46 protein-coding genes, 2 pseudogenes and 1 riboswitch (1 of these 49 running past the window's edge) are annotated in these 57,671 nt (G+C 68.9%); of the genes and pseudogenes, 33 read left to right on the top strand and 15 right to left on the bottom strand.

Annotated features, from left to right (window positions below; translation table 11 throughout):
- Together ACFVYA_RS24515 and ACFVYA_RS24510 are read right to left on the bottom strand one after the other, a co-directional pair.
- Positions 1-567 carry the 5' portion of a hypothetical protein gene (locus tag ACFVYA_RS24515; protein WP_387048189.1) on the bottom strand. It extends 291 nt beyond the left edge of the window, so 567 of the gene's 858 nt are visible here — the first part of the coding sequence; the start codon lies at positions 565-567; its stop codon lies off the left edge, out of view.
- Positions 568-600: 33 nt separating this feature from the next.
- On the bottom strand, positions 601-1,506 hold the full coding sequence (locus ACFVYA_RS24510) for an SDR family oxidoreductase (RefSeq protein ID WP_387048188.1): 906 nt from the start codon (positions 1,504-1,506) through the stop codon (positions 601-603).
- Positions 1,507-1,594: 88 nt separating this feature from the next.
- Here ACFVYA_RS24510 and ACFVYA_RS24505 point away from each other — a divergent pair, with 88 nt between their 5' ends.
- A complete protein-coding gene (locus tag ACFVYA_RS24505; protein ID WP_387048186.1) occupies positions 1,595-2,164 on the top strand; it encodes a TetR family transcriptional regulator in 570 nt (189 codons plus the stop codon).
- Positions 2,165-2,432: 268 nt separating this feature from the next.
- Here ACFVYA_RS24505 and ACFVYA_RS24500 read toward each other — a convergent pair whose 3' ends face one another.
- On the bottom strand, positions 2,433-4,790 hold the full coding sequence (locus ACFVYA_RS24500; RefSeq protein ID WP_387048184.1) for a penicillin acylase family protein: 2,358 nt from the start codon (positions 4,788-4,790) through the stop codon (positions 2,433-2,435).
- Between the two features lie 124 nt (positions 4,791-4,914).
- Between ACFVYA_RS24500 and ACFVYA_RS24495 the strand changes: the two are divergent.
- Positions 4,915-5,685 (top strand): annotated as a pseudogene (locus ACFVYA_RS24495) (alkaline phosphatase D family protein); the annotation flags it as partial.
- Between the two features lie 377 nt (positions 5,686-6,062).
- Complete coding sequence (locus tag ACFVYA_RS24490; RefSeq protein WP_387048182.1) at positions 6,063-6,356, top strand: hypothetical protein; 294 nt, start codon at positions 6,063-6,065, stop codon at positions 6,354-6,356.
- Positions 6,357-6,542: 186 nt separating this feature from the next.
- On the opposite strand, the gene ACFVYA_RS24485 is transcribed toward ACFVYA_RS24490, so the two are convergent.
- Positions 6,543-7,187: a hypothetical protein gene (locus ACFVYA_RS24485; RefSeq protein ID WP_387048180.1), complete on the bottom strand. Its 645-nt coding sequence runs from the start codon at positions 7,185-7,187 to the stop codon at positions 6,543-6,545.
- A gap of 739 nt (positions 7,188-7,926) precedes the next feature.
- Between ACFVYA_RS24485 and ACFVYA_RS24480 the strand changes: the two genes are divergently transcribed.
- Together ACFVYA_RS24480 and ACFVYA_RS24475 are read left to right on the top strand one after the other, a co-directional pair.
- Positions 7,927-8,805 carry a hypothetical protein gene (locus ACFVYA_RS24480; RefSeq protein WP_387048178.1) on the top strand — a complete coding sequence of 293 codons (879 nt, stop codon included), beginning with the start codon at positions 7,927-7,929 and terminating at the stop codon, positions 8,803-8,805.
- 269 nt (positions 8,806-9,074) lie between these two features.
- Positions 9,075-10,790, top strand: coding sequence for a hypothetical protein (locus tag ACFVYA_RS24475; protein WP_387048176.1), 1,716 nt, complete (start codon positions 9,075-9,077; stop codon positions 10,788-10,790).
- Here the strand turns inward: ACFVYA_RS24475 and ACFVYA_RS24470 are convergent.
- Together ACFVYA_RS24470 and ACFVYA_RS24465 are read right to left on the bottom strand one after the other, a co-directional pair.
- On the bottom strand, positions 10,776-11,636 hold the full coding sequence (locus ACFVYA_RS24470; RefSeq protein ID WP_387048174.1) for a helix-turn-helix domain-containing protein: 861 nt from the start codon (positions 11,634-11,636) through the stop codon (positions 10,776-10,778). The genes ACFVYA_RS24475 and ACFVYA_RS24470 overlap by 15 nt on opposite strands.
- A gap of 867 nt (positions 11,637-12,503) precedes the next feature.
- Positions 12,504-12,944, bottom strand: a complete 441-nt coding sequence (locus ACFVYA_RS24465; protein WP_387048172.1) for an Imm1 family immunity protein — start codon at positions 12,942-12,944, stop codon at positions 12,504-12,506.
- Between the two features lie 251 nt (positions 12,945-13,195).
- On the opposite strand from ACFVYA_RS24465, the gene ACFVYA_RS24460 reads away from it, so the two are divergent.
- The 7 genes from ACFVYA_RS24460 (at position 13,196) to ACFVYA_RS24430 (ending at position 21,150) form a co-directional block, all read left to right on the top strand.
- Positions 13,196-14,692, top strand: a complete 1,497-nt coding sequence (locus tag ACFVYA_RS24460; protein ID WP_387048171.1) for a hypothetical protein — start codon at positions 13,196-13,198, stop codon at positions 14,690-14,692.
- 397 nt (positions 14,693-15,089) lie between these two features.
- Positions 15,090-15,422, top strand: coding sequence for a WhiB family transcriptional regulator (locus ACFVYA_RS24455; RefSeq protein WP_387048169.1), 333 nt, complete (start codon positions 15,090-15,092; stop codon positions 15,420-15,422).
- Entirely contained in the window at positions 15,419-15,757 is a 339-nt protein-coding gene (locus tag ACFVYA_RS24450) for a hypothetical protein (protein WP_387048167.1), read from the top strand. Before ACFVYA_RS24455 ends, ACFVYA_RS24450 begins: the two co-directional genes overlap by 4 nt.
- Entirely contained in the window at positions 15,754-16,632 is an 879-nt protein-coding gene (locus tag ACFVYA_RS24445) for a hypothetical protein (protein WP_387048165.1), read from the top strand. The genes ACFVYA_RS24450 and ACFVYA_RS24445 overlap by 4 nt, the downstream gene beginning before the upstream one ends.
- Entirely contained in the window at positions 16,629-19,010 is a 2,382-nt protein-coding gene (locus ACFVYA_RS24440; protein ID WP_387048164.1) for an FtsK/SpoIIIE domain-containing protein, read from the top strand. The genes ACFVYA_RS24445 and ACFVYA_RS24440 overlap by 4 nt, the downstream gene beginning before the upstream one ends.
- Positions 19,007-19,432 carry a hypothetical protein gene (locus tag ACFVYA_RS24435; RefSeq protein ID WP_387048162.1) on the top strand — a complete coding sequence of 142 codons (426 nt, stop codon included), beginning with the start codon at positions 19,007-19,009 and terminating at the stop codon, positions 19,430-19,432. The genes ACFVYA_RS24440 and ACFVYA_RS24435 overlap by 4 nt, the downstream gene beginning before the upstream one ends.
- 431 nt (positions 19,433-19,863) lie before the next feature.
- The gene (locus ACFVYA_RS24430) at positions 19,864-21,150 is read left to right on the top strand and encodes a pentapeptide repeat-containing protein (RefSeq protein WP_387048160.1); all 1,287 of its coding nucleotides are present in this window, start codon (positions 19,864-19,866) and stop codon (positions 21,148-21,150) included.
- A gap of 195 nt (positions 21,151-21,345) precedes the next feature.
- Here ACFVYA_RS24430 and ACFVYA_RS24425 read toward each other — a convergent pair whose 3' ends face one another.
- Complete coding sequence (locus tag ACFVYA_RS24425) at positions 21,346-22,977, bottom strand: recombinase family protein (RefSeq protein WP_387048159.1); 1,632 nt, start codon at positions 22,975-22,977, stop codon at positions 21,346-21,348.
- Between the two features lie 52 nt (positions 22,978-23,029).
- Here ACFVYA_RS24425 and ACFVYA_RS24420 point away from each other — a divergent pair.
- The 7 genes and pseudogenes from ACFVYA_RS24420 to ACFVYA_RS24390 form a co-directional block, all read left to right on the top strand.
- Positions 23,030-23,833 (top strand): annotated as a pseudogene (locus ACFVYA_RS24420) (alkaline phosphatase D family protein); the annotation flags it as partial.
- A 59-nt stretch (positions 23,834-23,892) separates the two neighbouring features.
- Complete coding sequence (gene ndk, locus ACFVYA_RS24415; RefSeq protein WP_310972320.1) at positions 23,893-24,303, top strand: nucleoside-diphosphate kinase; 411 nt, start codon at positions 23,893-23,895, stop codon at positions 24,301-24,303.
- Positions 24,304-24,360: 57 nt separating this feature from the next.
- Positions 24,361-25,074 (top strand): maleylpyruvate isomerase family mycothiol-dependent enzyme, encoded by a 714-nt coding sequence (locus tag ACFVYA_RS24410; protein WP_387048156.1) that lies wholly within the window; start codon positions 24,361-24,363, stop codon positions 25,072-25,074.
- Positions 25,075-25,197: 123 nt separating this feature from the next.
- On the top strand, positions 25,198-28,479 hold the full coding sequence (locus tag ACFVYA_RS24405) for a phosphodiester glycosidase family protein (protein WP_387048208.1): 3,282 nt from the start codon (positions 25,198-25,200) through the stop codon (positions 28,477-28,479).
- Positions 28,480-28,509: 30 nt separating this feature from the next.
- Positions 28,510-29,466: an ABC transporter ATP-binding protein gene (locus ACFVYA_RS24400; RefSeq protein ID WP_387048154.1), complete on the top strand. Its 957-nt coding sequence runs from the start codon at positions 28,510-28,512 to the stop codon at positions 29,464-29,466.
- Positions 29,466-30,269, top strand: a complete 804-nt coding sequence (locus ACFVYA_RS24395) for an ABC transporter permease (protein WP_387048153.1) — start codon at positions 29,466-29,468, stop codon at positions 30,267-30,269. Before ACFVYA_RS24400 ends, ACFVYA_RS24395 begins: the two co-directional genes overlap by 1 nt.
- Positions 30,270-31,091 (top strand): ABC transporter permease, encoded by an 822-nt coding sequence (locus ACFVYA_RS24390; protein ID WP_387048152.1) that lies wholly within the window; start codon positions 30,270-30,272, stop codon positions 31,089-31,091.
- Positions 31,092-31,208: 117 nt separating this feature from the next.
- On the opposite strand, the gene ACFVYA_RS24385 is transcribed toward ACFVYA_RS24390, so the two are convergent.
- A complete protein-coding gene (locus tag ACFVYA_RS24385) occupies positions 31,209-32,636 on the bottom strand; it encodes a S8 family serine peptidase (RefSeq protein ID WP_387048150.1) in 1,428 nt (475 codons plus the stop codon).
- A 550-nt stretch (positions 32,637-33,186) separates the two neighbouring features.
- Between ACFVYA_RS24385 and ACFVYA_RS24380 the strand changes: the two genes are divergently transcribed.
- The 5 genes from ACFVYA_RS24380 to proB all read left to right on the top strand — a co-directional run bounded on the left by ACFVYA_RS24380 (position 33,187) and on the right by proB (position 39,621).
- Positions 33,187-36,123, top strand: a complete 2,937-nt coding sequence (locus ACFVYA_RS24380; protein WP_387048149.1) for a translation initiation factor IF-2 N-terminal domain-containing protein — start codon at positions 33,187-33,189, stop codon at positions 36,121-36,123.
- A 163-nt stretch (positions 36,124-36,286) separates the two neighbouring features.
- Positions 36,287-36,601 carry a 50S ribosomal protein L21 gene (rplU, locus tag ACFVYA_RS24375; protein WP_003067132.1) on the top strand — a complete coding sequence of 105 codons (315 nt, stop codon included), beginning with the start codon at positions 36,287-36,289 and terminating at the stop codon, positions 36,599-36,601.
- Positions 36,602-36,640: 39 nt separating this feature from the next.
- Positions 36,641-36,901 carry a 50S ribosomal protein L27 gene (rpmA, locus tag ACFVYA_RS24370; protein ID WP_103343431.1) on the top strand — a complete coding sequence of 87 codons (261 nt, stop codon included), beginning with the start codon at positions 36,641-36,643 and terminating at the stop codon, positions 36,899-36,901.
- Positions 36,902-37,057: 156 nt separating this feature from the next.
- Positions 37,058-38,515, top strand: coding sequence for a GTPase ObgE (gene obgE, locus ACFVYA_RS24365; RefSeq protein WP_285985151.1), 1,458 nt, complete (start codon positions 37,058-37,060; stop codon positions 38,513-38,515).
- Entirely contained in the window at positions 38,512-39,621 is a 1,110-nt protein-coding gene (gene proB / locus ACFVYA_RS24360; RefSeq protein ID WP_387048147.1) for a glutamate 5-kinase, read from the top strand. Before obgE ends, proB begins: the two co-directional genes overlap by 4 nt.
- A 125-nt stretch (positions 39,622-39,746) precedes the next feature.
- Here the strand turns inward: proB and ACFVYA_RS24355 are convergent, their stop codons facing one another.
- Positions 39,747-40,460: an SDR family oxidoreductase gene (locus tag ACFVYA_RS24355; protein WP_387048145.1), complete on the bottom strand. Its 714-nt coding sequence runs from the start codon at positions 40,458-40,460 to the stop codon at positions 39,747-39,749.
- A gap of 61 nt (positions 40,461-40,521) precedes the next feature.
- Between ACFVYA_RS24355 and ACFVYA_RS24350 the strand changes: the two genes are divergently transcribed.
- Entirely contained in the window at positions 40,522-41,121 is a 600-nt protein-coding gene (locus tag ACFVYA_RS24350; protein WP_387048143.1) for a TetR/AcrR family transcriptional regulator, read from the top strand.
- Positions 41,122-41,174: 53 nt separating this feature from the next.
- Here the strand turns inward: ACFVYA_RS24350 and ACFVYA_RS24345 are convergent, their stop codons facing one another.
- The 4 genes from ACFVYA_RS24345 to ACFVYA_RS24330 all read right to left on the bottom strand — a co-directional run bounded on the left by ACFVYA_RS24345 (position 41,175) and on the right by ACFVYA_RS24330 (position 46,850).
- Complete coding sequence (locus ACFVYA_RS24345; protein WP_285985147.1) at positions 41,175-41,561, bottom strand: PPOX class F420-dependent oxidoreductase; 387 nt, start codon at positions 41,559-41,561, stop codon at positions 41,175-41,177.
- Between the two features lie 12 nt (positions 41,562-41,573).
- Positions 41,574-43,295, bottom strand: coding sequence for an arginine--tRNA ligase (gene argS / locus ACFVYA_RS24340; protein ID WP_387048140.1), 1,722 nt, complete (start codon positions 43,293-43,295; stop codon positions 41,574-41,576).
- 71 nt (positions 43,296-43,366) lie between these two features.
- Positions 43,367-44,653, bottom strand: coding sequence for an MFS transporter (locus tag ACFVYA_RS24335; protein WP_387048138.1), 1,287 nt, complete (start codon positions 44,651-44,653; stop codon positions 43,367-43,369).
- Between the two features lie 85 nt (positions 44,654-44,738).
- Positions 44,739-46,850 (bottom strand): RecQ family ATP-dependent DNA helicase, encoded by a 2,112-nt coding sequence (locus tag ACFVYA_RS24330; RefSeq protein ID WP_387048137.1) that lies wholly within the window; start codon positions 46,848-46,850, stop codon positions 44,739-44,741.
- A 196-nt stretch (positions 46,851-47,046) separates the two neighbouring features.
- On the opposite strand from ACFVYA_RS24330, the gene nadD reads away from it, so the two are divergent.
- The 7 genes from nadD (at position 47,047) to ACFVYA_RS24295 (ending at position 54,340) form a co-directional block, all read left to right on the top strand.
- Positions 47,047-47,616 carry a nicotinate-nucleotide adenylyltransferase gene (gene nadD, locus ACFVYA_RS24325; RefSeq protein WP_387048206.1) on the top strand — a complete coding sequence of 190 codons (570 nt, stop codon included), beginning with the start codon at positions 47,047-47,049 and terminating at the stop codon, positions 47,614-47,616.
- Positions 47,617-47,676: 60 nt separating this feature from the next.
- The gene (gene rsfS, locus ACFVYA_RS24320; RefSeq protein WP_003067112.1) at positions 47,677-48,072 is read left to right on the top strand and encodes a ribosome silencing factor; all 396 of its coding nucleotides are present in this window, start codon (positions 47,677-47,679) and stop codon (positions 48,070-48,072) included.
- Positions 48,069-48,683 carry a histidine phosphatase family protein gene (locus ACFVYA_RS24315; RefSeq protein WP_387048134.1) on the top strand — a complete coding sequence of 205 codons (615 nt, stop codon included), beginning with the start codon at positions 48,069-48,071 and terminating at the stop codon, positions 48,681-48,683. The genes rsfS and ACFVYA_RS24315 overlap by 4 nt, the downstream gene beginning before the upstream one ends.
- Before the next feature lie 3 nt (positions 48,684-48,686).
- Complete coding sequence (gene octT, locus ACFVYA_RS24310) at positions 48,687-49,415, top strand: diglucosylglycerate octanoyltransferase (protein WP_285985141.1); 729 nt, start codon at positions 48,687-48,689, stop codon at positions 49,413-49,415.
- Positions 49,416-49,419: 4 nt separating this feature from the next.
- Positions 49,420-50,277, top strand: a complete 858-nt coding sequence (locus tag ACFVYA_RS24305; RefSeq protein WP_285985140.1) for a DegV family protein — start codon at positions 49,420-49,422, stop codon at positions 50,275-50,277.
- 138 nt (positions 50,278-50,415) lie between these two features.
- Positions 50,416-51,138 carry a helix-hairpin-helix domain-containing protein gene (locus tag ACFVYA_RS24300; RefSeq protein WP_387048132.1) on the top strand — a complete coding sequence of 241 codons (723 nt, stop codon included), beginning with the start codon at positions 50,416-50,418 and terminating at the stop codon, positions 51,136-51,138.
- A gap of 835 nt (positions 51,139-51,973) precedes the next feature.
- A complete protein-coding gene (locus ACFVYA_RS24295) occupies positions 51,974-54,340 on the top strand; it encodes a ComEC/Rec2 family competence protein (RefSeq protein ID WP_387048130.1) in 2,367 nt (788 codons plus the stop codon).
- A gap of 39 nt (positions 54,341-54,379) precedes the next feature.
- Here ACFVYA_RS24295 and thrC read toward each other — a convergent pair whose 3' ends face one another.
- On the bottom strand, positions 54,380-55,645 hold the full coding sequence (thrC, locus tag ACFVYA_RS24290) for a threonine synthase (protein ID WP_285985137.1): 1,266 nt from the start codon (positions 55,643-55,645) through the stop codon (positions 54,380-54,382).
- A gap of 13 nt (positions 55,646-55,658) precedes the next feature.
- Positions 55,659-55,792: riboswitch (SAM riboswitch) on the bottom strand.
- 147 nt (positions 55,793-55,939) lie between these two features.
- On the opposite strand from thrC, the gene holA reads away from it, so the two are divergent.
- Positions 55,940-56,920 carry a DNA polymerase III subunit delta gene (holA, locus tag ACFVYA_RS24285; protein WP_285985136.1) on the top strand — a complete coding sequence of 327 codons (981 nt, stop codon included), beginning with the start codon at positions 55,940-55,942 and terminating at the stop codon, positions 56,918-56,920.
- Between the two features lie 141 nt (positions 56,921-57,061).
- On the opposite strand, the gene rpsT is transcribed toward holA, so the two are convergent.
- Positions 57,062-57,322 carry a 30S ribosomal protein S20 gene (gene rpsT, locus ACFVYA_RS24280; protein WP_013228460.1) on the bottom strand — a complete coding sequence of 87 codons (261 nt, stop codon included), beginning with the start codon at positions 57,320-57,322 and terminating at the stop codon, positions 57,062-57,064.
- Between the last annotated feature and the right edge of the window lie 349 nt (positions 57,323-57,671).

Raw genomic sequence — 57,671 nt, 5'->3', positions numbered from 1 at the left:
CGCCGCGATGTCGAAGTCCGCGGCGTGCAGCCCGGCCACGATGGGCATCGTCGCGGCCGCGGACCCCAGCGGAGCCGCGAGCGGTGCGGATCGCGACCACTTCCCGTCGCCGAACAGGGACCGCAGGGGCGCCGCCGCGGGACCGGCGATCGTGAACCGGACCCGCCCGGGCGGCCACCACCACGTCGGATCGGTGCCGCCGGCGAAGAACTCGGGCACCACCAGGCCCCACGGCCGGTCACCCGCCAGCTCGCGAAGCAGCTCGACCTCAGACGGCGCTTGCGTGACCGCGGCGACGATCGGCGACTGCTCGAGCAGCTCGGCGAGGCCTGGTGAGGCGGGCGAGGCCGTGCTGATCACCACGTCCCAGCCCGATACCCGTTCGCCGGCCGTCACCAGGTCGACCGTCCGCTGCTCGACGGGACGGGTGGGGCGCAGCCGGCGGGTCCGGACGAGCCGGGACTCCGCCGTCCGCTCGCGCACCGCGAACCCGACCTGGTGGCTCTCGGCCGACGACGTCGCCAGCACCCGGGCCACCGGGCCCTGACCCACCACGAGAACACGCATGCGCGCACTATATCCGCATATCCGGATATAGTGCTAGGACCGCCCTCGGAGGTAGTCGCCGTGCTCGATGTCGTCGAGCAGGGTCGGCCGGGTGGGCGACCAGCCGAGCAACTCCCGCGTGAAAGTGCTGGAAACGGGCGCGTCGAAGCCGTAGACCGAGGCCATGAACGGGCTCGCGTAGTGCCCGGCGGCCTCGTCCGGTGTCAGCGAAACCGCGGGCAGGTCCAGGCCGCGCCCGATCGTCTCGGCGACGCTCCGGAACGGGACGTTCTCGGCGGTCCCGTGCAGCACAGTGCCGGCCGGAGCGGCTTCCAGGGCCAGGCGGAACAGGACCGCCGCGTCGAGCCGGTGGACCGCGGGCCAGCGGTTGCCGCCGTCGCCGACGTAGGCCGACTTCCCGGTCTTGCGGGCGGTGGCGACGAGCATGCCGATGAAGCCGTGGTCCGCGGGGCCGTGGACGGTGGGCGCGAGCCGGACGACGCTCGCGCGCACGCCCTGCTCGGCGAACGCCAGGCAGGCCCGCTCGCCCGCGATCCGGAAGGGCGCGATCCCGGCCGGGTCGGGCTCGTCCCGCTCGGTGCTCACCCGCCCGGCGGGCATGACCAGGGTGCCGGACGTGCTGACGAACGGCTTGCCCGAGCCGGCCAACGCCCGGCCGAGCGTCTCGATCGCGGTCCGGTCGCGCCGCATCATGTCGTCGGGGTCGGTGAAGTCGCCGCCGAAGGCCATGTGCAGGACGCCGTCGGCGGCTTCGGCGCCGTTGTGCAGGCTGCCGAGGTCGTCGAGCGAGCCGGGGTGCGGAGTGGCGCCGAGCGATTCCAGCCGGGCGGCCGCCCGGTCCGAACGGGCGAGGCCGGTGACGGCGTGGCCGGCCGCGACCAGTTCGGCGACGACGGCGGGGCCGGTCAGGCCGGAACCGCCGGTGACGAAGACGTGCATGGACGCGCTCCCGAGGTAGTGACAGTGACTGACGCTACCGACCCTACCGCGTAGCGTCAGTCACTGACGCTACGGGTAAGCTGACGACGTGCCACGCAGCGGAGAAGAAGCGCGCCGCCGCCTCCAGCAGGCGGCCTTGCAGTTGTACGAACAGCGTGGTTTCGACCGGACCACGACGGCCGAGATCGCCGCCAGGGCCGGCGTCACCGAGCGCACGTTCTTCCGGCACTTCCCGGACAAGCGCGAAGTGCTGTTCGACGGCGAAGCCACCCTGCGCGCGGACCTGACCCGGTCGGTGGCCGACGCGCCCGAGGGCCTGCCGCCGCTCGAAGTCCTGATCCGCGCCTTCCGCAAGGCCGGGAGCCGCCTGGAGGAGAACCGGCCGTTCGCCGAGCCGCGGCTGGCGGTCATCGCCGCGACCCCGGCGCTGCGGGAGCGCGACCTGGCCAAGGCCGCGGCGATGGCCGACGCCCTGGCGGCGGCACTGCGCGAACGCGGAGTCGGCGACCGGCTCGCCGCGCTGGCCGCCCACGTCGGCTGGGTCACCTTCCACCACGCGGCCGGAGCCTGGATCCGGGAATCCGAGCGCAGCCTGGACGAGCACCTCGACGAGGCCTTCGCCGATCTGCGTGCGCTGTCGGCGGAGGCGAGCGGCTGAGCGCCCGCCTCCGCCGAGGCGACGTTCCTGTGGTGTCAAGCCGCGCGAGCGGCTGATGTGAGTGGGTTCTCGAGTTGGCGGGCAGCGCAGCGCTTGAGGCAGCGTTTGATCTCCCGGTCGGTTTGCCCTTCTGCTTCCAGCCCGCGGATGCGGCGAGCCAGGGGCGCAGCGTGGCGAGCAGGTGTCGGCCGGCTCCGGCCGGACCGGTCACGCCCGCTGCCGTCCCCGCCGGCCCATCACCGCCAGACCGGCTTGACCACTCTCACACTCAGCGCAGCACGACGATCCGCAGCGCGGGGGAGCGCAGGATGTCGGCTTCGCAGAACCGGCCCTTCACCCACTCACCCCGGCTGTAGAGCTTCGTCTGGTCACTGAAGTACGGCGACGCCGGATTGGCCGACTGCGAATACGTCAGCAACGTCGAGGTGTCCGGGCATCCGTGCCCGCTGAACCCCACCACCTGGATGAAGCTGGACCCGTGTGCGACCTCGGTGTTGCCCCGTGCCGGGTCCCACACCGGCGTCATCACGTTGAGGACCCCGAGGAAGCCCTGGGCGCCGTGGATCGGGATGCGCTCGCCGTTGCGTGTGACCGCTTGGCCGTCGCGCAGCCGGGCGTCCGGTGCCAGTCCCGCCGCGTGCAGCTCCGCGAGCGCGTCCCCGAACGCCTTCTGGACGTCGGCGTTCCCGACGTTGAGCGTGTTCGGCGTCGTCACGGGCGCCTTCGGGTCGAACGGCACGGTGAACCGGGACAGCCCGCCGAGCCGGGTGGCGAACCGCTGGAACAGCAGTGAACCCCGGCTGTCGAGCGAATACGTGTGGTCCCAGTTCGCCAGCGCGGTGCACGCCGGGCCGACCGGGACCGGGCCGGACGACGACGGGGCCTGCCCGCCCGGGAACGACGCGCACAGCTTCGCCAGGTCTGCCGCCGCCAGGTCGGCGAACTGGCTGTGGTCGGTGAAGAGCATCTTCTTCATCGAGTCCGTGGTGAACTTGCTCGCCTCGGCCGTGACCAGCGCTTCGCGGGTGCGCGGGGAGCGTTCGGTGTCCTGATCGCTGACGATCCGCGGGAAACCGGTGAGCGGAGCCCGGGCGTTCGCCAGCCAGGCGCTGTCGTTGGCGTTCAGCTCGTAGTCCCGCCGCTGCTGCTGCGGCAGCCGCGACGGCGCGAAGATCCCCGGCTCCAGCGCGCCCGGGTCCGAACCCCACTGACAGGACGATCGTGAACCGTCCAAAATGGCCAGTCCGTCGCCGGCGAGTGTCTCCCGCCCGGCCGGTGTGCTGCAGCTGCGGGCCAGTTCGTCGGTGACGTGCGGGACGACCTGGATGTCGGCGTAGAGCGCGTTGCCCGCTCGGTCGGTGGCGATCGTGTTCACCCACGGCACGCCCTGCGTGCTGCTGAGCGCGCGGACGACGTCGGCCGTGCTGCGCGCCTGGTCGAGTTCGAACCACGTGTTCAACCCGCGCAGGTTGGTCGCGTTGGCGTCGCGCAGTGCGTACGCCGACTTCGCCGTCCACGGCACCGGGAACCCGCCGACGTCGTTCAGCACCGGGCCGTACCGCGTCGACCAGAAGGTCTGGCGGACCGGCTTCAGCGTCGCGTCGGCTTGGCGCACCTGGACCGTGACCTCGCGGGAGGTCATCCTCTCGGCTTTGCCGTCGACCACGTACGTCGTCGGGTCACCGGCCGCCAGCGGCACCTCGAACAGGCCGAACGTGACCGGTGTGGACACCGTGTGCGTCCAGGCCGCGTCCGCGGTGTGCCCGATCATCACGAACGGCATGCCGAGCAGGCTCGCCCCGGCCACGTCGACCCGGCCGGGAATGGTGAGCTGGCTCTGCCAGAACCGCCGCCCGTCGTGCCACGGGTAGTGCGGGTTGCCGAGCAGCACGCTGCCCTTGCCCGCCGCGGTTCCTTCGGCGCCGATCGCGATGCCGTTGCTGCCGAGCCCGCCCTTGCCGAGCCCGTCACGCAGGCTCGCCGACAGCTGCGCGGCCGTGCCCGGGCTCGCGGTCGCCGTGCCGGACGGCGGCGCCGCGAACAGCCCTTCGGTGACGAAGCCCAGGCCTCCCGTGACGGCGATCGAGTAGAAGTGGCGGTAGAAGTCCTGTTCGCTGATCGGCCGGACCCAGTCCGCGCCGCGGCAGGCCGGATCGGTGATCCCGGACCGGCCGGTGCGGGCCAGGAAGGCGTTGAACCCCTTGACATAGCCGGAAACGATCTGCCGGACCTCCGGCCGCGGCCCCTGCGGCGCGGGCTGCGCGACCAGCCTGTCGACCACGCCGGAGTCGTTGAGCTGCTGGAAGAACAGGTCGCTGTGCAGGTTGTTCTTCGCCTCGGACAGCGATGGATAGCCCTCGCCGTCCGGGCCGAAGTACCGCGACCGCTGCGCGCTCACCGTGACGTAGATCTTCGCGAGCTCGCAGACGTTGTCGGTCGCCGCCGCGTAACCGTATCCGTAGCCCAGGCCCGCGAAGTCCTTGGCGACGATGTGCGGGATGCCGTGTTCGGTGTAGCGCAGGACGGCTTTCGCGCTGTCTTCCCCGGCTGTTGCGACGCCGGTGCTGAGTGTGGTGACCGAGAGCGCAGCCGCGAAAATGGCCAGCGCTTTCCGGATGTGCGTCATTCGTACCCCCTTGTCGTGATCACCACGCTACCGACGGCGATCGCCGCGGGGTATGGGGGAAAACCCCAATGTTCGTTCACCCGCACGCAAGCCGGTGTTGGCCGCGGCGGGATAGAAACCGCGCATGACCGAACCGACCTGCCACTCCCGCCGCACGCTCCTCAAGGCCGGGCTGACCGGCGCCTCCGCGGTCGCCGCCGGCCTCGTCGTGCCGCCCACGGCCTTCGCCGCGGTCCCGCTCGTCCGCCGCGACCGGCCGGTGCTCACCCACGGCGTCCAGTCCGGCGACGTCACGCCGGGCTCCGCGATCGTCTGGTCGCGCGCGGACCGGCCGTCACGCCTGGTCGTCGAGATCGCGCGGGACCCGTCGTTCCGGCACGCCCGGCGCGTGCCCGGCCCGCTGGTGGGCCCCGGCAGCGGCGGCACCGGCCGCGTGCGCGTCGCGGCGCTGGCGCCCGGCACCGAGTACCACTACCGCGTCACCGCCGAAGCCCTGGACGGGCGCGCCACGAGCGAGCCGCTGACCGGCCGGTTCGCCACCGCGCCGATGGGCCGCCGCGACGCGCGGATCCTGTGGTCGGGCGACGTCGTCGGCCAGAACTGGGGGATCAACCCGGGCCTGGGCGGGATGACGATCTTTTCCGCGATGGCCGCCCGCTGCCCGGACCTGTTCCTGCACAGCGGCGACACGGTGTACTCCGACGGCCCACTCACCGAGACCGTCACCCTCCCCGGCGGCCGGACCTGGCGCAACGTCGTCACCCCGGAGAAGTCGAAGGTCGCCGAGACCCTCGACGAATTCCGCGGCCAGCACGCCTACAACCGGCTCGACGACAACTTCAAGCGCTTCGCCGCGCAGGTGCCCGCCTATGTCCAGTGGGATGACCACCAAGTGCGTCAACTAACAACAGCATATCAGCGGCTACCAGGGAAGACGCTTCCGAAGCGAGGGACCGCCCGAACGCCGATCGTGAGAAGGCTGCCGCACGTCGCTATCTGAGGCAGGTCGACGAGACGTACGAAGAGGTCACCCACTAGTGGGTTCCCGTCCAACGCTCAGCATGGCGGCTTGTCATCCCCACCAATCGGCTTACGCTGGCACGCTGGAAACGCGCCTGCGAGCTGAGGAGGAGAGCGATGCCATGCGGCGTTCTACGATGCCAGCGGGCACCCGCTGAGATCATCAACCTTGGTCCGCCGGACGGCCCACTGGTTGAAGCAGTCGTCTGCTCAGAACATAAGGCGGCCATGGACGCGGGGGAGCCATGGCTCGTGACCAGCGGCGGACTAACTCCCAGCGACACCGGCGCGCCCGACATGATCCTCATGGGCGCCGATCTGGCTGCGCGTGGACTCTTGACGGTGACAAAACTGGGGATGATTGGCGACTCCTCGTACTCGCCGACCTTCGGAGGCCACCTGCGGCGGCTGGTTGTTGAAACGAAGGTGTTCGGCGGCAATCAGGAGGAGAAGCTCGAACTGCTCTTGACCTCGGAGAACGTGCAGCGTCTCCGCAAACTTCTGGACTGGTGGACGCCGCCCGGTACGTCGGAACCCGACGCCTAAGTCCGCGTCCCAAATAAGACCGCCGGACCACTAGGTGGGTCAACCGACAACACCATTATCCTCACACAGAGCGAGTATCCATCTTGTGTTGCTGCCGTTGGTCGGAGAAGTCTCGTAACGGAAGCAGTCTCAGTGCTCGTCGCGCTCGAACTCACATGCATTCCGTCAGTCATGTACGTGCCCACGTCAAATAAGGGTACGCAGTTTTTCCCTTATCATTTCAATGTGCGCCATGAGGACGGCCGGTTCCACTGCGCGACGCTCGAAGTCGACCTTCTCTGGGCCGTCGTTGGCAAGGATAACGCCGTGGGGTGCAACGGGATGGCTTCGTCTAATCAAGGTAATTGTTGTGGAGTCTGGAGGGACCGTAGTGCTGTGGAAGTCAAATTCAGTCAGACTGTAAAAGGTGCCCGCGTCCTGCACTGTCGGAGTTACGTCCAGAACCTTGCCGAATTCTCCAGTTTCCGTCAGGTGGGACGATCCGTGCTGAACCTTCACTTCTGACAGGTACACGCGCCGCCCTGTTGTGGAGCCCATCTCAACGTTGTAAACGGTGTTGGTCAACGACCCGGATATAATGAAGCTTTCGAGTCGCCAAGGATGCCGATGTATCGAAAAATTGTCGCCTTGACCTTCATTCGAATGGTGAGGCCACACATGGATGGCATGCCGCATTTGGTCGGTATCTTCGCCCAGTTCGACTCTGAAGAAACCAAAAGGATGCCAGTATGCCGAGAGTTCATCGCGTTGCACGTCGGCCAGTAGTTGGGACAAAAGGTTCGCCGTAGTGCTTCGGTCGCCGAGGAACATGCGTGCATCAGGTGTCTTCATACTAGCCACCTTAATGCTCTCTGCCTTGATATACTAGAAGTTAGGGCAGTGAGAATAGTATGCCGTTCCCGATGTAACTCTCGCGGATTCCGTGCTAGCCACCCCGTGATGTTCATCTCTATATCAAAGGTCTGCGCGCATCGCTCAAAAGTAAATCCATACATTTCGGAATACCTTTCGACGCTGTCGCGATCTTTCGTTTTTAACAATGCTTCCAAGGTGTCCGCTTCAAACTTGCGAAGTGACCTGTTGTGCAAGAGTAGGTTTGAGGCGCGAGCTCCAGAGTCAATTTCTAGCCAGATTCGAACGTCGCCGTCGCGTCTGGGCGCGATCCAGGGAAGTGTCCAGGAGTCAAGGACTACGCGTTCCTTTATGGCCGCAATCTTCAAAAGGAGACGATCCGTCATTGAATCGGCTAGGTTTCCGCGTCTCAGGTGTTGGGTGGCGCAACGCTCGTGTAGCCAGTCGATGTCGCAACGTCCCAATGTGTGGGCGAGAATTTTCGAGCCTGACACATAGCTCAGCCCGAGGTTCTCGCTCAAGAATCGCCCATATGTCGTCTTGCAGGATGCAGATGGACCAGCTAGGTAGATCCTCATGGGACGTCTCTGCTCAGCTTCCTGGTTAGATCCAAGTGTCGGCAGCAAGGTAACCTCTCCCTTCTGATGCCCGTGCTGGGCGCATGATGGAAGGTGGCGTACACATGCTAGACCTCCTTCGGTCAGTTCAAGCTCGTCGAGTGCTGATTTGGGTTACTTTGCTGGCCGGCTTGCTGGCGCTGATGTGCGGGGTATGGGCCAATAAGATGATCAGTAAGGAGTGGGGTCTGACCTGGCTCGTCACCCTGCAGCAGATAACTTCAGGCGCAATCGGTGCGGTGCTGACCGCGGCGTTTCTAACGTTTTTGACTAGATATCTTCTTCGGATAGAGACGAAGATTGACGAAGTCACTCCCATGACTGCGCGAGACGGTCATGATCGAATAGTAAGATCGATGCGTGAATCGAAGTCATGGAGGCATGACGGTCAGCTTGGTCGATGGGTGCGGAAGTCGGTCATATCAGAATTCCGAAGTAGGTCTAAGGAGGATGGCGCGAAGAGGACGATCGCAGTAGTAATTCTCGATCCGGATAACGCTTCTCTTTTGCAAGAGTTTGTCGAGTATCATGCGATTTCTCGTGGTTTGCCTTCGACTTCTGGGTTAGCGCGAGACCTGCAATCTGAGGTATTAAGTACTATTCTATGGGCAGGTGTCGCTCAGCAAAATTACTTGGCCATTAATGTGGAAGTTTGGTTGCGACGGAACGTTTGCTTTGTTCGGACTGACATTGGTGATCGGATCGCTTTCGATACTCTTCCTGGTCCGCATACCCCGGTAATAGCGATGAATGCAGACGAGCGCGATTGTGATTACTACATTGCCGCAGATCGCAAATTTGAGGCCGCCAAGTCAATTTCTAAGAAAGTTGACCTTGGGGCCACGGTACTTAGTGATCCACCTGACCTTCAGCAGGCAAAGGAGTTTTTCCTGGCCAATTACATTGCGTGTGCGGCCGATCTGGCACTCATTGAAGAGGCGCTCGCGCGACCTGGTCCAAATGGCGATACTAAGTACTAGTGCCATATCAGCTTGAGTATTTAATCTGCGGAAACGGGGGTATACACATGCGATTGGAGAACCACCACGTGCGTCAACTAACAACAGCATAACTTGGGCTCTACCTGCGCGAACCCCCGAGCGCGCAGTATCTCGCTCTCAGGCCGTGTCCACCATCGCGGTATGATCCCTTGGCGTCGGACGTTGCCTACCGCCAAGACGTACGCGTTGAACTCCCACCGTACTTATCTCGATTGCTACTACCCGTGCTTGCCAGGTATCGTTCCCTGATGACGAGGCAGCCGGATCACCATAAGACGCTCAGTGAGTTCGTTCTTCGTGCGCGTCGCATCCAGGCCCACTCGCTCGTGGCTGACTGGGAAAAGCTTATTGAGCACGCCAGCGGGTCATTCACGGCGCGAATGGATGTGACCGGAGCTGTGACCTTCGTGCGCCAGCTTCCGCCTGACGAGGAGGTCTTTGAGTCGCTCGCGGCCAGAGTGCGTCCACTGACGATCACATCTGAACCCATACACCACGAAAAAGTCATCATCGCGCTCAAATATGTCATCGAACAGTCGGGCATTGTGAACGAACAGCAGCAGAGGGAACTCGATGCGTTGGCTAGGGCCTGGGAGGCTGTAGAGCTGCAAGGTGTCGAGTCGCAGGCGTACTCCATGCAGCTCATGCGGCCGGACGGATCGGACGCCAGTCCGCTGGTGTCTGATACGCAACTGGCGGCCGCATGGCTTTACGCTGACCTAGTTCACGCTGACCCCAGAGGTCCGAAACAACAAGCTATGCAGTTCCCGCTTCGGGAACGGTATGCGGCGGCTGTCCGATACTTTTCCAATGTGGCAGCTTTGGCTGTCAGTACCTTGCGATTTGTCGAAGAGCTCCGCGACGCCGGGGTGATCACCATCGATGGCCAGCCGTGGGAGCAAGATGTCAGCATCGGTGTTGCTGAACTTCGCGAGGAGGTTAGGCTGCTGGTCGCTCCCGTCGGTACTGCCATGCCAGATCTTCGTCAGATGGAAATCGGGCTCGGTGAGGAGTGGCAGCCGCTTACCCTGACCGACCTCCTGCGCCATACGCCGACTAACCACGTAGAAGTGGTTCTCGCGGATGCAGACGGATCAGTCCTAGCCACCTACGCTGCCGCTGTGGCCCATCGTCACACTGAGGGCAACGTCATGCGGTGGGATGTCCTGGTGGCTGGTTGCGTCATGTTCAAATTCAGCTTTGAGGTCGAAGAGAGCAGAATCCGCCCCATCAACGTTGAGCTCCTGAATTTTGACTCAACGAACCAGCTTATGATGGCGGATGCAATCCTGCAGCTTCAGATGCATCACGCGACGACAATGCAGTTTAATGTCCACGGTCAAACCTTTGTAAGTATTAAGCCGTTCACTCTTGCGGATGAACAACTCGCGCAAACTCAGGTTAGCGCTGAGGTGTTAAGTGACATCATTGCGATTGAGGCGAAGCTGGGCGAGCAGTTTGCGCCATGTCATCAGTCATACGACGACGGTGACCGGGTTGAACTCCGGTGTCTGCGACTCATGTACGAAGGCGAGATAGTGCGAAGTTATCGCAATATCAAGCCGGCCACTGTGCCCTCAAGTACGCCGCCTCAGGTCATCGTCATCGCCCCGCGTACGTTCACCATCGGCGGCACCGAGATACCAGCGCCTCAAGTTTTTCTTCGTCACCCAGAGATGACCTTTCGTGAACTTGAGCTAGTTCCGTCGGTTGGTCCCGAGGCGCGCAAATTTGAGGTCGCCCCGCCGACTGGCGAGCGGTTCTTTGCCTGGAGTCCTCACTTTCGTCGTGACCGTCACGGAGACTTTTGCGGAGGTCGCCAGTTGGGACCTGACCGGCTTGGACGAAAATACATTCCCGTTCTAGTATTTCGCCCGGTGCAGGGTTTAGGTGTAGAGCCATCCGCGGATCGCCGCAACGTCATCGTACGGGCCTTACGCAACTGTCGACTAATGGAGACGTGATTGGTCGATGGTTGCGGTGATCATCCGCATTGAATCGGATTCGCTGGCCGCTTTTGCCTGTATTGCTTTTGCTGTCGACAGGTGGCGGCCGGCGCTTTTCGGCTCTGCGTCGTAGACGACTCCGTGGAGGTTCTGGTGAACGATCGTAGTCGCTCCTGTTCTGGTTGATTCGTAAATCGAGAACGGTGGTACGAGGTTGGTAGAGGCGTCACCGCGAATCACGCGTACCTTGATATGTGGAAGCTCGCTGACTTTCTGTAGATAGCGAAGTTGGTCGAGCATCACCTGTGGGGTACCTCCAACGCTTCGCAAGGCGGGTTCGCCTAGGAAGAAGGTGAAAATTCCCGAGGGGCAACCGTTGACAATATTCGGGCGCGCCGCGCAGGCGAGCGAGTGGCGACTCGCCTCATCTTCGCTGAGAAGGCTATTGTTCAGTATTGCCTGAGTGTAATCAGCGGTTTGGAGCCGGTTGGGCACAAGTGCGGGAGCCCATTCGAAGATCCTGGTTGCGGTCATCTCGTAGTGCCAGAGCAACGGATAAGCAATATCCGAAACTGGTTCGATGAGCGTCGGCCCGTCAATCTGACGGAAAATCTCAATAATCCCTTGGTATTCGGCCTTCTTGACGTGGAGGCAGCCAAGCAGGCGTGCGACGTCCTCAAGCTTAGGGGCGCGCACGCCGAGTTCCCATGCGGACAGTACGGCAGGGTGAATACCCACTCGGTAAGCGAGAACTCGCAATGAGATCCTTCTCGCCATCCGTGTGCGGCGGAGTGCAATGCCAAGCGCGAATACACCCGGCCAACCGGGCTTCGTGGAGGCGGCTCCCGCTTTCAGCTTAGTCAAATTTGCTCCCATTAACGCCACCGCTTAGGCAGCGGTCGTGAAGATTGAAATCGCGGCCAAAAGGCGTTTACAACGCGCTGCGCGGCCGCTAGGTCCTCATCTGTCATTGGTTCGCCGGCCTTGCGTCCTCTCGATAGCTGTCGGAACGCATCGTCAAGGGGCGACTTTTGGTCTTCTTCTTCCATCTCACTCGCCGTCCGAACCGGGCGGAAGTGAAGGCCATATTTCGTTCGGTACCTCAGGCTCAGCGCTGGGAGTCCGCCGCAAGCATGACTCGCAGGGTAAGCCCGTGGGGCGGTCGATCAATTCCAATTGACCGGAGCTGAACGACGCGGTGCACATTGCGATCAGCCGATCGGAAGAAAGTTCCTGCTCCGCCAATTCGAATATGTGGACCACGCGGCGAGTCTCGCCCACAACGCCCGGCAGTGGGCGTCCAAGGACGAGTCGTGTCGTCATCGCTCGGCTCCGTGAGAGTCGCGTCCGGCGGGGACGGCTACGGTCGAGGGGCAGACCGTCCCCGCCGGACTTTCAGGTCCGCCGCCACGTGGAGGGCACGCAGCGGCGGACGACCATCGGCGCTGCCGGAAGAGCCGTTTTCGCAGACTTTTCCTGGGCGAAGGTATTTCGGGCTGCGCGTTCGCATTGCGGAGGATTGCTCGTGCAGCGACATAGGCACGACAGTGCGGGCAGGGTGGAGCTGGTGGTATGAGGCTTGATGTGATCAGCAACTCATGCCCGCACAGGGCAACGAACCATCCTTCTTGACGCTGTACGCCACGCGCAAACTCTTCATCCGTGATCGCGTGGTCATGGCTGTCTAAAAGGCATCGACTCCATGTCACGAACAAGTGTTGGTCGAGATCGTTAGTATGAGTCATAGGGACGCCATTCGATGCAGGTTGGTCGTTTTCGGGTGTTCAGCCACTCGATCAAGGCTGCGCGCGCATCGGGGATTGGGATGGCCGCCGCGCGGGGGAACACTGCGCCCGTTGTGCCGTTGAATATTAGGTTCACATCAGGCAGAGGGCGCTTCGGGTTGAAAGAGTTTGCGATCGGCATTTCTCGATCGTGGTTATCCATGTAGTTCAGGGCTGCAAAACCGGCCGATGGCCGGACGCTGATCCGAAGCTGATGGTCGGGGAAGGGCCCATCTTTGCTTCGGTGAAATTCGACGTCCCCGACCATAAGTGTGGTCTCCCAGTCGACATGATCCGTTCTCAGAATCTCGTTGACAAGTCGAGTCGATTCCAGCATTCCGCTCGTGACGCGGGCCACGCCAGTGGTAAGCGAAGCTGTCAGGAGCATGTGTCACGTCGCCGTTCGGTCGGGGAGCGGTTCAGGGCCAGGCGCGCGGGGCACGTGCTCGCCTTCGCCCCAACCGTCACGCTGTGCAACAGGCTCGTCTATATCGCTCTCGGCATGTGACATGCCGAGAGCGGCATAACGCCAGGTGGAACGGCGATTCCGCTCTGACGTGGCTCACTCGCTGGTGAGACCCTGTCGCCCTATGTACGCTGGTCAGAGGGAGGCAGGCACCTGTTAGGCGAGGGGAACCGATGAGCTCACCCGGTGGTCCGCAGCATCGTGCGGCCGGCACTTCCGGCGGCCGTCGCTGCCAGGGGTGTGGGTCGGCACTTGCCGCAGACAACACGGCCCGCCTGTGCAGCAAGTGCCACCGTGAGCAACGCGACCAGCTTCGGACGCCTCCCGCCCAATTGAGGAACGAGTTCTTCGAGACGGACGAGTTTCGTGCCGCCTTCGAAAGCCAGCACATCGGCAAGGTGTTCAAGGCGTATCGAAACCACCCGCGTCACCTTCAGCTCTTCGGCAAGGCGTTGAATCAGGAGCTGTTGGGGCGGTGGCTCGGGCTCACTCAGGCTCAGGTGAGCAAGCTGGAGAACGGCAAGCCTGAGCAGAACCTTGAGACGCTCCGGAATTACGCGAAGATTCTTCACCTGCCTCAGCATCTGCTCTGGTTCGACTTCCCCGGCCAAAGCCGCTTGAGATTTCAGCACCTCTCAGTGGGTCAACGTCTGAACTCCGGTGACTCGCGGCCCAGCGGCTTGGTCACTCCCGAGGCGCGGGACGAACTTCTTGTCGTGAACACCGGCATGGACACACTCGAACTGCTTCGGCGGGTCCGTGCGTCAGCAATCGATTCGTCCACCATCGATGCCTTGGACATCACCGTTGAGCAGCTGTGCTGCGACTACCCTCACGCGGATGCCCGTCAGCTCATGACGACGGGCAAGGAGTGGCTCGGCAAGATGACCGAGCTGCTCGAAAACCGCCTATCGCTGGGCCAGCACCGTGAGGTGCTCACCAAGTCTGGGATGTTGGCGCTTCTGGTGGGGTGCCTTGAGTACGACGTGGGCGACGCGCGTGCCGCCGAGGCCACCCGACGTATGGCGTTGGAACTCGGCAAGGAAGCTGGAGATCCCGGCATCGTCGGCTGGGCGCATGAAATGTTGGCGTGGTTCCATCTGACAGCCGGAAACTATCGCGCCGTGATTCCGGCGGCTGAGTCCGGCGCTCTGGCTGCGCCCTCGCATTCCGTTGCGGTGCAGCTCTACGGCCAGCAAGCGAAAGCCTACGCTCGCATGGGAATGGTCGAGGAAGTTCACAAGGCCCTCGACGCTGGCAGCGAGCTGCTGGGACGGCTGCCGTTCCCCGACAGGCCGGATAATCACTTTGTGGTCGACCCGGACAAGTGGGACTTCTACGCGATGGACACCTACCGACTGGTCGGCGAGGACCAACTTGCCCAGCGCAACGCTGAGGAAGTCATGCGTCGGAGCGTCAACCCCGAAGGCGTTCCGATGGCACCTATGCGCATAGCGGAAGCACAGCTCACGCTCGCCGTGATCGCCGCCAGGCGCGGTGACGTCGACGAGGCCGCCGCGTTGGGCATCGAGGCGCTTCAGAACGGCCGTCAGAGCCGTCCGACGCTGCTCATGGTGTCCAGCGAGCTAGAGCACGAGCTGGACACCTATGGCGCCAACGCAGGCGCGGACTTCCGAGAGATGTTCGCCGACGTCAAGCGCGCCCAGTAACACAATATTCCGACAGAGAATATTCTCGGCGTTCAATATTCTTTTCTGGAATGTCGCGTGGCTTGAACATGGCCTCGACCTGCGCATATTCCTTCGTAGGATCCTTTATTCACGCGCCGACATAGTCGCTATCTCGCGTTGACGGCTTACTTGATGGCACGGCCCGCAAACCGCAGGGTCGGAGCCAATAGTAAGGGTCAACACTGATGAAAACCACAACACACGGCGCCGCTTCTTCGGCGTTTCTTTCCATCCGTCAGGCCGCTTGGAGTCTCGGTGTCACCGAGTCCTGCGTGTGCTCCGCAATCCGCAGTGGCGTGCTTCGTGCGGTGCATCGGCGCTCCCAGCTGGTAGTTCCGGCGACGGAGTTGCGGCGCGTGCTGAGCGGCGGTGCGCGATGACCGATTACGACTACGAGGAGATGGCCGCCCAGCTCGATCGGTACGCCGACGTGCCGGACGACGTGCTGAACGAAGTGGTGACCAGGAACGGTCTGTGCTTCTGGGCCTTCGACCGGGCCGACATGCCCAAGCTGTCCGGCGATGGCTCGCCGGACCGGGAGTTGGCTGCCGGGATGTGCGCCGGGTGCCCGGTGATCGACGAATGTCGAGAGCTGGACTTGCGGATGGCCGGGCCAGACACGGTCGGGGTGTGGGGCGCGCTGCCGGACACCGATCGGCGTGCCCTGCATCCGGTGTGGGTGCGCCGCCGGGGTGGTGAGGCGCGATGACGGTCAATCTCACGCCGACACAGATCCTCGCCGGAGTCGGGGTGATGCTGGCTCTGTTCATGGTCTGGCGCTGGAGCGCCCGCAAGGCTCGCCGGGCCGCCGACGCGGCGCGGGCAAGTTCCCGGGTGGTGTCGCTGGCCGGGCGGGTGCTGTTCACGGGCGCGGCGTTCACGGGCGTTCAGTGGCTCGTGATCACGCACGTGCATAACCCGACCTTGGTCCTGGTGGTACTCGGAGTGCCGGACCTGATCGCGGCCTACGTCCTGACGCGTGTTCTGACAGTCACGTCCATGGACACCACCAGCACGCGCCGCCGGGGTGGTGGTCACCCATGACCACGACTAACCAGAACGAGACGACTGCCGTGGAGGGGCGGGCGCGGCGGCTGGCCGAAGACGCGGCTGAGGCAGCCGACGTCCGTCGCTGGCAGACCCACCCGGACGTGGTGGCGCTGCGGGTAGAGCGGGTCCGGGCACAGGTGGACCGCCTGTGCTGGTCCGGGATCGTGCTCGGGTTGGCCTTCACCACGGCCAACGTGCAGTGGTTCGCGGCCGCCGGGGCCGAGTTCGGGTCGCTGCCGTGGCTGACGGCGTGGCTACTCGATCCGACCGTGTGTCTGGTTTTGCTGGCGATCCTGCGTGCTGAGCAGGTGACCGCGCGGTACCAGGTGCACACGGGAGCGTGGGTACGGGCGGCGAAGTGGCTCACGCTCGCAGCCACCTACGTCATGAACACCTGGTCATCGTGGTCGGCCGGGTCGCCGGCCGGGGTGGTCCTGCACTCCGTTCCGCCGCTGGTCGTGTTCGTCGCTGCCGAGGCGGTCACCGACCTGCGGGACAAGCTCACCGAAGCCGTGTCGGTGGCGTTCATGAACGCCACCGATCAGGCGGAGCCCGGTGAAGCGGTCGGGGTTCAAGGATCGACCGTGCTGGTCCACGAACCGAACAGGCCTGATCACGAACCGACCGACCTGGCAAGTGAGCAGAACGTGTCAGGTCCTGAACCGGTGACACCGGAGCCGCGTCGGGAACGTCCGGCTCGGCGGAAGCTGTTCGCCGACTACCTCGCCGACGCCCGGGCCACCTGGACGCCCGGTGTGGAGATCACCCCGGCGTGGGTGCGGGAGACCACGGGATGTTCCCGGGGACTGTCCTTCCGGCTCGCCGCCGCGCTCTCCGCAGAGATCGGCAAGGGGGGTGCGCGGCAATGACTGAACCGAACCGGGAGGACCACGAGCTTGCCGCGCTGGCCCGCAGCGGCGGCCGGGACGTCGAACACGTCGGCCCGGTGCTCGACGCTGAGTTGATCGACGACACGTTGCCGCAGCCGCGCCCTCGGACAGCCGGCCGACGGGGTGGCCCGTGGCAGCGGTGCGTGGCCTGGGCGTGCCGAGTGTGGCGATCCGGTTCAGTGTTGCGGGCGCGGTCGGTGTCCGCCTACCGGGTGCGGAAAGCTCCGTTGGACGTGCTCCGGCTGGTGTGGTTCGTGCTGCGCGGGAACTGGCGGTGGCTGGTCAAGTTCTGGAACTGGGCCACCTACGCCGATCTCCGTGCCGACGCTCGCCGGGCTCGGCTGTCCGGAGACGCTGAAGCGCGCCGCGTCGCGCAGGAGCTGATCCGGTCCGATGCCACGGCGCGGTGGGCGCGGCTGGGCATCGTGCTGCGCCGGGTGGCGATCACGCTGCGGTTCGCCGGACCGGTCGCCGGGGTGCTGTGGCTGGTGGATTCGGTGATGGACCGGGCGGACATGTGGCCGTGGCTGGTCGACGTATACACGGGTGTGGAAGTGGCGTGGTCGGCTCTCACGGTCGTCGTGCCGCTGCTGCTGATCGCGGCTCCGATGGTGTGGGCGGTGGCGGCAGCGTTCGAAGGACGCGACCGCGCCCCGGGTGCCGGATGGCTGGTCCGCCCGGACCGTGAAGATGCCGACTCCTGGATTGACGAACGGATGATCTCCAAGGCGCTGGCGCATCTGGGCATCGCGCCGCTTGACCGGTTCTACCGTGACGGCGGGGAGCTGGTCTACACCGTGGCCGCGCGTAAGGACGGTGACGGCACGTTCGCTCAGGTCCGGTTGCCGCTCGGGGTGACCGCCGACATGGTCGCCGCGCGTCGGTCGAAGCTGGCGGCGAACCTCGGTCGGGCATCGCTGGAAACATGGCCTACCAAAGGAGACGAAGACGGGGTGCTTGACCTGTGGGTCGCCGATAAGGGCGTCTTACGGGGCGGGGCCGGCGAATGGCCACTGGTCCACGATGGACAAGTCGACGTGTTTGACGGCGTTCCGTTCGGACTGTCGCAGCGCGGCAGGGTGATCAACGCGCCGTTGGTCGGAGTGAACTGGCTCATCGGCGGCCGTCCCGGGCAAGGCAAGTCCGCCGCGCTGCGGACGTTGCTGCTGGGCGCGGCATTGGATCCCACGGCCGAACTGTGGTCGTTCGTCATGGGCGAGTCCCCGGACTTTGAACCGTTCCGGCCCCGGCTGTCCCGCTACGGAATGGGGATGGACGACAGCGTGGCCGAAGCGGCAACGATTGCGCTGGCAGACTTGCTGACCGAAATGGAGCGACGCGGCAAGATTCTCGGAGAGCAGCCGGGTCGTCCGCCGAAGGTCTCGCGCAAGCTCGCCGACAAGGCCGGGCTCGGCCTGCACCCGTTGGTGTGCGGGATCGACGAGTGCCACGAGCTGTTCCAGCACCCGGAGTACGGCAAGAAGGCCGCCGAACTGGCAGTGCGGTTGATCAAGCGGGGCCGCAAGTACGGGATTGTGCTGCTGCTGGCCACCCAGTCGCCGACGAAGGACAGCATTCCCCGGGAGGTCACCCGCAACGTCTCGTGCGGCGCCGCGTTCTCGGTGGCTGATCAGGTCGCCAATGACGGCCTGTTGGGCTCTGGCAAGTATGCGGCCGGCATCCGCGCGACCGAACTACGGATCAACACCGACCGGGGAACCTGCGTCGCGGTCGGCATCACGGACGAGACGTTCGAGTTGGTACGCACGTTCTACGTCCCGTTCGAGGACGGGGCCGACGAGGTCACCCCGATCATCGTGCGGGCGGTCGCGTTGATCGAGGAGGCGGGGCTTGCTGTCGGATCCACCGCACGGCCGGAGCTGGATGCGGCGCCGGTCGTGGCTGACCATCTGGCCGACGTTGCGGCGGTCCTAGATGGGGAGAAGCGAGTGCGGACTCAGGTGATCCTGTCCCGGTTGGCTCGGCACGATCCCGGCGAGTACGAGGGGTGGGCGTTCCGCGACCTCACGGCTGCGCTTGCTCCCTACGGGATCGGGCCGGTCAAGTCGGACGGAAACAAGGTGATCCGGGCCGACGACGTGGCCGCCGTACTCGCCAACCGCGACCGCGCCGGGGGCACAGATATCAGGGATGCGGGCAGGGACCCGGCGGGGACTCAGGGACTTCTCCCTGACGGGTCCCTGGGCGAAAGTCCCCGTCCTGACCAGGCGAAACACGGCTCAGGGACTCCAGAGACGCCCCGCCGACCAGTCCCCGGATCAGGCCGAAACCCGAGCAATCCCGAGACCGGCGAAGGTCCCTCCCTGTCGCCCCGCCGACCGGACGAGGGGAGGTGACTCGCCCTTTGCCCAACCATCCCGGCACCACCTACCAGATCACAGCGCACCGTCATCGGAGAGGCAGCGACCATGACCCCAACTACCACAGCGACGCAGAGGACGGTCGCCCTAACGGCGCCGGAGGAACCAACAAAGACGACACGTCTGACGGAGATCGTGGCAACAGCCTGGACAGTGCAAAGCAGCAGCCGGACACCGACCGGCGTCGACCCGTCTGGCAGGGCACCACCGAACCAGAGCCTGAACAGGCCGCAGGCGGGTCGGCACCGCCCAAGCGGGGCTACCCGCCGGTGACGCTCACACCGGGGCCTGACGGCGCGTTGTGGGTCACTGTCGATGGCGCCGATCTTCAGGAGGTAGCTGCCAAGATCGGCGCGATATGTGACGCGCTGCTCCCGGCGACGCCAGTCCTGGAGTGATGGCAGAGCGCCCCTTCGCCACGTGGCGAAGGGGCGCTCTGCCGTTGGGCGGGCAGCGGCACCGGTAGTCGCCACGACAGCGGCACGCCTCGGCCCAGCAGTAACATCACCACCAGCTTTCCGAACCCGCCGAACAGCCACGGCCACATTTCCCAACCGGACGACCACCACGTCACCACCGCGAGTACAGCGGTACCGCTCAGCAGGGGGAGCCGTATCGCGCGCTCAATCGCTGCCCGACGCAGATTCCGTGTCTGACCACGCTCCGCCGCTCGCTCCCCGGAGGCGGCCAGACGGTCTAGAAACAACCCTCCACGCATGTCGCCAGCTTGCGCCTTGGTCTGCGGCATTGCCACCGCGTCTGTCGAGACGCCAAGCGCCGACACGGGCGGCATAGTGCCCGAACAACACCCGCGTGATGAAATAGTGGCATGGCTCCGAACAGTGACTCCACCCCGCGTCCATTCTCGTGGTGGTGGCTGGGGATCGCGCTCCCGTCAAGCGCAATAGGCGGCTTTGTCGTCGCCGCGATACTGTGGGGAAGCACGCGCGCTGAACATCGAGACGCCTTCGACACTGGCTGGAAAAGCGCGGCGGCTATCCTGGCGGTCCTTGCGGCGGTCGTCGCGGTTGAAAGGCTTCGCCTGGGCCAGCGAGAGCACTATAGACAGCTTGCAGCGGACCGAGCTAAGGAAATCAACGAATTGTCCGCCAAGTCCAGCGAACAACTTGGAAGCGATAAAGCTGCGGTTCGCATCGGCGGCCTTACGGATCTGGAACGACTTGCGCAGGCGCACCCCAGCTTGCAGCAAACGGTAGTAGATCGCATATGTGCATACCTGCGAGAGCCATATATTCCGCCACCCTTGAAAATCGACCCCGAAGACCGGCGCCACCTTGAAGATATGTACGGTTACTCCGAAGAAGAGGCGACAGTCACGGAAGCCAATGACGACGACGAATTAATCGCCTCTCGCAGACTTGAACTGGATGTCCGAAGAACTGCACAGGGTATCCTGAGGCGGCACTTAGCACCATATGATAGATCGAGCTATTGGCCAGGCATCACGCTCGATCTAAGAGATGCGTCGTTGGTTGAATTTGACCTAACGGAATGTGAAGTTTCAGAAGTCAATTTCGAAGGGGCGACATTCTACCGGCCGACCGTATTTAGTAGGGTTAAATTCCAGGGTCAAGTGAACTTTGAGCGCGTAAAGTTCATGAGTCGCGCTCGTTTCGATGAGGCAGAATTTCGCGGTTTTGCCAACTTTGCGATAACCAAATTCTTCGAGAGAGTGAGCTTTGAAGGGGTCGACTTTCAAGCGGAGCTTCACATTCACTTATCTCATTTCCGTCGTTTCACAAGCTTCAGGGGTGTCAAATTTGCCCAGAAGGCCCTTTTTATGAACGACGAATTCCGAGGAGCGGTAACCTTCAGGGAATCGACGTTCGTAGAGCTGCCGTCCTTTGAAGAAGCAGCTTTCCAAAGGACTGCCATATTTTCCGGGGCTACCTTTAATAAAGGCGCGAATTTTCAGGATTCCGAATTTACCGGCGCAGGGAAGCTTGATCGCGTTCAATTTGCCGACCTAGAGATAGGAAGCGGCGAAATAATCAACTTGAACGGTGCTTCCGTGGTCGAATCCCGGGCTAAGTGCACCTGGCCGCCAGGCTGGATCATAAAGGATGGAAAGTTGACATTCGGTGAACAAGAGTGAGCACTTTACTGCGGCTCTAGAAATTTGATGCATACCGAAAGCGCCTTCGCTGAAGCGAGGGCTTTGAGTGTTGTTATCGGTGCTCGTGGCAGTCCTGCTGATTTCTGCGGTCAAGCTAGCACGGCACTTACTGTGCCTGAGATGGCCTGTTCGGCGAGGAATCGGCCGTGGCGGCTTCGGGTACCCGCGCTGTTGTCAATCGGCGTCTCGGGGCTCAGTGGTTTGTGGAGCTGGCACGTCGAGTATCTCGGTGGTTTCAATCGTCTCGTTGGTGTTGGCACCGTGGTTGTACCACTCGGCTACTTCCGGCATGGCGTCTCGCCAGCCATCCGGTAGACGCCACCCGGCCCGCCACGTGCCGTCTGACCGCTTCTGCACTGCGAACGAGAAGCCTAGTTCAAGCCACCTGAGACGGCGGTCTTCCGGTGACATCCCTGCTAACTCTTCCTGCCAGGTCCGATCAGTGGGAACCCATTGCACGCCTCCGGGATCGGCTGGAAGTGCCCTTAGAGTGTCGATGTCGGCAAGAATCTTTTCCCCGTCTTCCATGATGTGGCGTCGGTCCTCCGCTGAGTTGGCTCGCGCGACTCCGGACATCAGCTTGCCGTACTCCCGCTCCAGCTTCGCTATCTGGTTGGCGTGGTTGGTCGGCGGCAAAACGATGCGCTCGCGAACGGGAACCATTGCGAAAATCTTATAGAACGCTTGGGTGGCCAACGGCTCTACTTCTTCCGCGTTCATGGCCGGGCCGTGCTTGCGTGATGGGCATTGCCAGAACCTGTACTGGTATTCGACCGCTGGTTTTCCGTTCTTGCCGCCCCGCTTCACGACGGTCAGTCGGTGCCACAGATTTTCTGAGCACTCCGGACATACGAGGATGCCGGAGAACTCGTATGGCCGGTTGCTGCCTCGGGTCTTCCGCTTCGACTTCTCTTCCAGTCGGGCGACTATCTCGGCTTGCTCGGCGGGTTCGAAGATTCCGAACTCCACCAAGGCTGGATCTGTGAGCAGGCGACCCAATGTGTTGCCCTGCCATTCGTACCTTCGTAGTTCAAGTTTGGCGGGATCTTCACCGCGCCGCTCGGCTCCCAGTTGCAATTGCCTGTCTCGCGGCGTCACGACCTGATTTTCGTTCAACCAGCGAGCCATGTCGATAAGGCGTGTCCCCGATCGCGCCATCTTCGACAGCTTGTGAAGAATCTTGACCGCGACGGGGTCCAGTCCGAGAATCCAGCCGCCGCCGGGTAGTTCGACGGGCATGGTTCCGTAGATGTGCCCTTCGCCACCCCAGCGACCGGCTTCCTTGAGCCGGGCCTTGGCCGAACGGAAGCGCTCCCTCATGCGCTCTCGTTCCATACGAGCGAACGCCGCAATCAGAGTAATCATGAACTCGGACATGGAATTGCTGGAATCGATGCCCTCGGCAATGCAGATCAACCGCTTTCCACGCGCCCGGAGCCACTCCAGCAAGGTCAGCGCGTCCATCACATTGCGCACCAAACGATCCAGCTTGGACACGACTAGTGTCTTCCACGGCTTCGGTGGCGCGTCGGAAAGCCAGAGCCTCAACCCGTCGCGCTTCTCGGGCTCCAAGTCGCCGGAAACGTGAAGGTCCTGGACGGTTTCGGCGATCGGGATGCCGTAGGCATTCGTCCACCGGTGCGTGTCGCCTACCTGCGACTCGCTGGACGTGCTCTCGTCCGAGAAGTGCGACTGACGGACGTAGCACAACGCTGCGTCGCCCTCAGGGTCGAACGGGACAACCGCCGGCCGCTCGCTGAGTTGCTTCTTGAACCGCCGCTTCTTCCGGGGTGCCGGTGCGCTCATGGTCGGTATCCTCGCTGGTAGACGCCTTGTCAGTGTAGTTGGTTGACGCGCTTGGTGGGATCACGAGGTCTTGAACAACTGGTACCCGGGCAAGATCCTCGACAACCCGGCCTACACCGAGAAGCGCGTCGACGTCCTGGCGCCGCGGGCGTACCAGGCGTTCCACGAGTGGCACCCGATCGACTCGCGCCGGGCCGTCGACGGCCGCGTCCACCGCAGCTTCACCTACGGCTCGCGCGTCGAAATCTTCGTGCTGGACATGCGGACCTACCGCAACGCCAACACCGCGGACCAGACGAAACCCGGCTACATCCTGGGCGACGCGCAGGCCCGCTGGCTGGCCGACGCGCTCGGCCGCAGCACGGCCACCTGGAAGATCGTCCAGGCCGACATGCCACTGGGCCTGGTCGTCCCGGACGGCACCAACATCGAAGCCGTGGCGAACAACCTGCCGGGTGCACCCGGTGGCCGGGAGACGGAACTGGCGTGGGTGCTGCGGGAAATCCAGCGCCGCCGCGTCCGCAACGTCGTCTGGCTGACCGCGGACGTCCACTACACCGCAGCGCACCACTACTCACCCGACCGGGCCGCCTTCCAGGACTTCGACCCGTTCTGGGAGTTCGTGTCCGGCCCGCTGAACGCGGGCGCGTTCGGGCCGAACGCGCTGGACCCGACGTTCGGTCCGCAGGCGGTGTTCGTGCACGCCCCGCCGGCGGCGAACACGGCCCCGATCGACGGCTTCCAGCACTTCGGCGAGCTGAACGTCGACGGCGCCAGTGGCGACCTCACGGTCGATCTCCGCGACGCCACCGGAGCGTCGCTGTGGTCGAAGACACTGCACCCGGCGGGGCGCTGAGCAGGGTCGGCTAGGCTCGCGCGCACCGATACGCACCCGTACCAAGGAGAAATACCGTCGTGACTGAACGCACGCTGGTCCTGGTCAAGCCCGATGGCGTCGCGCGCGGCCTCGTCGGCGAAGTCATCTCGCGGATCGAGCGCAAGGGCCTCAAGCTCGCCGCGCTCGAGCTGCGGACCGTTCCGCAGGCGCTGGCCGAGGAGCACTACGCCGAGCACAAGGAGCGTTCCTTCTTCGGCGACCTGCTCGAGTTCATCACCTCGGGCCCGCTGGTCGCGCTCGCCGTCGAGGGCCCGCGCGCCATCGCCGCGTTCCGCCAGCTGGCCGGCGGCACCGACCCGGTCGAGAAGGCCACCCCGGGCACCATCCGCGGCGACTTCGCGCTGGAGACCCAGTACAACCTGGTCCACGGGTCGGACTCGCCGGAGTCGGCCGAGCGCGAGCTGAAGCTCTGGTTCCCCGACCTGTGATGCCGTGAACCGGGGCCACGTCCGCGTGGCCCCGGTTTCCTCTTCCTTGGAGCCCGCATGACGACGATGCCGTTCGCACCGCGCGACTACCTCCCGGTGCTGGCCGAGCTGACCGGCGCGTTCGCCGAGGCCCTGCGGACAGCCGACCCGGCCGCGGCGGTGCCCGACTGCGCCGGCTGGACCGTCACCGACCTCGCGACGCACCTGGGCAACGTGCACCGCTGGGCCGCGACGGTCGTCCGCACCGGTGAGGTGCACCCGCAGGACTTCGCCGTCGGCGCGGGTGGCGACCTGGCGTCGTGGTACGCCGAAAGTGCGCGGCTCCTGCTCGTCGAGCTCGAGGCCGCCGAGCCCGGTGACCCGTGCTGGCACTTCGGCGGCACCGGGAAGACCAAGGCCTTCTGGTACCGCCGCCAGGTGCACGAGACCGCCATCCACCTCGCCGACCTCGGCAGCGACCACGTGCTCGACCCCGCCGTGGCCGCGGACGGCGTCGACGAGGTCCTCGGCGCGATGCTGCCGCGGGTGACGCGCTGGCACGCCGTGCCCCGGCTGCCCGGGCCGGTCACCCTGCGCGCCACCGACACCGGCGACGTCTGGACCGTTCACCCCGGCGAGCCGCCCGCGCTGGGCCCCGCCGCTTCCGGCGGCGCGAGCGTCGAAGCTTCCGCGCGCGACCTCCTGCTGCGGCTGTGGAAGCGCACCGGGCCGGACCCGCGCGCCACCGGCGAGGCCGCGGAAGCGCTCCTCGCCGCACCGCTGACCCCATGAGGGTGTTCTAGACCATTCAGGCGGCGTTCACCGGGAAGTCTTCCCCCGGCCGTGCCGCTGCGCTGTGCTGGTCCGGGTCACTCTCACTCGATACTGGGGTACTCGGTGAAGAAGTCACACACAGTGCTGCCGTTCGTCACCCTGTTCGCGACGGCGTTCGTCGTTCCCGCCCACGCCGACCCCCTGGCCGCGCCGCTCGGCACGCCCCCGGTGGAGGCCGCACCCGCCGCGTCGTCAGCCCACGAAGGCCCGGCCGGCTTCGCTGCCGCGAATCCCGATGACGGGCTCGTCACCGGCAGCGCGACCACCGAAGTCGCGCCCGGCCTGAACCTCACCCAGTTCGACCGGTTCGACCCGACCGGCTGGATCCGCGGCGACACCCTCGCCGTCGACCTGGGCAGCAAGGTGCTCGAGCCGAGGTACCTGAGCCCCGGGACGGTTTCCGCGCGCACGCCGCTGTCGCAGCAGATCGCTCGGGCGGGCGCGGTGGCCGGCGTCAACGGCGACTTCTTCGACATCAGCGCCACCGGCGCGCCGATCGGCGTCGGCATCGACCACGGGCAGCTGCAGACCGCCCCCGCCGCCGGGCACAACCTCACCGCGTCGATCACCGACGCCGGCAAGGCCGCGCTGGCTTCGGTGTTCCTCGAAGCCACCGTGACGCTGCCCGGCGGCACGGTGCGGGCGACCAACTTCAACAGCCCGGTCCTGGGCGCCGACGCGATCGGCGTCTACACGCCGTTGTGGGGCGCTTCCGGGCGCGCGACCTCGGTGGCCGAGGCGTCCCGGGTGCGGGAAGCCGAACTCCGCGACGGTGTGGTCACCGCCGTGCGCGAGCAGCCGGCGGACGGCCCGATCCCGGCGGGGACGACGGTGCTGCTGGCCCGCGAAGCCGGGGCGGACGCGCTCGCCGCGCTGCGGCCGGGTGACGCGGCCGGCGTCACCTACGCGCCACGCTCGGACGCCGGGAAGATCGCGGTCGCCGTGGGGGGCAACGAAGTCCTGCTCCGCGACGGCGTCGTGCAGCCGGTCGACGACGTCGCCCTGCACCCGCGGACGGCGGTCGGGTTCTCCGCCGACGGCCGGAAGCTGTGGCTGGCCACCGTGGACGGGCGGCAGGCCGACAGCCGCGGGATGACCGAGCTCGAACTGGCGCGGCACATGAAGAGCCTCGGCGCCGACGACGCCATCAACCTCGACGGCGGCGGGTCGTCGACGCTCCTGGCGCGCAACGAGGGCGAAGCCGCGCCGAGCGTCCGGAACTCGCCGTCCGACGGTGGGGAACGCCTGGTGCCCAACGGGATCGGCTTCACGACGGTGCCGGGCAGCGGAAAGCTCACCGGCTTCGCCCCGGCGCCGGCCGTCGCGACGACCGGCGCGAACCGCGTGCTGTCCGGCCTCACCCGGCACCTGGTCGCCGACGGCCACGACGAAACCGGCGCCGCGGTGGCCGCCGAACCGCGCTGGAGCACGTCGGACCTCCGGCGGGCCACCGTGACGCGCGGTGTCGTCACCGGGCACCGCGCGGGGGACGTCGACGTCGTCGCGCGCTCCGGCCGGGTGTCCGGGAAAGCGGCGCTTTCGGTGCTGGGCAAGCCGGTCCGGCTCGGCACGAGCACCGAACAGGTCGCGTTGTCGACAGCGGGCGCGCGAAGCACGTTCAAGGTCTACGGCTACGACGCCGACGGCTACGGCACCTGGCTCGAGCCCGACGACGTCAAGCTCGACTACGACCACTCGGTCGTGCGGGTCGAGCCGTCCGGTGACGGCTACGCGGTGACCGCGCTGACCTCCTCCGGCGCGACCGCGATCACCGCGACGGCCGCGGGCCTGACCACCCACCTGGCCGCATCGGCCGGCACCGTCGCGCAGGTGGCGTCGCCGTTGGACGGTCCGGCGGGCTGGACGACCACCGTGTTCCCGGCGGTCGTCGGCGCGGCGCTCTCCGCGGGACCCGGCCACGACGGCGGCGCCGGGCTGGCGCTGGACTACCGGCTGACCGGCACGACCGCGACGCGCGCGGCCTACGTGACGCCGTCCTCGCCGCTTCCGGTGCCCCCGGGGACGCAGAAGCTCGGGCTGTGGGTCGACGGCGACGGCAAGGGCGCGTGGCTGCGGGCGGAACTGCGTGACGCCGCGAACGTGGCGTCCATTGTGGACCTTTCGCTGAGCGTGGACTGGACGGGCTGGCGGTACGTCACGGCCGCGATCCCGGCCGGGCTGCCCGCGGGACAGCGCCTGGCGCGCTTCTACGCCGTCGAGAACGTGCCGGATCAGCAGTACGAGGGCCGGCTCGGGTTCGACGACCTGACCTTCGAAGTGGCGCCGACGACCGCTGTGCCTGCCGACCCGGCCCCGCACGACCCGGCACTGGTCACCGGCGGCGTGCCGGCCGGTGACCTGCGGGTCGCGGTGGTCAGCGACGCCCAGTTCACCGCCGACGACCCGGCGGGCCCGCTGGTCGCCCAGGCCCGGCGGGCGCTGCGTGAAGCCGTCGCGGCGAAACCGGACCTGGTGCTGATCAACGGCGACTTCGTCGACCGCGGCACGGTGCCCGACTTCGTGCTGGCCCGGCAGGTGATCACCGACGAGCTCGACGGCAAGGTGCCCTGGTACTACGTCCCGGGCAACCACGAGGCGGAAGGCGGCAACGGCCTCGCGAACTTCCAGGCCGCGTTCGGGGTCACGCACCGGGTCGTCGACGTCCACGGCATCCGGCTGGTGCTCCTGGACTCCTCCCGCGGCTCGCTGCGGGCGGGTGGGTTCGACCAGGTCCGGATGCTGCGGTCGGCCCTCGACTCGGCGGCGGCGGAGAAGTCCGTGCGCGGGGTCGTCGTCGCCATGCACCACCCGGTGCAGGACCCGAGCCCGACCGGGAACTCCCAGCTCGGCGACCGGAAGGAGGCGACCCTGCTGACCCAGTGGCTCACCGGGTTCGAGCAGGCGTCGGGCAAACCGGCCGCCGCGGTGGCGTCGCACGCCGGCGTGTTCTCGCTGTCGCGGGTCGACGGGGTGCCGTACCTGGTCAACGGCAACTCGGGCAAGGCGCCCGCGGCCGCGCCCGGTGACGGCGGGTTCGTCGGCTGGACGCTGCTGCGCGTGGACCCGGCCGACTGCGGCCGGCCGGTGCGGTTCGAGACGCGGCCGAACGTCGACGCGCTGTCGCTGACCGGGCCCGCGTCGCTGGCGCCGGGTGCGCGCGCCGGCGTGCGGGCGACCCTGCGGCAGGGGACTCGCGACGTGCCGGTGTCGTACCCGGTGAGCGCCGGCTGGACGGTCGGCCGCGGCGTCGTTTCGTTCGATCCGTCGACGGGCGTGCTGACGGCGTTGCGGCCGGGGGTGGCGCGGCTCTCGGTGACGGTCAACGGCGTGACGGCCACGCTGGTCGTCACGGTCCGCGGCTAATCCGTTCGGTTTTTGTCGGTGGGGCGTCCTATGGTGCGAAGCGTGGACGAATCGGAGGACCGGGAACCGGCACTGGTGCAGGCCAAGGCACTGGTGAAGCGCTTCGGCGAGTTCGAAGCCGTGCGCGGGATCGACGTCGAGGTGCGGCGCGGCGAGGCGTTCGGCTTCCTCGGCCCGAACGGCGCCGGCAAGTCGTCGACCATGCGGATGATCGCGTGCGTGTCGCCCCGCACCGACGGTGATCTCCGCGTGCTGGGGCTCGACCCGGAGGTCGCCGGGCCGCGGATCCGCGCGCGCCTCGGCGTGGTGCCGCAGCAGGACAACCTGGACGTGGAGCTGACGGTCCGGGAGAACCTGCTGGTCTACAGCCGCTACTTCGGCCTTTCGCGTGCGGCCGCGCGGAGCAAGGCCGACGAGCTGCTGGAGTTCGCCCAGCTCGGCGACCGGGCCGGCGACAAGGTCGACCCGCTGTCGGGCGGCATGAAGCGGCGGCTGACGATCGCCCGCTCGCTGGTCAACGACCCGGAGCTGCTGCTGCTCGACGAGCCGACGACGGGCCTCGACCCCCAGGCCAGGCACCTGCTGTGGGACCGGCTGTTCCGGCTCAAGGCGCAGGGCACGACGCTGATCGTCACGACGCACTACATGGATGAAGCCGAGCAGCTGTGCGACAGGCTGGTGGTGATGGACCACGGCCGCGTCGCGGCCGAGGGCTCACCGGCCGAGCTGATCAGGCGGTACTCCACGCGCGAGGTCGTCGAGCTCCGGTTCGCGCCGGGGGAGCAGGTCGCGGCGGCCCGGCAGGTCGACGGGCTGGCGGAGCGGGTGGAGATCCTGCCGGACCGGGTCCTGCTCTACAGCGGCGACGGCGAGGACACGCTGGAGCACGCGCATTCCCGCGGGGTGCGGCCGCTGTCGAGCCTGGTGCGCCGCAGTTCGCTGGAGGACGTCTTCCTCCGGCTCACGGGCCGGACCCTGGTGGACTGATGGCGACGATCTCGACCGGCCGCGTGGTCGGCAAGTGGCAGGGCGCCTGGCTGCAGGTCGAGGGGCGCTGGACCTGGTACCGCCGCCACTGGGTGTCCACTTTGTACTCGACCGGGCTGCAACCGGTGCTGTTCCTCGCCGCGATGGGGCTCGGCTTCGGCTCGCAGGTGCGGCCCGGCGCGGTCACCGGCGGCCTGTCCTACCTCCAGTACATCGCCCCCGCGCTGCTGGCCGCCGGGGCCGCGCAGCAATCCTTCGGCGAGTCGAGCTACCCCGTGCTCTCGGGGTTCAAGTGGCAGAAGGAGTACCTGGCGGTCACCGCCACCCCGGTGTCGCCGGGCCAGGTGTTCGGCGGGCACCTGATCTGGTCGGCCCTGCGGCTGACGCTGGCGGGCGCGATCTACGCGTTCGTCGCGCTGTTCTTCGGCGCCTGGACCGGGCCGGGCGTGCTGCTGGTGATCCTGGCCGGCACCGCCACCGGGCTCGCCTGCACCGCGCCGATGGCCGCGCTGGCCGCGCGGACCTTCGACGAGGGCCAGCGGTTCGGGCTGATCTTCCGGTTCGTCGTGATGCCGATGACGTTGTTCTCCGGCACGTTCTTCCCGATCGCCCAGTTGCCGGCCGCGGTCCGCTGGCTGGCCTGGTTCTCCCCGTTGTGGCACGGCACGCAGCTGGCCCGCGGCGTGAGCATCGGCGGCGTCGGTGGCTGGGCGATGCTCGGTCACCTCGCCGTGCTGGCGGCGTTGTTCGCGGCCGGGTGGGTGCTCGCGCACCGGGCCTTCTACCGGAGGCTGGTGGTCTGAATGACGACCGTCGAGGCCCGCGCCGGGCTGCTGCTGCGCATCCTCCCGCCCGGGCTGTACGCCGGCCGGGCCCGCATGCTCGTCGAACGCTCGATCATGGTGTCCCGCGCGAGCTGGCTGCTGTTCGTCTCCGGCGCGATCGAGCCGTTCCTCTACCTGCTGGCGTTCCAGCTGGGGTTCGGCAAGCTGGTCACCGAGGTGGCGGGCCCGGACGGGCGCCCGATGAGCTACGTCGCGTTCGTGGCGCCGGCCCTGCTGGCGATGTCGGCGATGAACGGCGCCGTCTTCGAGTCGACGTACAACCTGTTCTTCAAGCTGCGCTACGCGAAGCTGTACGACGCGATGCTGGCGACCCCGATCGGCCCGCTGGACGTGGCACTGGGCGAGATCGGCTGGGCGATGACCCGCGGCGGCATCTACGCGGTGGCGTTCCTCGCGATCGCGGCGGCGATGGGACTGCTGACGTCGTGGTGGGCCCTGCTGATGGTCCCGGCGGCGCTGCTGGTGGGCCTGACGTTCTCGGCGATCGGGATGGCCCTGGTGACGTTCCTGCGTTCGACGGCCCAGTTCGACTACATCCAGCTGATCCTGACCCCCATGTTCCTCTTCGCGACGACGTTCTACCCGCTGTCGGTGTACCCGGAGCCGCTGCAGTGGGTGGTCCGCTGCCTCCCGCTCTACCACGCGATCGAGCTGATGCGTGGCCTGGCGACCGGCCTGCTGTCGGGCGGCATGCTGATCAACCTGGCGTACCTGCTGCTCCTGGGCGCGCTGGGCCTGTGGGCGTCGACGCGCCGGATCGCGAAGCTGCTCCTGACCTGAGGAGATGCCCGCCCAATCACGCGAGATCCGCCCCCAATCACGCGAGATCCGGCCCCAATCACGCGAGATCGGCCTCCGATCACGCGAGATCCGGCTTCACGCCCGGCCCGCCGCGGGTCAGCGGGCCTGGTCCGGTTGCCCGCCCGGCACCGCGGCGGGCGCCGGAACCTGAACCATCCCGTGCCCGTAGAACCCGTTGTACCCCTCGTACCCGGCGCAGTAGGCGTCCTGGAGCCCGTCCCCGGTCAGGTCGTAGTCGGCCGGGCACGGCATCGGCAGCGCCTGCGCCTCCAGCGTCCGGCGCAGCTGCCGCGGCCGGGCCTCCGGCGCGGCGGACGCCAGCAGCGCGAGCACCCCGGTGACGTGCGGCGCCGCCATCGACGTCCCGCACAGCGGCGCGTACCCACCCGGCACCGCGGACAGCACGCAGTCGCCCGTCTCCCCGCCCGGCGCGGTGACGTCGATCACGCCCAGGCCGTAGGAGCTGTACCCCGCCTTCACCCGGTCCGCGCCGACGGCCGACACCGCGACGACGTCCCGCAGCCCGGCCGGCAGGGCTTCGCACCCGCTGCTCGCCCCGCGCGCCCCCGAACGCGCCGACGGCGTCAGGTCCACCGCCTCGTTGGTCGCCGCCGCCACGTTCAACGTCCCCGCCGACGTGCTGTACTCGACCGCGCGGGCCAGCACCTCGTGCACCACGCCGCGGTCGTGGCCGCGGATGCACGACAGCGACCACGGGTTGACGAAGAAGCTGCTGTTCGTCACCCGCATGTGCCGTGAGGCGGCCCACATCAGGCCGCACACCGCGGCTTCCGGGTCGGCGTACCCGCGGTCGTCGATCACCTTCACCGACGCCACCCGCACCCCGGGCGCCACACCCGTCACGCCGTGCCCGTCGCCGGCCGCCGCGATGATCCCCGCCACGTGCGTGCCGTGCACCGACGTCGTCGGCACCCACGCCGACGGCGACCGGTCGGGGGCCCCGGTCAGGCAGCCGGCGGAGTCGTCGCGGTCGACGGCTTCGCTCAGCTCCGGGTGGTCCGGGTCGATCCCGGAGTCGAGCACGCCGACGACGACGTCCCGGGAGCCTTCCGGACCGCGGTGGGAGCGGTCCGCGTCGATCATCCGCATGTCCCACTGCTGCCCGCTCAGGTCCGCGGCCGGCACCTTCGCGGGATCGGTCGCGGGCAGCGCCGCCCGCGCGGGCTGCGGCTTGACCTCGGTGACGCGCTGCGCGGCCAGCCGCTCGGCCTGCGCGCTGAACGCCCGGTCGAGCCCGATCCGCTCGCCGAAGTCCGGGTCGCCCGAAGTGGCGACCGCGACGGCGATCTGGGGGTAGAAGACGGTGGTGGCCCCGCAGGCGCCGTCGATCTCCGACCGCGCCGCGGCCTCGGTGGTGCCGGGGTCGAAGGTGACGACGTAGCGCAGGGCCCGGCCGTGGGCGCAGCCGGACTCGCCGGCCGCCGCCGGACCGGCGGTGACGCATCCCGAGAGCACCAGGACGGTGCACACGGTCGCGCGCAGCCTCCGCGCCAGCAGGGACACCGGACCTCCCACCGGATGCAGGAACCGCGGGTGCCGGCGGGCGAGATCCCGGTCACCCCGAGCCGCACCGTAGCCACCCGGTGCCCGGTGGACAAGCGCTGCGGCGAAGTTCCCCCGGCCGTGGGGTGGATGGGGGGCGGTACGGCGCGCCCGGGTGCCTGCGGGAGGTACCGAGTACACCGGAGTGGTCACCCGGTGTGGGATACTCGGGGTGGCCGCTGGGCCGTGGGGCGCACGTGAGAGGTGCTGCCTGCGGCGTTGTGGCCCGGTGATGTGCATGAACAGCGTGACGCGCGTCGCCGCCCGCGAACCGGGCGGCTGGACGACGTGGCAGGCGGCCCGGGGGCCGCGAAAGCCTGGCCAAGCACGCCGCCGAGCAGACCTTTGGCCGGGTTGCGCCCCACCGGAAGCGGTGGTGCGGCGCCCGGTTGTCGGGCAAGGATTCCCGCCGCTGGTGACCACCACGGCGGAACGAACAGAAAGGGGCCCCTGCGCGGCCGCGTCCCTGCCGGTGAGAACCGGCAGACGCGCCCGGGGGCGGAGGAGACACATGTCGAACGCGGAAACACCCGCCGAACAGACCGGCGGGAATCCCGCCACACCCACGGGCGGCCCGCTGGCCGACCTGCCGCCCCGGATCCGGGTGCACGCACTGGCCAAGCTGCTGGAGTCGCACAGCCGGGACGTCCTGGCGAAGCTCGCCGAGCTGGGCGAAAGCGTGCGCAGCGCGCAGTCGAGCGTGACCAGGGACGTGGCGCTCAAGGTGGCCGAGGCCTTCGCGCCCGGTGAGACCGAAGACACGCCGGCCGAGCCGGAGCCCGAGCAGGCCCGGCAGCCCGCCGAGACCCGCCCGCAGGTGCCCGACGTGCCGGTCGCCGAGGCCGAGAAGCCGCGGCCGCGCCAGAAGACCCGCGCCCACCTGCCGGTCTTCGCCGCGCCGTCGCCGGTCTTCCTGCCGCCGGAGCCGGCGGAGCGCGCGGCCAAGCCGGCCCGCAAGCCGGCCGACCCGTTCGCGGAGCCGCCGTCGCGGCCCGAACCCGAGGTCGCCGAGGAAGAGACCGAAGACACGACGCCGGGCGCCGACTCCGGGGCCGACGAAGACGACGACGCCGGCAGCCGCCGCCGTCGCCGCCGGGGCCGTCGCGGCCGTGGCCGGGGCAAGGGCGCCGAGGGCGGCGACGAGACCGCCGAAAACGAGGACGACCAGGCCGAGGAGCAGCAGCCCCGCCGCAAGGGCCGCAACGGCGACGAAAAGCCCGAAGCGGACGCCGAAGAAGCCGAGGACGCCGCTGAGTCGTCTGAGTCGTCTTCGGAGTCCGAGAGTGACGCCGATGACGGCGAAGGCGGCACCCGCCGTCGCCGCCGTCGCCGTCGCCGCAAGGGCTCGGACGGCGAAGACGCCGAGGCCACCGGTACCGACGACCCGCCGAACACGGTCACGCACGTCCGCCAGGCCAAGGCCGAGCCCGTCGAGCGCCCGGCGCGCGACGAGGTGCGCAGCGTCCGCGGGTCGACCCGGCTGGAAGCCAAGCGCCAGCGCCGCCGTGACGGCCGCGAAGCGGGCCGCCGCCGCGCCCCGATCCTGTCCGAGGCCGAGTTCCTGGCCCGGCGCGAGTCGGTCGAGCGCACGATGGTCGTCGCCGAGCACGGCGACTCCACCCAGATCGCGGTGCTGGAGGACGGCGTCCTCGTCGAGCACTTCGTGACGCAGTCGGGCTCCGGCTCGATCGTCGGCAACGTCTACCTCGGCCGCGTCCAGAACGTGCTGCCGAGCATGGAGGCCGCGTTCATCGACATCGGCCGCGGCCGCAACGCCGTGCTGTACGCCGGCGAGGTCGACTGGGACGCCGCCGGCCTGGAGGGCAAGGCCCGCAAGATCGAGCAGGCGCTCTCCACCGGCGACTCCGTGCTGGTCCAGGTCACGAAGGACCCGGTCGGGCACAAGGGCGCCCGGCTGACCACCCAGATCTCGCTGCCCGGCCGTTTCCTGGTGTACGTCCCCGCGGGCGGCGCCACCGGCATCTCCCGCAAGCTGCCGGAGAACGAGCGCCGCCGGCTCAAGGACATCCTCAAGCGGATCGTCCCGGAGGACGCGGGTGTCATCATCCGCACCGCTTCCGAGGGCATCGGCGAGGTGGAGCTGGGCCGCGACGTCGACCGCCTGAAGGCGCAGTGGGACGTCATCAAGGAGAAGGCTGCCGCCGGTTCCGGCAAGAAGGGCGGCGCGCCGACCATGCTCTACGAAGAGCCGGATCTGCTGGTCAAGGTCGTGCGTGACCTCTTCACCGAGGACTTCACCAAGCTGGAGATCCAGGGCAACCGGTCGTGGGAGACCATCAACGACTACGTCCGGCACGTCGCGCCGGAGCTGACCGAGCGGCTCAAGCGCTACGTCGGCACCGGTGACGCGTTCGCCGACCACCGGATCGACGAGCAGATCACCAAGGCCCTGGACCGGAAGGTCTGGCTGCCGTCGGGCGGTTACCTGGTCATCGACCGCACCGAGGCGATGACGGTGATCGACGTCAACACCGGCAAGTTCACCGGTTCGGGTGGCAATCTCGAGGAGACGGTGACCCGCAACAACCTGGAGTCGGCGGAGGAGATCGTCCGCCAGCTCCGGCTGCGGGACATCGGCGGCATCATCGTCATCGACTTCATCGACATGGTGCTCGAGTCCAACCGCGAGCTGGTGCTGCGCCGCCTCACCGAGTGCCTCGGCCGGGACCGCACGCGCCACCAGGTCGCCGAGGTCACCTCGCTCGGCCTGGTGCAGATGACCCGCAAGAAGATCGGCACCGGCCTGCTGGAGGCGTTCTCGACGCCGTGCGAGCACTGCAAGGGCCGGGGCGTGCTCGTCTCGACCGAGGTGCAGCGCACGGCCGCCAACTCGGGGCAGTCCCACGGCGGGAACGGCAACGGCGGCAACAGCGGCGGCGGCAACAGCGGCGGCGGGGAGAAGAGCTCCCGCCGGTCGCGGGGCCGCGGCAAGAGCGAGGAGGCCGCCAAGGAAGCGGCGGCCGAAGCCGCCAAGGCCGAGGTCCACGCCGTCCCGACGCCTGAGCAGCGCGAGTCGATCGCGTCGGCGGTGGCGGCGATGGCCAACGCCTCGAAGGTCGCCAAGGAGCACGACGGCGCCCTGAACGGCAACGGGCCCGCCCCGGAGCCGGCCAGGGAGGTCGCGGACGTCCCGGCGACCACGGAGGCGGACGAGACGCCGGTGGCGGCCGAGCCGCCCGCCGAGCCCGCCCAGGAGGTCGCCGGCACCCCGGTGACCACGGAGGCGGACGAGGTGCCGGTGCCGCAGGACGAGGAGCCCGAGGTCGAGCGGTCCTCGGCCCCGGAGCCGGCGGAGGAGCCGGTCACGGTCGCCGAGCCCGAGGTCAACGTGCCCGAACCGGCCGGACGCTCCACCCGGCGCCGTCCGCGCCGGGCGGCGTCGCGGCCGGCGGGCCCGCCGGTGCACGCCTCCGACCAGAGCAAGTGAACGACTAGGGGGACCCCGGTGGTAACGCACCGGGGCACCCCACGTAACCTGTAGTACGGCCTGCCACCAGAGCAGGTCGCTGCGCGAGTCCAGGACCGCCGTTCCATCAGGTGGGCCGATCGCGCGGGCCCCCACCCATTGTCGAGTAATGCAGGAGACTTCCGTGTCGGCGTACGCGATCGTCAAGACCGGCGGCAAGCAGTACAAGGTGGCCGTCGGCGACGTCGTCGAGGTCGAGAAGCTCGAGGGCGAGCCGGGCACCGAGCACATCCTCCCCGCCGTTTTGTACGTCGACGGTGGCGATGTCACCACGGACGCCGACGCGCTGGCGAAGGTCTCGGTCACCGGCAAGGTCGTCGAGCAGACCAAGGGTCCGAAGATCCGGATCCACAAGTTCAAGAACAAGACGGGCTACCACAAGCGTCAGGGTCACCGGCAGAAGCTGACCCGCGTCGAGGTCACCGCCATCTCTCTGTAAGAACTTCTCCGGATCTTAAGTAAGAAAGAGGACTGGGCTATGGCTCACAAGAAGGGTGCATCCAGCTCCCGCAACGGTCGTGACTCGAACGCGCAGCGCCTCGGCGTCAAGCGCTACGGCGGCCAGGAAGTCAACGCGGGCGAGATCCTGATCCGCCAGCGCGGCACCAAGTTCCACCCCGGCGTCAACGTCGGCCGTGGCGGCGACGACACGCTGTTCGCCCTGGCCGCCGGTGCGGTCCAGTTCGGCGAGAAGCGCGGCCGCAAGACGGTCAACATCGTCGTGCCAGTCGAAGCGTAACGGGCGATCTTTGGGGCGACGTGTGTCCGCGGAATACGCGGACCACGTCGCCCGTTCCATGTGTTGACCCGGGGGCCCGAGCCCCCGGACCCCCACGGTGCGGCCGCTGGCAGTCCCAGCGTGGCTCGCACCGTTTTTGCGTGAAAGAGGCTTGATATGGCGTCCCGGTTCGTGGACCGCGCGGTCATCCACCTGACCGCAGGTGACGGTGGGAACGGCTGCGCCTCGGTGCACCGCGAGAAGTTCAAGCCCCTCGGCGGCCCGGACGGTGGCAACGGCGGCAACGGCGGTGACGTCCTGCTGGTCGTCGACCCGAATGTGCACACCCTGCTCGACTTCCACTTCCGCCCGCACGCCAAGGCCGGCAGCGGCAAGATGGGCCAGGGCAGCAACCGCGCGGGCGCGGCGGGGGAGACGCTGGTGATGAAGGTGCCGTCCGGCACTGTCGTGTTCACCGAAGACGGCGAGATGGTCGCCGACCTGATCGGCCCCGGCACCACGTTCGTCGCCGCCCAGGGCGGCCGCGGCGGGCTCGGCAACGCCGCGCTTTCGTCGAAGGCGCGCAAGGCGCCCGGGTTCGCGCTGCTGGGTGAGCCCGGCGAGTCGCGCAACCTCGTGCTGGAGCTGCGGTCGGTCGCCGACGTCGGCCTGCTGGGGTTCCCGTCCGCCGGCAAGTCGTCGCTGATCTCGGTGCTGTCCGCGGCCAAGCCGAAGATCGCCGACTACCCGTTCACCACGCTGGTGCCGAACCTCGGCGTCATCACCGGCGGCGACACGGTGTTCACGATGGCCGACGTGCCCGGCCTCATCCCCGGCGCGTCCGAGGGCAAGGGCCTGGGCCTGGACTTCCTCCGCCACATCGAGCGCTGCGCGGTGCTGGTCCACGTCGTCGACTGCGCGACGCTGGAGCCGGGCCGCGATCCGGTGTCCGATGTGGACGCTCTGGAGGCGGAGCTCGCGAAGTACACGCCGAGTCTCGGCGGGAAGCTCGAAGAACGTCCGCGCGTGGTCGTCCTCAACAAGATCGACGTCCCCGAGGCCGCCGAGCTCGCCGAGTTCGTCCGGCCCGACTTCGAAGCCCGCGGCCTCAAGGTGTTCGCCGTCTCGACGGCCTCCCGGAAGGGCCTGCGGGAGCTGACCTTCGCGCTCGCGGCGATCGTCGAGCAGAACCGCGAGGCGGAGCCGGTGCTGGAGCCGGAGAAGATCGTGCTGCGGCCGCTGGCCGTCGACGACTCCGGGTTCACCGTGGAGGTCGACCCGGAGGAAGAGGGCGCGTTCATCGTGCGCGGCGCGCGCCCGGAGCGGTGGATCCGCCAGACCGACTTCGGCAACGACGAGGCCGTCGGCTACCTCGCCGACCGGCTCAACCGGCTCGGCGTCGAGGATCAGCTGGCGAAGCTCGGCGCGAAGCCGGGCAGCCCCGTCACGGTCGGCGACGTCCAGTTCGAGTGGGAGCCGTCGACGCCGAGCGTCGCGATGCACCTGTCCGGGCGCGGCACCGACGTCCGGCTGGAGCGCATCGACCGGCCCGGCGCCACCGAGCGCAAGGAAGCCCGCCGGATCCGGCGGGCAGGCTCGGACGAGCTCGAAGACGACGTGGACGTCGAGGAGTGAGCGGCACGCGCGAAGCCATCGCTGCCGCGCGGCGGCTGGTGGTCAAGGTCGGCTCGTCGGCGCTGACCAGCGCGGGCAGCGGGCTCGACGTGGCCCGGCTGGACGCGCTGGTCGACGCGATCGCCGAGCGCGTCGCCCGGGAAACGCAGATCGTGCTGGTGTCCTCGGGCGCGATCGGGGCCGGCCTGGCCCCGCTCTCGCTGGGCAAGCGGCCCCGTGACCTCGCCACGCAGCAGGCGGCGGCGAGCGTCGGGCAGCTGGCGCTGGCGCACGCCTACGCGGAGTCGTTCGGGCGGTATTCGCTGACGGTCGGGCAGGTGCTGCTCACCTCCGACGACGTCGTCCGCCGTTCGCACTACCGCAACGCGCAGCGGACGTTTTCGCGGCTGCTGGCGCTCGGCGCGGTCCCGGTCGTCAACGAGAACGACACGGTGGCGACCGAGGAAATCCGCTTCGGCGACAACGACCGCCTGGCGGCCCTGGTCGCCCACCTGATCGGCGCCGACGCGCTGGTCCTGCTGTCCGATGTGGACGGCCTGTACGACGGCGATCCCCGCGGCGGCGCGACCCGCAAGCTCACGGAGGTCCTCTCCGAGTCCGATGTGGACGGAATATCGGTCGGCATGTCCAGCTCCGGCCTGGGAACGGGCGGCATGGTCTCCAAGCTCGCGGCGGCCCGCACCGCGGCGGGAGCGGGCATCCCGGTGCTGTTGGCGGCGGCTTCGGAAGCCTCGGCGGCGTTGACTTCCGCTTCCCCGGGAACGGCCTTCGCCCCGGCGGACACGCGGTTGTCGGCCCGCCGGTTCTGGCTGGGCTACGCGGCGGACACCACGGGCAAGCTCCGCCTCGACGACGGCGCGGTGACAGCGGTGGTCCGCCGCCGCCGGTCCCTCCTGGCCGCGGGCATCATGGGCGTGGACGGCGAATTCCAGGCGGGCGACGTGGTCGACCTGGTGGACGCGAAGGACCGTCCGGTGGCCCGCGGAGTGGTCGCCTTCGACGCGACGGAGCTCCCGGACCTGATCGGCCGCTCAACCCCCGAGCTCCCGGCCGAGCAACGCCGCGAGGTCGTCCACGCCGACGACCTCGTCCCCCTCCGCCGCTGACCCGCGCATCACCGTGTCGACCCCCCAATCACGCGTGTCGACTCGCCAATCACGGGTGATGCCCCCTCGATCACGGGTGAAGACCTTCCGATCACCCGAGATTCCCTTCCGGCACGCCTGAGGTCTCAACCCAGCGAGACCAGGCGGGCTCCACCGTCGGCTTCCAGGACCGTGCCGGTCAGGTTCCGGTTCGTCGCCGCCAGCGTCACCACCTCCGCGACGTCGTCCGCCGTCGCGACGCGGCGGGCCGGGATCGAAGCCGCCGTCTGCGCGAAGAACCCCTCCCGCATCTCTGCCGGGAAGCCGCTCCACCACGCCGTGTCGACCACGCCCGGCGACACCGCGTTCACCCGCCTCGGCGCCAGCTCGACCGCCAGCGGCTTGACCAGTGCTTCGATCGCCGCGTTCAGGGCGCCGATCCCGGCCGTGCCGGCCATCGCCGCCCGGGCCGTGATCGCGCTGAGCAGCGTGATCGACCCGTCCGCCGCCAGGTGCGGCAGGACGGCCTGGATGGTCGCCAGGTGCGCCCAGAACTTCGCGTCGAACGCCCGTCGCAGCATGGCGAGGTCCAGCGTCTCGATCGGCCCCATGCCTTCGGTGCCGGAGAGGCTCACCACCAGCACGTCGACCGTTCCGAGCGACCCGGCCAGCGTGGCCATCGCCGTGGTGTCGCCGCCGTCGGCCTGGTGCCGGGTCAGCTCCGGGTCGCTCGAAGCGACGTCGTCGAGGCGCTCCTTGCCGCGCCCGGTGACGTGGACGTCGTATCCCCGCTGCTGCAGCCGCCGCGCGGTCGCCAGGCCGATGCCCGAAGTACCGCCGGCCACGAGAGCGATGCTCATGCTTATTCCCCATTTCGAACCGGTACGTCTCGTTTCGAAATCGACGCTACCATCGGATCCCATGACCGACCAGTCCCGCCCCGGCCGCAAGCGCAGCGAACAGAGCCGGCTGGCCATCCTCGCCGCGACGCTCGAACTGGTCGCGGAGGCCGGCTACGGCGCACTGACCATCGAAGGCATCGCCGCGCGTTCGGGCGTCGGCAAGCAGACGATCTACCGCTGGTGGCCGTCGAAGGCCGACGTCCTGCTCGACGCGCTCGCGACGAAGGCGGACCTGCAGATCCCCGTCCCCGACCAGGGCTCCTTCCGCGCCGACCTGGCCCGGTTCCTGGGCAGCACCTTCGAGCTGGGCGGGAAGTCCCCGGTCGCGGACACGCTCCGGGCGCTGATGGCCCAGGCGCAGATCGACCCGGAGTTCGGCAAACGCTTCCGCGAGGACTTCCTGTTCCGCCGCCGCGACGCGCTCGGCACGCTCGTCGACCGCGCCCGCGAGCGCGGCGAACTCCCGGCCGGCGTGCGGCCCGGCACGGTGCTCGACGTCGTGTTCGGGACGCTCTGGTACCGGCTCCTCGCGACGCGCGAACCGGTCGACGGCGGGCTGGCGGACGAACTGGTGACGCTGTTAGCGGGTCACGGCGCTTCGACCGCCGAAATCCGGTAGCGCGCCACCGACGCGTCGAGCTGGGGCGACGGCGAGCCAACCGGCGGTGATGATCACGACGTGATCCGATCCGCCTTGATCGTGAGCAGCAGCCGCGTCTGGTCGCGGCCGCCCCACCAGGGGTACGGGCCGCCGAGGTAGCGCTGCGACAGCTTTTCGATGTGCTCGACGGCGCCGTCCTCGGTCATCTCGATCACCTGCCCGCGGATGGCGAAGTAGCGCGACGGGCGGTCGCGGTCGGCGACGTTGAGTGCCACCCGCGGGTCACGCGCGATGTTGCGCTGCTTCTGGTGCCCCAGCACGGTGTTGACGAGGATGTGCGTCCCGTCGGTGTCCACCCAGGTCTGGGTGAGCTGCGGCGAGCCGTCGGGCATCAGCGTCGACAGGAAGCAGAGGCTGGGCTCGCGCAGCAGAGCGAGCAGATCGCCGGGCAGTTCCACAGTGGTCTCCCGCTAGAGCTGGTCGGGCGCTTCGATGCCGAGCAGGGAAAGCCCGGCCGCGAGTGTGTGCGACGTCAGCGTAGTCAACCTCAGCCGAGACGCGCGCAGCGACGGCGAAGCCGCCTTCAGCACGGGACATTCTTCGAAGAACCGCGAGAAGGCGACAGCGGTCTCGTACAGGTACGTACAGAGCTTGTGTGGTGTGTAGCCGCTGGTGGCCGCCTTCAGCGCTTCGCCGAACCGGAGCAGCTTCAGCGCCAGTGCTCGTTCCGCCGGCGCCTCGAGCAGGATGTCGGCGCCATCGGGCAGGCTGCCGGCCTTCCGGAGAATCGACTGCGTCCGTGCGTGCGCGTACTGGAGGTACACCGACGTGTTGCCCTCCTTGGCCAGCATCCGGTCCCAGGCGAAGACGTAGTCGCGCTCGCGATCGCCGGACAGGTCCGCGTACTTGACCGCGCCGATGCCCACCGCCCGGGCGACCGCGGCCTGGCCTGCCGCGTCGAGCTCGCTGCGTTCGGCGACGACCGCGGCGGCCTGCGTCACGGCTTCGGTGAGCAGATCCGCCAGCTTGACGGTGTCGCCGGCCCGGGTCCGCATGGCCTTGCCGTCCGTGCCCAGCACCGTGCCGAAGCCGACGTGCTGGGCGTGCCCGGTCAGCCAGCCCGCGGCACGGCAGGTGGCGAACAGCATCGCGAAGTGCTGCGCCTGCGGCGTCCCGACGACGTAGAGCAGGTCGGTGGCGCCGCGCTCGGCCGTCCAGTACCGGACGGTCGCCAGGTCCGTGGCGGCGTACCCGTAGCCGCCGTCGCGCTTGCGGACGATCAGTGGCAACCGGTCGCCTTCGCGGTTGCGGAACCCTTCGGGGAAGACGCAGACGGCGCCGTCGCTGACTTCGGTGAGGCCGGCTTCCTCGAGGTCGTCGACGACCGTGGCGAGATAGGGGCTGTAGAAGCTCTCGCCGTAGATGTCTGTGTCCGTCAGGGAGATCCTGAGCAGCGCGTAGACCTCGTTGAAGTGGCGTGTCGATTCGTCGACGAGCTCCTGCCAGACGGCGAGAGTCTCTTCGTCGCCGCTCTGCAGCTTGACGACGCGGGTGCGTGCCCGCGTCGCGAACGCTTCGTCGCTGTCGAACTTCCGGCGCGCTTCGCGGTAGAAGGCGTCGAGGTCGGCGATCGCGCGTTGCCCGCCGGAGACGTCGAGGAGGTGCTCGATGAGCATGCCGAACGGCGTGCCCCAGTCGCCGAGGTGGTTGTGCGGCAGCACTTCGTGCCCGGCGAACCGCAGCAGGCGGCCCAGCGCATCGCCGATCACGGACGACCGCAGGTGCCCGACGTGCATTTCCTTGGCCACGTTCGGGCTGCTGTAGTCAAGCGCGATCCGCCGGGGCGCCGACGTTTTCGGTACACCGAGCCGCGGGTCGCCGAGCAGCGCGCCGGTGCGGTTTTCAAGCCATTCCTTGCGCAGCGCGAAGTTCAGGAAGCCTGGCCCGGAGACTGCGGGCGGATCGGCGATCCCGCCGAGCTCCAGCGCTCCGGCGATGAGCCCGGCGACCTCGCGCGGCGGTCGGCCGAGCTGCTTGCCCAGGCTCATCGCGAGGTTGGCCTGGTAATCGACGCCGTCGCGCGGCGACGCCTGGACCAGCGCCTGCTCCGGCGTCAGTTCGATGCCCAGTGCCCGGCCGGCGGCGGTCACCACGCGGCGCGCCAGCTCCTCGGAAACGTCGGCGGTCTGCACGGTGTCCCTCCTTCGGCTCGGGTTAGGAAGGTACGCAGGGTAGCGAGCGTGACCGGCCGATGACGAAGGGTTTACCGCAGCTCGCTGCCCTTCGTTTCGGGCAGCGTGAGGATCACCGCGAACGCAATCGCGGCGCCCACGGCGACGTACCAGAAGTAGAGGGTCTGCGACACGGCACCGAACAGGGTGATGAGCAGGGGAGCGGTGCCGCCGAAGATCGCGACGGTCAGGTTGTACCAGGCCCCGATGCCCAGCCCGCGCAGTTCGGTGGGGAACAGCTCGCTCATGATGGCCGGCGCGATCGACGTCATCGCCGTGTACAGCCCGAGCCCGACGCAGAACACCACGAGCAGCCCGCCGACGCCCGGACCGATCAAAGTGGACAGCGGCACGACGACGACCGCGGTCGCCCCGGACCAGACGAGCAGCTGCGGCTTCCGGCCGACCCGGTCGGCGAGCGCACCCATCGGGTACTGCAGCGCGATGAACAACGCCGTGCCGATCGAAAGCGCCAGGAAGACCGCATCGGCGTCCGCGTGCCGGTTCTTCACCGCGAACGACGTCAGCGCGCTGAAGAACGTGTAGTAGCAAAGCGTCGAGAGCATCGTGAAGCCGACGAGCCTGCCGACGGCCTTGGGGTGGTGGGTCAGCGTGGTCAGCAGCGGCCGCTCGAGCTTGCGTGCCTTGGTCTTCGTCTGCTCGAACAGCTCGGTTTCGGCGAGGCTGCGGCGCAGCCACAGCCCGACCAGGCCGAAGACGCCGCCGAGCAGGAACGGCAGCCGCCAGCCCCACGACGCGAGCTGCGCCTCGTCCAGCGCCCGGGCCAGGACGAAGCCGAGCACGGTCGCGACGAGCACCGCCGAGCCGGTCGAGATGTAGAAGAACGCCGAGTACCGGCCCCGCCGCTCCGGCGGCGCGATCTCACCCAGGTAGGCCGACGCGTTCGACACCTCCCCGCCGAGCGACAGCCCCTGCGCGACGCGCGCGAGCAGCAGCAGGATCGGCGCGAGCCAGCCCACCTGCGCGAACGTCGGCAGCAGCCCGATCGCCACCGACCCGCCCGCCATCAGCAGGATGGTGAGGATCATGGCCGGCTTCCGGCCGCGCGTGTCCGCGAAGCGCCCGAGCAGGACCCCGCCCAGCGGGCGGAAGAAGAACGCGAGCGCGTAGGTGACGAACGTGTTGATCAGGGCCAGGGTGTCGTTCCCGGCGGGGAAGAAGGCGCTGGCGAAGTAGATGCTGAACGTCGCGTAGATCGTCCAGTCGAACCACTCCAGCGCGTTCCCGGCGCTCGCGGCGAACAGCTTCCGCACCGGCAGCCGGTGGCGCTGCGACACCTGGAAGGCGGATTCGGTCATGGCGGCCTCCACGTCACCCGAAGGTGGAACGGGACTTTGCCACATCCGTTCGCAGTTCGAAAGGTTCTGACCGTCCTCCCTTCTCCTAAGCCGTGCTGGCCAACGCGAACGGCAGCACGGCCGGCGCCCCGGCCCGCCGCAGCAGCCGGGTGGCGAGCGTCATCGTCCAACCGGTGTCGATGACGTCGTCCACCAGCAGCACCGGCCCGGACGGCAGGACCGCCGCGAGGTCCGCGGGCATGCTCATCCGCCGCCACAGATCGGCCAGCCGCTGCGCGCTGTTCGCTTGGCGCGGCGGTGGTCCCTCGGCGTCGAGCGCGCCGAGGAAGTCCAGCTTGCCGATCTCGGCCAGCCGGGTCGCGAGGCTGTACACCAGCTGCGGCCGCGTGGACGACGGCACCGCGACGACCGCCACCGGCCGTTGCGCCCACTGCCACCCGGCGAGCACCTGCACGCACGCCTTGAACACCGAGTCCGGGACCTCGGCGTCCTCGGCCTGCGGCCCGACCAGCTCCCGCAGCCGGTTGCCCCAGCCGACGTCGGTCAGCCGCCCGAGCACCTGACCCGGCTCGGCCTGGTCGTCAGCCGAGATCCGGCCGGACACCGGAACGTCCAAAGAGGACATGCCGGTGGGCCACTGCTTCCGCGGTGCCACCTCGACACCGGGCCGCTGCAGGCGTTCCCGGGTCGCGTCGACGACCTCGTCGGCCACCGTCATGTCCCAGTGCTGCCCGGTGCAGTTGTCGCACCGCCCGCACGGTGCCGCGTCGGGGTCGTCGAGCTGCTGCCGCAGGTATTCCATCCGGCAGCCGCCGGTGGCGAGGTAGCCGATCATCGCCGCCTGCTCGCGATCGCGCGCCTCCGCGACCCGCTGGTAGCGGCCGCGGTCGTACTGCCAGTCTTCGCCCGTGCTGAGCCAGCCGCCCTTGACGCGCCGGACCGCGCCGTCGACGTCCAGCACCTTGAGCACCATTTCCAGCCGGGACCGGGAAAGCTCGACCGACGGCTCGAGCGCGGCCGTCGACAGTGGACGGTCGGCGTAGGCGAGGGTGTTCAGCACCTGCGTCACCCGCAGCTCGTCGGGGAAGGCCAGCGACCCGAAGTACGCCCAGATCGCCTTGTCCTCCTCGCCGGGCAGCAGCACGACCTCCGCGCGTTCGACGCCACGCCCGGCGCGGCCGACCTGCTGGTAATACGCGATCGGCGACGACGGTGCCCCGAGGTGCACGACGAACCCGAGGTCCGGCTTGTCGAAGCCCATGCCCAGCGCGGACGTCGCGACCAGGGCCTTGACGCGGTTGCCGAGCAGGTCGTCCTCGGCCGCCTGCCGGTCGGCCGGGTCGGTCTTGCCGGTGTAGGCCGCCACCGGGTAGCCGCGGTCCTTCAGCAGCGACGCGACGTCGTGCGCCGCCGCGACGGTCAGCGTGTAGATGATCCCGGACCCCGGCAGCTCGGCCAGGTGCTCGGCGAGCCAGGCCAGCCGCGCCTGCGACGTCGGCAGCCGGCACACCGACAGCCGCAGGCTTTCCCGGTCGAGGCTGCCGCGCAGCACCAGCGTGTCCCCGCCGGTGCCGAGGCCCAGCTGCTCGGCGACGTCGGTGACCACGCGGTCGTTCGCGGTCGCCGTCGTCGCCAGCACCGGCACGCCGTCCGGCAGATCACCCAGCAGGGTGCGCAGGCGGCGGTAGTCGGGCCGGAAGTCGTGACCCCAGTCCGAAATGCAGTGCGCCTCGTCGACCACCAGCAGCCCGGTGCTCGCGGTCAGCTTCGGCAGCACGTTGTCGCGGAAGTCCGGGTTGTTCAGCCGTTCGGGGCTGACCAGCAGCACGTCCACCTCGCCGGCCGCGACGGACGCCTGGACCTGCTCCCACTCCTGCGGGTTCGCGGAGTTCATCGTCGCCGCGTGGATGCCGGCCCGCGCCGCCGCCGAGATCTGGTTGCGCATCAGCGCCAGCAGCGGTGAGACGATGACCGTCGGCCCGCTGCCCTGCTCGCGCAGCAACGCCGTGGCCAGGAAGTACACCGCCGACTTGCCCCACCCGGTGCGCTGCACGACCAGCGCGCGGCGCCGCTGCGCGACCAAGGCCTCGATGGCCGTCCATTGGTCTTCGCGCAGCTTCGCCGCATCGCCGGCCAATGCCCGCAGGAGGGTCTCGGCGCGGTCGCGGAGGGCTGGGGTGGTGCTGGTCGTGTCCACGTCCCCACGTCTACCCCATGACACCGACAGATCGGGAATCGGCGGCGCCGCGAACGGAGAGTTTGCGACCGATACGGGCCGTAATGTGACCTGAATCACAAGTTTCCCCGGTCGGGCGAGGTGGCGAACAGCACCCGGACTCGCGGCGGTCCGCTGTATAGGCTCTCCGGTCATGTCACCACGGCGGATCGGGGTCATGGGCGGCACCTTCGACCCCGTGCACCACGGCCACCTCGTCGCGGCCAGCGAGGTCCAGTCCCGGTTCGGGCTCGACGAAGTGATCTTCGTCCCCACCGGCCAGCCGTGGCAGAAGACCGATCGCGAAGTGACCAGGGCCGAGGACCGCTACCTGATGACCGTGATCGCGACGGCGTCCAACCCGGTCTTCTCGGTCAGCCGCGTGGACATCGACCGCGGCGGCCAGACCTACACCGTCGACACCCTGCGCGACCTACAGGCCGAATACCCCGGGGACGAGCTCTTCTTCATCACCGGCGCCGACGCGCTCGAACAGATCCTGACCTGGCACAAGGCCGACGAGCTGTTCGACTTCGCGCACTTCATCGGCGTCACCCGGCCCGGTTACCGGCTCAACTCCCACCACCTGCCCAGCGGCAAGGTGAGCCTCGTCGAGGTCACCGCGATGGCCATTTCGTCCACCGGCTGCCGCGATCGGGTCGAGCGCGGGGAGCCGGTCTGGTACCTCGTTCCCGACGGCGTCGTCCGCTACATCGCCAAGAAGGACCTGTACCGGAAGAGCGACTGAAGCGCTGTCGGTGCCTGCGGGTACCCTTCTCGGGCGAACCCGAACTGGAAAAGGAGCACCGTGGCAGCCACGTCCGAGGCTCGAGAGCTGGCCGTAGCGGCCGCCCACGCGGCGGCGGACAAGAAGGCCAGCGACGTCGTCGTGCTGGACGTGTCCGAACAGCTCGTCATCACCGACGCCTTCGTCATCGCCTCCGCGTCCAACGAGCGCCTGGTCGGCGCCATCGTGGACAACGTCGAGGAGAAACTGCGGGAGAGCGGCCACAAGCCGGTCCGCCGCGAAGGCGCCCGCGAAGGGCGCTGGGTCCTGCTCGACTACGTCGACGTCGTCGTCCACGTCCAGCACGTCGAAGAGCGCACCTTCTACGGCCTCGAGCGGCTGTGGAAGGACTGCCCGCGCATCGAGGTGGCCGGTCTCGAGGAGCCACCCGCCGACGAGGACCCGGACGTCCCATGAGCCCCCGGCGGCTGGTGCTCTGGCGTCACGGCGAGACGGACTACAACGCCGCCGGGCGGATGCAGGGTCACCTGGATTCCGCGCTGACCCCGCGCGGCTGGAACCAGGCCCGCTTCGCGGTGCCCGCACTGGCCCGCTTCTCCCCGGACCTCGTCATCGCCTCCGACCTGCGCCGGGCCACCGACACCGCCACCGTGCTCACCGACGCCATCGGCGTCCCGCTGCGGATCGACAAGCGGCTGCGCGAGACGCACCTGGGCGAATGGCAGGGGCTCACCGGCGAGGAGGTCGACCAGGCCTACCCCGGTGAACGCGACCGCTGGCGCACCGACGCGACCTGGGCGCCGCCGGGCGGCGAGAACCGGGTCGACGTCGCCGACCGCGCGGGCGAAGTCGTCACGGACCTGCAGCAAGCCAATTCCGACGCGGGTGACACGGTGCTGCTGGCCGCGCACGGCGGCCTGATCATCGCGCTGACCGCGCGGCTGCTGGACCTGCCGGTCGTGACCTGGCCGTCGCTCGGCGGGATCTCGAACTGCCATTGGGTCGAGCTGGGCCGTCGCGACGGGAAGTGGCGGCTGCACGCCTACAACGCGGGGATGCACGGCTAGCCGATGGGGCCGCGCCTGCTGGTGTTCGGCGATTCGCTGAGCTTTCACGGTCCCGAAGGGCCTTGCGCCGCGGACGAACCGCGGCTGTGGCCCAACGTGGCCGCCGCTGCGTTGGGTGGCACCGCCGACCTGGTCGCGGGCATCGGCTGGAACGCCAGGGACGCCTGGTGGTCGCTGACCGGCGACCCGCGCGTCTGGGCCGACCTGCACCACGTCGACGCGGTCGTGTTCGCGATCGGCAGCATGGACACGCTGCCCTCACCGCTGCCGACCTACCTGCGCACCGGGCTGCGCTACCTGCGGCCCGACCCGGTGCGGCGCGTCGTGCGCAAGGCCTACCTCGCGGCGCAACCGCGGCTGGCGGTGGCGTTGCGCGGCCGTCCCGCGGTGCTGCCAGCCAAGCTCACCGTGCAGTACCTCGACACGGCCGTGGGCGCGCTGCGCGTCCTGCGGCCCGAGCTGCCGATCTTCGGTTGGCTGCCCTCGGTCCACCGCGCGGCGGCCTACGGCGGCGTGCACACCGCGCGCCCGGCCGCGGCGGCGGCGATGGCGGCGTGGAGCTCGCGAGCGGGAGTTCCGTTGCTGGACCTCAAAGCGGTCGTCGGGGAGCACGTGCTCGGCGGTGAAGGCAACCCCGACGGCATGCACTGGGGCTGGAAAGGACACGCCGCGGTGGGCGACGCGATGTCCGTGTTGATGGCGCCGGTGCTCGCCCCCGGCCACGTAGGCTGACGGCGTGTCGGTCGCCGTAGTCACGGATTCCACCGCCCACCTGCCGGAGGGCTTCGCCGAACGGCACGCGGTCCGGGTGGTGCCCCTGCACGTCCTGGTCGACGGCGTGGTTTCCCTCGACGGCGTCGAGACGGGACCGGCGGCGGTCGCGGAGGCGATGAAGCAGCGGAAGATCGTCACGACGTCGCGGCCGACGCCCACCGAATTCGTCAAGGAGTACCAGGCGGCGTTCGCCGACGGCGCGGACGCGATCGTGTCGGTGCACCTGTCGCGCGAGCTGTCGGGCACCTGGGAAGCGGCGGTGCTCGCGGCGCAGGAGGTGGGTCCGGACCGGGTCCGCGTCGTCGACTCGCGGACCACCGCGATGGGGCTCGGGTTCGCCGCGCTGCACGCCGCTTCGGCCGCCTCCACCGGAGCTTCCGCGGCCGCCGTCGAGGCCGCCGCGGTGACGGCGGCCGGCTGCTCGTCGACGTTGTTCGTCGTGGAAACCCTGGACCACCTGCGCCGCGGCGGCCGGATCGGCCCGGCGGCGGCGCTGCTGGGCACGGCGCTGGCGGTCAAGCCGGTGCTGCACATGTCCGAAGGCCGGATCTTGCCGCTGGAGAAGGTCCGCACGATGAACCGGGCGATCGCGCGCCTGGTCGAGCTCGCGGCCCAGGCGGCGGCCGAGGACGACGTCGAGCTGGCGGTCCACCACCTCGCGTCGCCGGAGCGGGCGGTCGAGCTGGCGAACCGGCTCGAAGTGGCCGTGCCGCGCTCGGCGGGCTGCGTGGTTTCCGAGCTGGGGGCGGTGATCGGGGCGCACACGGGTCCCGGGGTGCTCGGGGTCGTCGTCCAGCGGACGGTCCTGCCCCGAAGCTAGCGCCCGTACCACCGGGGGACGGCGGAAACGCCTGCTCCCGGGCTCGGCCCCGGAAATCCATCCACAACACCCCGGTTGTCCACAGGACGCGCCGCCACCCCTGTCGGACGCCTCCCCGCGGGCCCTAACGTCGATCGTGTGTTCGAGCAGTCCGCCCGGGATCCGGGCTCTCCCGTCAACGACCGGCTCTCCTGGCTGGCCGACCAGCTCTCGCCCGATGCGAGCACGGTCGGCCCGGGCGGCCGGCTGATCCGGCGCTGGCTGCCGGGCGGACCGGCCGGTACCGGCCGCCGCCGGTGGGCACTGGCCGGCGTCCTCGCAGCGGTCGTGATGATCGTCCTCGGCGCGGTCGCGCTCGTGGGCGGCAGTCCGGCGCCCGAGCCACCGCCCGCGCTGCCCAGCGCGCTGCCCAGCGAAAAACGCGCGGAGGCGCGCGCCGCACCGCCGGCAGGTCTGGTGATCAGCGTGATCGGCCGCGTCCGGTCGCCGGGCCTGGTCACGGTGCCCCAGGGCGCCCGGGTGGCGGACGTGCTGCGAGCGGCGGGCGGCCCCGAGCCGGGAGCGGACGTCGGCGCACTGAACCTGGCCCGCAAGGTGACGGACGGCGAGCAGCTGGCGGTCGGCATCCCAGCGCCCCCGGCGGCTCCCGACACCCCGCCGACCGACGGAAAGGTCGACCTCAACACGGCAACGGCGGACCAGCTGGACACGCTCCCCGGAGTCGGCGAGGTGATGGCCAAGCGCATCGTCCAGTGGCGCACCGACCACGGCGGCTTCACAAAGGTCGAGCAACTCCGCGACGTCGACGGCATAGGAGAAAGCAAGTTCCAGAAGTTGCGCGAGAAGGTGACGGTCGGATGAGCGCCGTCCCCACGTCCCCCACCCGGCTAGTCCGGGCAGCGCGCGCGACGGCCGGCCCCATTCGTCGCGAGCAGGGGTCGCGATCGGCTGGGGCCTTTCCGATGGCGGGTTCCTGGCCCGCTGCGGTCGGTCCTGGTGGCACGGGCGAAGGCGAGCCCGGGCGTGCGAGGCGGGCAGTCGGATGAGTGCCTTCCTCGGGGTCGACCCCCGACCGGATATGCGGCTCCTCCTGGTGGCACGGGCGAAGGTCGGCTGGTTCGTCGTGGGAGGGGTCGCCATCGGGCGGGGCTTTTCCGATGGCGCCCGCCTTGCCCGCCGCAGTTGGTGCCGGCGAGGTGGGGCCGGTTCGTTCGCTGTGGGGAGGCGGCAGCCGGATGAGCGCCTTCCTCGTCCGATCCCCGACAAGATCTGCGGCTTCTCCCGGGGAACCGCAGGCCAGCCCGCTTGTCGCTGCATGGGTAGCGATCGGGCGGGTTTCCGATGGCGGCTGCCTGGCTCGCTGCGGTTGGTTTGGTGGCGTGGGCGCAAGTCGGCCCGTTCGTCGCTGGAGGGGTGGCGGTCGGATGAGTGCCTTCCCCGTAGTCGACCCCCGACGGGATATGCGGCTTCTCCCGCGAGAACCGCAGGCCGGTCCACTCGTCTCGGGAAGAGGGGCGGTCGGGCGAGGCTTCCCGACGGCCGTGTGCCGACGGCACAGACGAAGGCGGTTTCGTTCGCAGGCGGAAGCAGGTAAAGCTCGAATGAGAACTTCCCTCGTAACCAATCCCAGGCCTGCAGTGGCACCCGCCGGCGACCCGGGCGAGTTCGCCGGCTCGCGGAAGCAGGTGGCCCCGGCATGAACACAGTCACCGACACCCGCCAGGACATGCGGCTCGTCCCGGCGGCAGTGGCCTGCTGGCTGGCGGCATTGGCCGGCCTGCTGCTCGGCTGGTGGACGGCCGTCGCCGCCGGCCTTGGGGCGGCGGTGCTCGCCGGGCTGGTGCTGTGGCGGGCCCGCGGCAGGCCCCGGGTGCGCGACGCGGCGGCAGCCCTGCTGATCCTGGGCCTCCTCGCCGCCGGCCCGATCTCCTGGCGGATCCGCGAAGCCCAAAGCGACCCACTTCGCGCCGCCGCCGCGGAAGGGCTGCCGGCGGCGTTGCGGGTCGTCGTCGCCGAACGGCCGAAACCCGTGCGCAGCGCGGGGTATGCCGACCGGCAGGCCGGTGCCCGGTCCGTCGTCCTCGCCGCCGACGTGCGTACAGCGTCGGTCGACGGACGACCGGTCGCCTCCTCCGGCCGCGTCCTGCTGCTGGCCCCGGTCGCGCAGTGGGCGTCGCTGCTGCCGGGCCAAGAGGTGACTGCGACGGGTCTGCTGATGCCGCCACGCGGCTCGGACCTGACCGTCGCGGTGCTGTCGGTGCGCGGCCCGCCGGGGCAGACCGGCCCGGCGCCTTGGTGGCAGCGCGCTGCGGCCGGGCTGCGTTCCGGTCTCCACGACCTGTGCCAGGCCCTGCCGGAGGAACCCGCGGGCCTGCTCCCGGGACTGGTACTGGGCGACACGAGCGCGTTGTCCCCGCGCGTCGAGCAGGAGTTCGTCTCCGCGGGTCTCACGCACCTCACCGCGGTCAGCGGCGGCAACCTCGCGGTGATCTGCGGGGCGGTACTGCTCCTGTTGCGCCTGTTCCGGCTCGGGCCCCGGCTGTCGGCCGCGGCGGCCGGGACGTGCTTGGCCGGGTTCCTCGTCCTCGTCGGCCCGGAGCCGAGCGTGCTGCGCGCGGGTGTCATGGCGGCCGTGGCGCTCCTGGCCCTGGCGCTGGGCCGCCGCGGTTCGGCGCTGCCCGCGCTGGCCTTCGCGGTGTGCTTACTGGTGGTCGCGGATCCGGCGATGGCCACGGACTTCGGCTTCGCGCTGTCGGTGGGCGCCACCGGTGGGCTGGTCCTGCTCGCGCCCCGCTGGGCCGACACCCTCGTCCGCCGCGGGATCCCGCCGGGTTTCGCGGAAGGGCTGGCGATCCCGCTGGCGGCTTTCCTGGTGACGGCGCCGGTGCTCGCGGGCATGGCGGGTTCGGTGAGCCTGGTTTCGGTGCTGACCAACGTCCTCGCCGCGCCCGTGGTGGCCCCGGCGACGGTGCTCGGCGTGCTGGCGACGGTCACCGGCCCGTGGTGGCCGGGCGCCGGGAAGGTCCTGGTGCACCTGGCCGACCCGGAGGCCCGGTGGCTGATCACCGTCGCCCGGCACGGCGCGCGGGCCCCGGGCGCGGTCATCGCCTGGCCCGGTGGCTGGGTGGGTGGTCTCCTGGCCGCTGCCGTCCTCGTGGTGCTGGTGCTCGCGGTCCGGCACCGGCGGGTGCGGGTACTGATGGCGGTGCTCGTCGCCGGCGCGCTGCTGGTGTTCGTGCCGGTCCGGGTGCTGGCGCCGGCGTGGCCGCCGCGGAACTGGGCAATGGTCGAATGCGACGTCGGCCAGGGCGACGCCGTCGTGTTGGCCACCGCCGAGCCGGGACGGGCGGTCGTCGTGGACGCCGGACCCGAGCCGGGGCCGGTCGACGAGTGCCTGCACCGGCTGGCGGTCGACCGGATCCCGCTGCTGGTGCTGAGCCACCTGCACGCCGACCACATCGGCGGCCTCGCCTCGGTCTTCGACGGCCGGGCGGTCGGCGCGATCGCCGTCGGCCCGGGGCGGGCGCCGGGGTGGGCGTGGCGCCAGGTGGCCGCCGAGGCCACCCGGCGGGCGGTGCCGCTGGTGGAGCTGAACCCGGGCGAGCGGCTGGACTGGCCGGGCCTGGCGCTCGACGTCCTGGGCCCGCGCTACGTGCCGGCCCGCTCGGACGGGCCGCAGGACGGCACGACGATCAACAACAGCTCGGTGGTGCTCCGAGCGGAGACGACGGCGGGCCGGGTCCTGCTGACCGGCGACGTCGAACTGGCCGCGCAGGCAGACCTGCTGGCCGACATCGGAGATCTGAAGGCGGAGGTGCTGAAGGTGCCGCACCACGGCAGCCGCTACTCGTTGCCGTCGTTCCTCGCGGCGGTGGCCCCACGGGTGGCGTTGGTCAGCGTCGGCGCGGGAAACACGTACGGGCACCCCAGTAAGTCCACAATGGACACCCTGGCGGCCCTCGGCGCACGAGTGACCCGCACCGACGTGGACGGCGACACGGCAGTGGTCACCGGCACGGCAATATCCCGCCGCGGCGAGCCCCGCGGGCCGCCTCGCCGCTGAGCGCCGGGGCGGGCCGAGTGGGCCCGCCCCGGCCGGAGCTCAGTAGCCGAGGGCCTTGTTCACGGCCGCGGCCGAGGGCGGCAGGGTCGCCTTGGGGCCCACGTGGTTCTCGATCGCGTCGAGGGTCTTGAGGCCGTCGCCGGTGATGAGCAGCACCGTCTCGGCGTCCGGGTCCAGCTTGCCCGTCTCGACCAGCTTCTTCGCCGTGGCGACGGTGACCCCGCCGGCCGTCTCGGTGAAGATGCCTTCGGTGCGGGCCAGCAGGCGGATGCCCTCGACGACCTCTTCGTCGGAGACGTCCTCGATCGCGCCGCCGGTGCGGTTGACGATGTCGAGCACGTACGGGCCGTCGGCCGGGTTGCCGATCGCCAGCGAGCGGGCGATCGTGTCCGGCTTCACCGGCTGGACGACGTCGTGGCCCTCGCGGAACGCGGCCGACACCGGCGAGCAGCCGGTGGCCTGCGCGCCGAACACCTTGTACGGGCTGGCGTCCACGAGACCGAGCTGTCCCAGCTCACGGAAACCCTTGTCCACCTTGGTCAGCTGCGAACCGGAGGCGATCGGCACGACGATCTGCGGCGGGATGCGCCAGCCGAGCTGCTCGGCGACCTCGAAGGCCAGCGTCTTCGAGCCCTCCGAGTAGTACGGCCGGACGTTCACGTTGACGAACGCCCACTTCGGGTGCTCGCCGGCGAGCTCGGTGGCGAGGCGGTTGACGTCGTCGTAGTTGCCGTCGATGGCGAGGAGGTCGCCGTCGTACACCGCGGTGGTGAGGATCTTGGCGCGCTCGAGGCTCTTGGGGATCAGCACGACCGACCGCCAGCCGGCGCGGGCCGCGGCGGCGGCCGTCGCGTTGGCCAGGTTGCCGGTCGACGGACACGCGAGCACCTCGAACCCGAACTCGCGGGCCGCGGCCAGCGCGACGGCGACGACGCGGTCCTTGAACGAGTGCGTCGGGTTGCCGGTGTCGTCCTTGACCCACACGCGCTTGAGGCCGAGTTCCTTGGCGAGGCGGTCGGCGCGGATCAGCCGCGTCGCGCCCGGCTCGGTGTTCGGGATCTCTTCGACGTTGGACGGAACGGGAAGGAGTTTCTTGTAGCGCCAGATGTTCTTGGGGCCGGCCTCGATGTCTTCGCGGCGGACGCGGCCGAAGTCGTAGGCGACCTCGAGCGGCGAGAAGTCTTCGGCGGAGACGAACTCCGGAGCGAGCGGCTGCCGGTGGCCCTCTTCCTTCGACACCAGTTCGACGGCCGGACCGAGATCCGGGGTCTTCGTGGTGGAGGTCGTGCCGAGGGTTGCGGTCATCGCGAGGTTCCTTTCCTCATCTGCCCCGCCGAAGCGGGCCGGAATTGGCACCGTGGTCGTCAGCTACCCCGCGATCGCGGGATGACAGGCTGTACGCCGGTTGCCGGGGCTTCGTCGGGCCGTTCCCTCTGCCCCTCTGGATGAGCGGTATTCAGTTGTCGGTGCGCGCACGCCGGATCGTCCGGGGCGGGCTGCCTCGGCTATACCGTACGACATCGCGCTCGGGCCGTGCCACGGTGACCGCTCGACATCACCGGAGCGGGCGCACCGGAGCGCGAGTGAGAGGATTCACGGGTGACCGCGCAAGCCACCGCCCCGGCCCCGCTGCACCTGGTGCTGGGTGAGGAAGAACTGCTGATCGAGCGGGCCGTCCGCGAGACGCTCGCCGCCGCCCGCGCGATGGACGCGACCGCCGAGCTGACCCGGGTCCGGGTGTCCGATCTCACAGCGCCCGAGCTGGCCGAACTGGTCAGCCCGTCGCTGTTCAGCGAGGGCCGGGTGATCGTCCTGGAGTCGGCGCAGGACATCTCGCAGGAGCTGGCCGACGCCGTCGCGGCCTACCTGAAGGACCCGGCCGACGGGGTCGTGCTCGTCGTCGTGCACACCGGTGGCGGCCGCAGCAAGGCGGGCAAGTCGCTCCCGGCGGCGCTGAAGAAGGCCGGCGCCGAGGTCACCGAGTGCCCGAAGCTGACCAAGCCGGCCGAGCGGGAGCAGTTCGTGCGCCACGAGGTGCGCCGGGTGGGCGGCAAGATCGACCCGGCGGGGGTGGCCGCCCTGCTCGACGCCGTGGGCTCCGACCTGCGGGAACTCTCTTCGGCGGCGACGCAGCTGGTCGCGGACACGGGTGGCTCCGTCGACGCCGACGCGGTCCGCCGCTACCACCGTGGCCGCGCCGACGTCACCGGCTTCGCCGTCGCGGAGAAGGCGGTCAGCGGCGATCGCGCGGCGGCGCTGGAGTCGCTGCGCTGGGCGATGCAGCTGGGCGTTCCGCACGTGCTGGTCGCCGACGCGCTGGCCGACGCGGTCCGGACGATCGCCCGGGTCTCCGGCGCGGGCCGGGGCAACCCGAACCAGATGGCGGGCGAGCTGGGCATGCCGCCGTGGAAGATCCGCAAGGCCCAGGGCCAGTCGCGAGGCTGGAACCAGGACGGCCTGGCCACGGCAATGCGCGTGGTGGCCAGGCTGAACGCCGAGGTCAAGGGCGTGGCGGCGGACCCGGGCTACGCGCTGGAGCGCGCGGTCCTCCAGGTGGCGGCGGCCAAGGGCGACCGCTGACCGCCGCGGGCCCGGACACAGGCGGCCCGGACACCAAGAGCCCGGACACCAAGAGCCCGGACGAGAAGAGCCCGGACACCGAAGGCCCGGACATGAAGAAAGCCCCGGCCGAAGCCGGGGCCTTCCCAGAAATCAACCAGCTCAGAGCGCGTTGACGCGCTTGGCCAGCGCCGACTTCTTGTTGGCGGCCTGGTTGGCGTGGATGACGCCCTTCGAGACGGCCTTGTCCAGCTTCTGGGCGGCGTCGCGCTGCAGCTCGACGGCCTTGGCCTTGTCGCCGGCCTCGGCGGCTTCGCGGACCTTGCGGATCGCGGTCTTCACCGAGGACCGGATCGCCTGGTTGCGCTGACGCGCCTTCTCGTTCGTCGTGATGCGCTTGATCTGCGACTTGATGTTGGCCATAGGGCAACTCCTGTTTCACTCGGTGAGATTCGCCGCCGCGCTGAAGTGGCCCCGCTCGAAGAGCGGGTTTCCTCCATGACGGAATGCCGCACGGGCAGCGAGCGACAACTTTAACAGCCGGGCCGCCGGCGCCCGGAGCCGGGAGTACCGTGGGCGACGGCAGTGCCTAGGGTTCCGTCGCCGGTCCGAGCCACCCGCACCACACAACCAGGACCGGCGGGCCTGGTCCGAGCGGCACCATCGGCGGGTCCGGACGGCCGGTCGTTCATCTGACGGGGCAAAAGCCTGGAGGACCGGGGTGGGGGGGGGGGGGGCGGCCCCGAGGGGTCGCGGGGACGGCCCCGCCCGG

The sequence above is a fragment of the Amycolatopsis sp. NPDC058278 genome (assembly GCF_042881395.1).
Classification (GTDB): domain Bacteria; phylum Actinomycetota; class Actinomycetes; order Mycobacteriales; family Pseudonocardiaceae; genus Amycolatopsis.
This window is presented reverse-complemented; position numbering and strand designations above follow the sequence as displayed.

Coding starts and splice junctions, on each gene's coding strand:
- ACFVYA_RS24510 (WP_387048188.1), bottom strand. CDS start 1,506: ATGCACGTCTTCGTCACCGGCGGTTCCGGCCTGACCGGCCCCGCCGTC.
- ACFVYA_RS24500 (WP_387048184.1), bottom strand. CDS start 4,790: ATGACGCACATCCGGAAAGCGCTGGCCATTTTCGCGGCTGCGCTCTCG.
- ACFVYA_RS24485 (WP_387048180.1), bottom strand. CDS start 7,187: ATGAAGACACCTGATGCACGCATGTTCCTCGGCGACCGAAGCACTACG.
- ACFVYA_RS24475 (WP_387048176.1), top strand. CDS start 9,075: ATGACGAGGCAGCCGGATCACCATAAGACGCTCAGTGAGTTCGTTCTT.
- ACFVYA_RS24465 (WP_387048172.1), bottom strand. CDS start 12,944: ATGCTCCTGACAGCTTCGCTTACCACTGGCGTGGCCCGCGTCACGAGC.
- ACFVYA_RS24460 (WP_387048171.1), top strand. CDS start 13,196: ATGAGCTCACCCGGTGGTCCGCAGCATCGTGCGGCCGGCACTTCCGGC.
- ACFVYA_RS24455 (WP_387048169.1), top strand. CDS start 15,090: ATGACCGATTACGACTACGAGGAGATGGCCGCCCAGCTCGATCGGTAC.
- ACFVYA_RS24450 (WP_387048167.1), top strand. CDS start 15,419: ATGACGGTCAATCTCACGCCGACACAGATCCTCGCCGGAGTCGGGGTG.
- ACFVYA_RS24445 (WP_387048165.1), top strand. CDS start 15,754: ATGACCACGACTAACCAGAACGAGACGACTGCCGTGGAGGGGCGGGCG.
- ACFVYA_RS24440 (WP_387048164.1), top strand. CDS start 16,629: ATGACTGAACCGAACCGGGAGGACCACGAGCTTGCCGCGCTGGCCCGC.
- ACFVYA_RS24430 (WP_387048160.1), top strand. CDS start 19,864: ATGGCTCCGAACAGTGACTCCACCCCGCGTCCATTCTCGTGGTGGTGG.
- ACFVYA_RS24425 (WP_387048159.1), bottom strand. CDS start 22,977: ATGAGCGCACCGGCACCCCGGAAGAAGCGGCGGTTCAAGAAGCAACTC.
- ACFVYA_RS24410 (WP_387048156.1), top strand. CDS start 24,361: ATGACGACGATGCCGTTCGCACCGCGCGACTACCTCCCGGTGCTGGCC.
- ACFVYA_RS24400 (WP_387048154.1), top strand. CDS start 28,510: ATGGTGCGAAGCGTGGACGAATCGGAGGACCGGGAACCGGCACTGGTG.
- ACFVYA_RS24395 (WP_387048153.1), top strand. CDS start 29,466: ATGGCGACGATCTCGACCGGCCGCGTGGTCGGCAAGTGGCAGGGCGCC.
- ACFVYA_RS24390 (WP_387048152.1), top strand. CDS start 30,270: ATGACGACCGTCGAGGCCCGCGCCGGGCTGCTGCTGCGCATCCTCCCG.
- ACFVYA_RS24380 (WP_387048149.1), top strand. CDS start 33,187: ATGTCGAACGCGGAAACACCCGCCGAACAGACCGGCGGGAATCCCGCC.
- rpmA (WP_103343431.1), top strand. CDS start 36,641: ATGGCTCACAAGAAGGGTGCATCCAGCTCCCGCAACGGTCGTGACTCG.
- obgE (WP_285985151.1), top strand. CDS start 37,058: ATGGCGTCCCGGTTCGTGGACCGCGCGGTCATCCACCTGACCGCAGGT.
- ACFVYA_RS24355 (WP_387048145.1), bottom strand. CDS start 40,460: ATGAGCATCGCTCTCGTGGCCGGCGGTACTTCGGGCATCGGCCTGGCG.
- ACFVYA_RS24350 (WP_387048143.1), top strand. CDS start 40,522: ATGACCGACCAGTCCCGCCCCGGCCGCAAGCGCAGCGAACAGAGCCGG.
- ACFVYA_RS24335 (WP_387048138.1), bottom strand. CDS start 44,653: ATGACCGAATCCGCCTTCCAGGTGTCGCAGCGCCACCGGCTGCCGGTG.
- nadD (WP_387048206.1), top strand. CDS start 47,047: ATGGGCGGCACCTTCGACCCCGTGCACCACGGCCACCTCGTCGCGGCC.
- ACFVYA_RS24315 (WP_387048134.1), top strand. CDS start 48,069: ATGAGCCCCCGGCGGCTGGTGCTCTGGCGTCACGGCGAGACGGACTAC.
- octT (WP_285985141.1), top strand. CDS start 48,687: ATGGGGCCGCGCCTGCTGGTGTTCGGCGATTCGCTGAGCTTTCACGGT.
- ACFVYA_RS24295 (WP_387048130.1), top strand. CDS start 51,974: ATGAACACAGTCACCGACACCCGCCAGGACATGCGGCTCGTCCCGGCG.
- thrC (WP_285985137.1), bottom strand. CDS start 55,645: ATGACCGCAACCCTCGGCACGACCTCCACCACGAAGACCCCGGATCTC.
- rpsT (WP_013228460.1), bottom strand. CDS start 57,322: ATGGCCAACATCAAGTCGCAGATCAAGCGCATCACGACGAACGAGAAG.